Origin of the sequence: Vibrio pomeroyi, from assembly GCA_041879425.1 — a bacterium.
Classification (GTDB): domain Bacteria; phylum Pseudomonadota; class Gammaproteobacteria; order Enterobacterales; family Vibrionaceae; genus Vibrio; species Vibrio pomeroyi_A.
The window spans coordinates 1,845,486-1,903,156 of sequence record CP090854.1 but is presented as its reverse complement, the minus strand read 5'-3'; the positions used below and the strand labels follow the sequence as shown (position 1 = coordinate 1,903,156).

General features: G+C 43.5%; 52 protein-coding genes and 1 pseudogene (2 of these 53 cut by a window edge). 29 read left to right on the top strand and 24 right to left on the bottom strand.

Features of this window, described 5'->3' with window-relative positions:
• The 5 genes from rlmKL to rmf form a co-directional block, all read left to right on the top strand.
• Positions 1–1,629: the 3' portion of a bifunctional 23S rRNA (guanine(2069)-N(7))-methyltransferase RlmK/23S rRNA (guanine(2445)-N(2))-methyltransferase RlmL gene (rlmKL, locus tag L0992_08635; protein ID XGB65793.1), read on the top strand. The gene continues 492 nt to the left of window position 1, outside the view; 1,629 of the gene's 2,121 nt are visible here — the last part of the coding sequence; its start codon lies off the left edge, out of view; its stop codon occupies positions 1,627–1,629.
• Positions 1,630–1,696: 67 nt separating this feature from the next.
• Positions 1,697–1,915, top strand: a complete 219-nt coding sequence (locus L0992_08630) for a glutaredoxin family protein (GenBank protein XGB68710.1) — start codon at positions 1,697–1,699, stop codon at positions 1,913–1,915.
• Positions 1,893–3,809, top strand: a complete 1,917-nt coding sequence (locus L0992_08625; protein ID XGB65792.1) for an ABC transporter ATP-binding protein — start codon at positions 1,893–1,895, stop codon at positions 3,807–3,809. The genes L0992_08630 and L0992_08625 overlap by 23 nt, the downstream gene beginning before the upstream one ends.
• Before the next feature lie 9 nt (positions 3,810–3,818).
• Positions 3,819–5,534, top strand: a complete 1,716-nt coding sequence (locus L0992_08620; protein ID XGB65791.1) for a DUF3466 family protein — start codon at positions 3,819–3,821, stop codon at positions 5,532–5,534.
• Positions 5,535–5,695: 161 nt separating this feature from the next.
• A complete protein-coding gene (rmf, locus tag L0992_08615; GenBank protein XGB65790.1) occupies positions 5,696–5,869 on the top strand; it encodes a ribosome modulation factor in 174 nt (57 codons plus the stop codon).
• Positions 5,870–6,138: 269 nt separating this feature from the next.
• Here the strand turns inward: rmf and fabA are convergent, their stop codons facing one another.
• Both fabA and L0992_08605 read right to left on the bottom strand, forming a co-directional pair.
• A complete protein-coding gene (fabA, locus tag L0992_08610) occupies positions 6,139–6,654 on the bottom strand; it encodes a bifunctional 3-hydroxydecanoyl-ACP dehydratase/trans-2-decenoyl-ACP isomerase (GenBank protein ID XGB65789.1) in 516 nt (171 codons plus the stop codon).
• Between the two features lie 70 nt (positions 6,655–6,724).
• On the bottom strand, positions 6,725–8,377 hold the full coding sequence (locus L0992_08605; GenBank protein ID XGB65788.1) for a Lon protease family protein: 1,653 nt from the start codon (positions 8,375–8,377) through the stop codon (positions 6,725–6,727).
• 189 nt (positions 8,378–8,566) lie between these two features.
• Here L0992_08605 and matP point away from each other — a divergent pair, with 189 nt between their 5' ends.
• The 4 genes from matP to L0992_08585 all read left to right on the top strand — a co-directional run bounded on the left by matP (position 8,567) and on the right by L0992_08585 (position 11,139).
• The gene (gene matP, locus L0992_08600; protein XGB65787.1) at positions 8,567–9,022 is read left to right on the top strand and encodes a macrodomain Ter protein MatP; all 456 of its coding nucleotides are present in this window, start codon (positions 8,567–8,569) and stop codon (positions 9,020–9,022) included.
• A gap of 23 nt (positions 9,023–9,045) precedes the next feature.
• Positions 9,046–9,354, top strand: a complete 309-nt coding sequence (locus tag L0992_08595) for a DUF3634 family protein (GenBank protein ID XGB65786.1) — start codon at positions 9,046–9,048, stop codon at positions 9,352–9,354.
• Between the two features lie 105 nt (positions 9,355–9,459).
• Positions 9,460–9,774, top strand: coding sequence for a hypothetical protein (locus L0992_08590; GenBank protein ID XGB65785.1), 315 nt, complete (start codon positions 9,460–9,462; stop codon positions 9,772–9,774).
• A 144-nt stretch (positions 9,775–9,918) separates the two neighbouring features.
• Positions 9,919–11,139: a hypothetical protein gene (locus L0992_08585; protein ID XGB65784.1), complete on the top strand. Its 1,221-nt coding sequence runs from the start codon at positions 9,919–9,921 to the stop codon at positions 11,137–11,139.
• A gap of 80 nt (positions 11,140–11,219) precedes the next feature.
• Here the strand turns inward: L0992_08585 and L0992_08580 are convergent, their stop codons facing one another.
• From L0992_08580 to L0992_08560, 5 genes are all read right to left on the bottom strand, one after another.
• Positions 11,220–11,666, bottom strand: a complete 447-nt coding sequence (locus L0992_08580; GenBank protein XGB65783.1) for a DUF2971 domain-containing protein — start codon at positions 11,664–11,666, stop codon at positions 11,220–11,222.
• A 492-nt stretch (positions 11,667–12,158) separates the two neighbouring features.
• Positions 12,159–12,758 (bottom strand): porin family protein, encoded by a 600-nt coding sequence (locus L0992_08575; protein ID XGB65782.1) that lies wholly within the window; start codon positions 12,756–12,758, stop codon positions 12,159–12,161.
• A gap of 958 nt (positions 12,759–13,716) precedes the next feature.
• Positions 13,717–15,441: an ATP-binding protein gene (locus L0992_08570; protein ID XGB65781.1), complete on the bottom strand. Its 1,725-nt coding sequence runs from the start codon at positions 15,439–15,441 to the stop codon at positions 13,717–13,719.
• The gene (locus tag L0992_08565; protein XGB65780.1) at positions 15,441–16,625 is read right to left on the bottom strand and encodes an FIST C-terminal domain-containing protein; all 1,185 of its coding nucleotides are present in this window, start codon (positions 16,623–16,625) and stop codon (positions 15,441–15,443) included. The genes L0992_08570 and L0992_08565 overlap by 1 nt, the downstream gene beginning before the upstream one ends.
• 115 nt (positions 16,626–16,740) lie before the next feature.
• Positions 16,741–17,106, bottom strand: a complete 366-nt coding sequence (locus tag L0992_08560) for a hypothetical protein (GenBank protein XGB65779.1) — start codon at positions 17,104–17,106, stop codon at positions 16,741–16,743.
• A 258-nt stretch (positions 17,107–17,364) separates the two neighbouring features.
• Between L0992_08560 and ccoN the strand changes: the two genes are divergently transcribed.
• The 10 genes from ccoN to uspE all read left to right on the top strand — a co-directional run bounded on the left by ccoN (position 17,365) and on the right by uspE (position 26,343).
• Positions 17,365–18,792, top strand: a complete 1,428-nt coding sequence (ccoN, locus tag L0992_08555) for a cytochrome-c oxidase, cbb3-type subunit I (GenBank protein XGB65778.1) — start codon at positions 17,365–17,367, stop codon at positions 18,790–18,792.
• 11 nt (positions 18,793–18,803) lie between these two features.
• Positions 18,804–19,424, top strand: coding sequence for a cytochrome-c oxidase, cbb3-type subunit II (gene ccoO / locus L0992_08550; protein XGB65777.1), 621 nt, complete (start codon positions 18,804–18,806; stop codon positions 19,422–19,424).
• 9 nt (positions 19,425–19,433) lie between these two features.
• Positions 19,434–19,610 carry a CcoQ/FixQ family Cbb3-type cytochrome c oxidase assembly chaperone gene (locus tag L0992_08545; protein XGB65776.1) on the top strand — a complete coding sequence of 59 codons (177 nt, stop codon included), beginning with the start codon at positions 19,434–19,436 and terminating at the stop codon, positions 19,608–19,610.
• Complete coding sequence (gene ccoP / locus L0992_08540) at positions 19,610–20,584, top strand: cytochrome-c oxidase, cbb3-type subunit III (protein XGB65775.1); 975 nt, start codon at positions 19,610–19,612, stop codon at positions 20,582–20,584. The genes L0992_08545 and ccoP overlap by 1 nt, the downstream gene beginning before the upstream one ends.
• An 85-nt stretch (positions 20,585–20,669) precedes the next feature.
• Complete coding sequence (locus tag L0992_08535) at positions 20,670–21,149, top strand: FixH family protein (GenBank protein XGB65774.1); 480 nt, start codon at positions 20,670–20,672, stop codon at positions 21,147–21,149.
• A gap of 5 nt (positions 21,150–21,154) precedes the next feature.
• Positions 21,155–23,527: a cadmium-translocating P-type ATPase gene (cadA, locus tag L0992_08530; protein ID XGB65773.1), complete on the top strand. Its 2,373-nt coding sequence runs from the start codon at positions 21,155–21,157 to the stop codon at positions 23,525–23,527.
• On the top strand, positions 23,527–23,763 hold the full coding sequence (gene ccoS, locus L0992_08525; GenBank protein XGB65772.1) for a cbb3-type cytochrome oxidase assembly protein CcoS: 237 nt from the start codon (positions 23,527–23,529) through the stop codon (positions 23,761–23,763). Before cadA ends, ccoS begins: the two co-directional genes overlap by 1 nt.
• Complete coding sequence (locus L0992_08520; GenBank protein ID XGB68709.1) at positions 23,753–24,427, top strand: sulfite exporter TauE/SafE family protein; 675 nt, start codon at positions 23,753–23,755, stop codon at positions 24,425–24,427. The genes ccoS and L0992_08520 overlap by 11 nt, the downstream gene beginning before the upstream one ends.
• Positions 24,428–24,513: 86 nt before the next feature.
• Positions 24,514–25,260 carry an FNR family transcription factor gene (locus L0992_08515; protein XGB65771.1) on the top strand — a complete coding sequence of 249 codons (747 nt, stop codon included), beginning with the start codon at positions 24,514–24,516 and terminating at the stop codon, positions 25,258–25,260.
• Positions 25,261–25,392: 132 nt separating this feature from the next.
• Positions 25,393–26,343 carry a universal stress protein UspE gene (uspE, locus tag L0992_08510; GenBank protein ID XGB65770.1) on the top strand — a complete coding sequence of 317 codons (951 nt, stop codon included), beginning with the start codon at positions 25,393–25,395 and terminating at the stop codon, positions 26,341–26,343.
• 123 nt (positions 26,344–26,466) lie between these two features.
• On the opposite strand, the gene ttcA is transcribed toward uspE, so the two are convergent.
• The 4 genes from ttcA to L0992_08490 all read right to left on the bottom strand — a co-directional run bounded on the left by ttcA (position 26,467) and on the right by L0992_08490 (position 30,102).
• Positions 26,467–27,360: a tRNA 2-thiocytidine(32) synthetase TtcA gene (gene ttcA, locus L0992_08505; protein ID XGB65769.1), complete on the bottom strand. Its 894-nt coding sequence runs from the start codon at positions 27,358–27,360 to the stop codon at positions 26,467–26,469.
• A 311-nt stretch (positions 27,361–27,671) separates the two neighbouring features.
• On the bottom strand, positions 27,672–28,322 hold the full coding sequence (locus tag L0992_08500) for a DUF2987 domain-containing protein (protein XGB65768.1): 651 nt from the start codon (positions 28,320–28,322) through the stop codon (positions 27,672–27,674).
• Positions 28,323–28,442: 120 nt separating this feature from the next.
• Positions 28,443–29,294, bottom strand: coding sequence for a glucosaminidase domain-containing protein (locus tag L0992_08495; protein XGB65767.1), 852 nt, complete (start codon positions 29,292–29,294; stop codon positions 28,443–28,445).
• On the bottom strand, positions 29,287–30,102 hold the full coding sequence (locus L0992_08490) for a hypothetical protein (protein XGB65766.1): 816 nt from the start codon (positions 30,100–30,102) through the stop codon (positions 29,287–29,289). The genes L0992_08495 and L0992_08490 overlap by 8 nt, the downstream gene beginning before the upstream one ends.
• A 329-nt stretch (positions 30,103–30,431) precedes the next feature.
• Here L0992_08490 and potA point away from each other — a divergent pair, with 329 nt between their 5' ends.
• From potA to L0992_08460, 6 genes are all read left to right on the top strand, one after another.
• Entirely contained in the window at positions 30,432–31,547 is a 1,116-nt protein-coding gene (gene potA / locus L0992_08485) for a spermidine/putrescine ABC transporter ATP-binding protein PotA (GenBank protein ID XGB65765.1), read from the top strand.
• The gene (gene potB, locus L0992_08480; GenBank protein ID XGB65764.1) at positions 31,531–32,388 is read left to right on the top strand and encodes a spermidine/putrescine ABC transporter permease PotB; all 858 of its coding nucleotides are present in this window, start codon (positions 31,531–31,533) and stop codon (positions 32,386–32,388) included. Before potA ends, potB begins: the two co-directional genes overlap by 17 nt.
• A complete protein-coding gene (gene potC, locus L0992_08475; protein XGB65763.1) occupies positions 32,388–33,158 on the top strand; it encodes a spermidine/putrescine ABC transporter permease PotC in 771 nt (256 codons plus the stop codon). The genes potB and potC overlap by 1 nt, the downstream gene beginning before the upstream one ends.
• A 147-nt stretch (positions 33,159–33,305) precedes the next feature.
• Positions 33,306–34,340, top strand: coding sequence for an extracellular solute-binding protein (locus L0992_08470; GenBank protein XGB65762.1), 1,035 nt, complete (start codon positions 33,306–33,308; stop codon positions 34,338–34,340).
• 227 nt (positions 34,341–34,567) lie between these two features.
• Positions 34,568–35,605, top strand: a complete 1,038-nt coding sequence (locus tag L0992_08465; GenBank protein XGB65761.1) for an extracellular solute-binding protein — start codon at positions 34,568–34,570, stop codon at positions 35,603–35,605.
• Positions 35,606–35,689: 84 nt separating this feature from the next.
• A complete protein-coding gene (locus L0992_08460; GenBank protein XGB65760.1) occupies positions 35,690–36,490 on the top strand; it encodes a GGDEF domain-containing protein in 801 nt (266 codons plus the stop codon).
• Positions 36,491–36,600: 110 nt separating this feature from the next.
• Here the strand turns inward: L0992_08460 and cobB are convergent, their stop codons facing one another.
• From cobB to L0992_08405, 11 genes are all read right to left on the bottom strand, one after another.
• Positions 36,601–37,335, bottom strand: a complete 735-nt coding sequence (gene cobB, locus L0992_08455) for an NAD-dependent protein deacylase (GenBank protein XGB65759.1) — start codon at positions 37,333–37,335, stop codon at positions 36,601–36,603.
• 258 nt (positions 37,336–37,593) lie between these two features.
• Positions 37,594–38,814 (bottom strand): ammonium transporter, encoded by a 1,221-nt coding sequence (locus L0992_08450; protein XGB65758.1) that lies wholly within the window; start codon positions 38,812–38,814, stop codon positions 37,594–37,596.
• A 377-nt stretch (positions 38,815–39,191) separates the two neighbouring features.
• Positions 39,192–39,608, bottom strand: coding sequence for a hypothetical protein (locus L0992_08445; protein ID XGB65757.1), 417 nt, complete (start codon positions 39,606–39,608; stop codon positions 39,192–39,194).
• Entirely contained in the window at positions 39,592–40,665 is a 1,074-nt protein-coding gene (locus tag L0992_08440; GenBank protein ID XGB65756.1) for a formate dehydrogenase subunit gamma, read from the bottom strand. The genes L0992_08445 and L0992_08440 overlap by 17 nt, the downstream gene beginning before the upstream one ends.
• A 13-nt stretch (positions 40,666–40,678) precedes the next feature.
• The gene (fdh3B, locus tag L0992_08435) at positions 40,679–41,287 is read right to left on the bottom strand and encodes a formate dehydrogenase FDH3 subunit beta (protein XGB65755.1); all 609 of its coding nucleotides are present in this window, start codon (positions 41,285–41,287) and stop codon (positions 40,679–40,681) included.
• 11 nt (positions 41,288–41,298) lie between these two features.
• Positions 41,299–44,154 (bottom strand): formate dehydrogenase subunit alpha, encoded by a 2,856-nt coding sequence (locus tag L0992_08430; GenBank protein XGB65754.1) that lies wholly within the window; start codon positions 44,152–44,154, stop codon positions 41,299–41,301.
• A gap of 10 nt (positions 44,155–44,164) precedes the next feature.
• The gene (locus L0992_08425) at positions 44,165–44,365 is read right to left on the bottom strand and encodes a twin-arginine translocation signal domain-containing protein (GenBank protein ID XGB65753.1); all 201 of its coding nucleotides are present in this window, start codon (positions 44,363–44,365) and stop codon (positions 44,165–44,167) included.
• Positions 44,366–44,443: 78 nt separating this feature from the next.
• Positions 44,444–45,082 (bottom strand): molecular chaperone TorD family protein, encoded by a 639-nt coding sequence (locus L0992_08420; GenBank protein ID XGB65752.1) that lies wholly within the window; start codon positions 45,080–45,082, stop codon positions 44,444–44,446.
• A 9-nt stretch (positions 45,083–45,091) separates the two neighbouring features.
• Positions 45,092–46,759 (bottom strand): 4Fe-4S binding protein, encoded by a 1,668-nt coding sequence (locus L0992_08415; protein ID XGB65751.1) that lies wholly within the window; start codon positions 46,757–46,759, stop codon positions 45,092–45,094.
• A 301-nt stretch (positions 46,760–47,060) separates the two neighbouring features.
• Positions 47,061–47,729 (bottom strand): DUF3306 domain-containing protein, encoded by a 669-nt coding sequence (locus tag L0992_08410; GenBank protein XGB65750.1) that lies wholly within the window; start codon positions 47,727–47,729, stop codon positions 47,061–47,063.
• A complete protein-coding gene (locus tag L0992_08405; protein XGB65749.1) occupies positions 47,719–48,183 on the bottom strand; it encodes a DUF3305 domain-containing protein in 465 nt (154 codons plus the stop codon). The genes L0992_08410 and L0992_08405 overlap by 11 nt, the downstream gene beginning before the upstream one ends.
• Before the next feature lie 398 nt (positions 48,184–48,581).
• On the opposite strand from L0992_08405, the gene L0992_08400 reads away from it, so the two are divergent.
• The gene (locus L0992_08400) at positions 48,582–49,412 is read left to right on the top strand and encodes a formate dehydrogenase accessory sulfurtransferase FdhD (GenBank protein ID XGB65748.1); all 831 of its coding nucleotides are present in this window, start codon (positions 48,582–48,584) and stop codon (positions 49,410–49,412) included.
• 306 nt (positions 49,413–49,718) lie between these two features.
• Positions 49,719–50,453, top strand: a pseudogene (locus L0992_08395) (IS5 family transposase).
• Between the two features lie 31 nt (positions 50,454–50,484).
• Here L0992_08395 and L0992_08390 read toward each other — a convergent pair.
• The gene (locus tag L0992_08390) at positions 50,485–51,366 is read right to left on the bottom strand and encodes an MBL fold metallo-hydrolase (protein ID XGB65747.1); all 882 of its coding nucleotides are present in this window, start codon (positions 51,364–51,366) and stop codon (positions 50,485–50,487) included.
• Positions 51,367–51,980: 614 nt separating this feature from the next.
• Between L0992_08390 and L0992_08385 the strand changes: the two genes are divergently transcribed.
• Complete coding sequence (locus L0992_08385) at positions 51,981–53,870, top strand: methyl-accepting chemotaxis protein (protein ID XGB65746.1); 1,890 nt, start codon at positions 51,981–51,983, stop codon at positions 53,868–53,870.
• A 133-nt stretch (positions 53,871–54,003) separates the two neighbouring features.
• Here the strand turns inward: L0992_08385 and L0992_08380 are convergent, their stop codons facing one another.
• On the bottom strand, positions 54,004–55,587 hold the full coding sequence (locus L0992_08380) for an ABC-F family ATPase (protein ID XGB68708.1): 1,584 nt from the start codon (positions 55,585–55,587) through the stop codon (positions 54,004–54,006).
• Positions 55,588–56,048: 461 nt separating this feature from the next.
• Here L0992_08380 and L0992_08375 point away from each other — a divergent pair, with 461 nt between their 5' ends.
• Positions 56,049–57,671, top strand: the 5' portion of a protein-coding gene (locus L0992_08375) for an AAA family ATPase (GenBank protein XGB65745.1). The gene runs 723 nt beyond the window's last position; the window shows 1,623 of its 2,346 coding nt (coding positions 1–1,623); it begins with the start codon at positions 56,049–56,051; its stop codon lies beyond the right edge, outside the window.

Below are 57,671 nucleotides of genomic sequence, written 5' to 3'. Positions count from 1 at the left end.
CGTCCAGAATCAGGTCGTGCTCCGCTGCGTGAAACGCTAGCTGCTGCAATCCTTCTTCGTAGTGGTTGGGATGCAACGAAACCTTTCTTAGACCCTATGTGTGGTTCAGGTACGTTAGTGATTGAAGCTGCAATGATGGCTGCAAACCTAGCACCAGGTGTTAAACGTCAGAAATGGTGCTTTGAATCACTAGAAGATTTCGAACCTGAGCTTTGGGCTGAAGTTAAAGCAGAAGCTAACGTTCAAGGCCGTCGTGGAGTTAAGAAAGTAGAATGTAAGTTCTATGGCTACGATAATGATGAACGCATGATCAAAACAGCGCGCGATAATGCTCGCCGTGCTGGTGTAGAAGATTTGATTGAATTCGAAGTAGGTGATGCCGCAAAACTTAAACGCCCTACAGAATTTACTGATGGTGTGATTGTTTCTAACCCACCTTATGGTGAGCGTCTAGGCACTGAGCCTGGCCTAATTGCACTTTACACCGCATTCGGTGCGCAACTTAAAGCTGAATTTGGTGGTTGCAACGCATCTATCTTCTCTAGCTCAGACGAGCTACTAAGCTGCTTACGCATGCGTGCAGACAAACAGTTCAAATTGAATAACGGTGCGTTACCGTGTCACCAAAAGAACTACTCAATTTCAGATCGTCCGATGTCAGAGCGTCCAACAGGCGAGCAAGAACAATTGATTGCTCCTGATTTCGCGAACCGTCTTAAAAAGAACATTGGTAAGATTGGTAAGTGGGCTAAGAAAGAGCAATTAGATTGTTACCGTATCTACGATGCTGACTTACCAGAATACAATGTAGCGATTGATGTATACCCAGGCCACCTTGTGATTCAAGAATACGCAGCGCCTAAAGATGTACCGGAAGAGAAGGCAAAACGTCGCTTAACCGATATCATCCGCGCTTCAATTCAAGTGACAGGCGTTGAAGCAAACAACGTTGTGCTTAAAGTTCGTCAGAAGCAGAAAGGTCGCTCTCAATACCAGAAGATGGCTCAAGATTCATCTAACCTAGAAGTGAACGAGTACGGCGTTAAGCTGATTGTTAATCTTCATGATTACCTTGATACAGGCTTGTTCCTAGATCATAAGATCACTCGTCGTCGTATCGGTGAGATGGCTGCAGGTAAAGATTTCCTAAACCTGTTTGCTTACACTGGTAGTGCATCTGTTCATGCTGCTGTGGGTGGCGCTCGCTCTACAACAACGGTTGACATGTCGAATACCTACATTGAGTGGGCAAAACAGAACATGGAGCTTAATGGCCGTGTTGGTCGTCAACATCAGTTTGTGCAAGCTGACTGCTTACAGTGGTTGGTTAAAGAGCAGGGTTCTTATGACCTAATCTTTATTGATCCACCTACGTTCTCAAACTCTAAGCGTATGGATCAATCTTTCGATGTTCAACGTGATCACATTCAGTTGATGGAAAACCTTAAGCGTCTTCTTCGTGAAGAAGGCACGATTGTGTTCTCTAACAACAAGCGTCACTTCAAAATGGACTTGGAAGCTCTCGATGAGTTAGGTCTTAAGGCTCAGAACATCTCAGCTAAGACACTTCCTTTGGACTTCTCTCGCAACAAGCACATTCATAACTGCTGGTTGATTACACATAAGTAGTTAAGAGATTGTATAAGGATATATAGTGCTGACTCTCTACAGTACAGAAGGGTGCCATCTATGTGAGATGGCATTCCAACTCACGGAACAGTTAAACATTAGCCATCACGTCAACGTTGTCGACATTGCATTTGATGATGAGCTCTTTTCCCGTTACGGGGTCACTATTCCGGTGCTCAAATTTGAAAGCTCTGACCTTTCTCAAAACTCAGAGCTTAACTGGCCATTTGGCTTGTTAGAACTTAATGATTGGTTAAAGAAGAATGGCATTACTTACAATTCATAATGGGCAATTAGCGTTTGGCGATCACCCATTATTAGATCGTGCAGACTTCGCGCTGCAAGAAAACGAACGTGTATGTTTAGTAGGGCGCAACGGCGCTGGTAAATCTACGTTGATGAAAATCCTATCTGGGAACATCATCATGGACGACGGCAAGATGCAAATCACGCAAGATGTGGTTGTGTCTCGTCTGGAGCAAGATCCACCGCGTAATGAGCAAGGTACAGTTTATGACTACGTTGCTGGTGGCCTTGCTGAAATCGGTGAACAGCTGAAGATCTATCATGATCTTCTGGATCTCATCGCGACTGACCCAAGTGAAAAGAACCTAAACCGTCTTACTCGTGTTCAGGAACAACTGGATCATGCTAATGCATGGCGTTTTGAAGATCGTGTAAGCAATGTATTGGCGGCGCTTAAGCTGACTGCAGAAACCAAGCTGACAGATTTGTCTGGTGGTTGGCAGCGTAAAGCAGCACTTGCTCGTGCGCTTGTATGTGACCCTGACGTGCTTCTACTCGACGAACCGACTAACCACTTGGATGTTGCGACCATTGAATGGCTAGAGGGCTTCCTGAAAGACTTCCGCGGTTCAATCATCTTTATCTCGCATGACCGTGCGTTCATTAAATCGATGGCAACACGTATTGTCGATCTTGATCGCGGTAAGTTGAGCTCATTCCCGGGTGATTACGAAAACTACCTTGTTGAGAAAGAAGAAGCGCTTCGTGTTGAAGAAATGCAAAACGCTGAATTCGATAAGAAGCTCGCTCAAGAGGAAGTATGGATTCGTCAGGGTATCAAAGCTCGTCGTACTCGTAACGAAGGCCGTGTGCGTGCGCTTAAGAAACTACGTGAAGAGCGTTTGAACCGTCGTGAAGTGCAGGGCAAAGCTGTTATTCAAATCGATGATGGTCAGCGTTCAGGCAAGATTGTATTCGAAGCTGAAAATCTTAACTTTGGTTTTGAAGGCAAAGAGATTGTTAAAGACTTCAGCTTCAACATCATGCGTGGCGATCGTATCGCTCTGATTGGCCCTAATGGCTGTGGTAAGAGTACGGTACTTAAACTGCTGCTCGATCAACTTAAGCCAGATTCAGGTCGGCTACATTGCGGCACTAAGCTGGAAGTCGCTTACTTCGACCAATACCGTGAAATCCTAGACCCAGAGAAGTCTGTAATTGATAACCTAGCGGATGGCAAGCAAGAGGTCACTGTCGGCGGCCGTGAGCGTCATGCACTAAGCTATCTACAAGATTTCTTATTCTCGCCTAAACGTGCTCGTACTCCTGTTAAAGCACTATCTGGTGGTGAGAAAAACCGTCTGTTATTGGCGCGTATTTTCCTTAAGTCGAACAACTTGTTAATTCTCGATGAGCCAACTAACGATCTAGATATAGAAACTTTGGAACTTTTAGAAGATTTGCTTGCCAACTATCAGGGTACGCTTCTTTTAGTGAGCCACGATCGTCAGTTTGTTGATAACACAGTGATGACAAGTTGGATCTTCGAAGGTAACGGCGTTATTGAAGAATTTGTTGGTGGTTACCATGATGCTCAGCAACAAAGAAAGCAGGCATTAGAGTACCGACAGGTTGAAAAGCCATCAAAGCCTGAGAAAGTAGTTGAGGAAACTCCCAAAACTGCGCCAGTTAAGGCTAAACCTAAGAAGTTATCGTATAAGCTACAACGAGAACTTGAAGCGCTACCAATGCGTTTAGAAGAATTGGAAACTCAAATTGAAACTCTTCAGGAAGAAGTCAACGATCCAAGCTTCTTTTCAAAATCTGTAGAGCAGACACAACCAGTATTAGATAAGCTATCTGCAGCAGAGCAGGAGCTTGAAGTTGCTTTTGAGCGCTGGGAAGAGCTCGAGGCACTACAACAGGAAAGTTAAGAAGTAATAATGACTTGTACTAAATTTAAATTAACAACAGTTGCAGCATTGGTTTTTGCTGCAACTAATGCCAACGCTGCGCTTTACCAAGTAGTAGAAGTTGCCACTCCTAGTTCAATTACGGGTGCTTCAGAAACCTTTGGTGTAGCAATTCAACCAGCGACGGTAACCGGAACAGAAAGTTGTTTTACTACCGGCACTGTTGGCAGTGTTGCATGTGGTGACTTTAAACTGGCTGGTGAAACTCGCGATACTGTTGAAGCTGTAAGTTATCGTGAAGAAGTACCATTCGCGATGGACGCTCCGTTCCAATACATTCAAGAGTTCGATGATTTCGAAAACTATTGCTACCGAGAGCTAAGATACTCTACATGTGAGAGTTGGGCGCAAAACCGTTGGAACGATACTTGGAGTAAGGAAAGAAATGACCTTACTTACGTCAATGCTAAAGCCTTTGTTGAAGACGGAGCTACATTTGAGAGTCGTAATACGGTCATCAACTCTTTAGACGATAATGCTCAACCATTAGGCGTTAAATCTGAAGGTGATATTCGTAATAACGCGCTGTTTACGACGACTGCTGGGCCTACCGGTACTTCGGAAACTCGTGCATGGAAAGCGATTACGGCAAGCAACGGTACTGTTTATAATGTAGGTAGCGTATCAGAGGAGTTTGAGCCGACAAATACTTCTGAACCAGATAAGGCTTTTGCTTCTAAAGCGGCAATCTGGGATGGTACTACAACAAAAGAAATCGATTGGATCAGAAGCGGTGACGCTCAACAAGGCGACTATTTTGCTCAAGGCAGCATGCGGTCCATTGTAGAGTCAAACTCTCTGTTTTATGGCGTAGGTTATAATACTGCGGACGGAAACGGTGATCTACAAGATATGAATGCTTCTGTATTCATTAGTAAATCTCTGGATTTAGCTGACAGCGCGAATACATGGACAACTAAAGAGATTAGCGGTGCAGAAGTTAAATCTGGTTCGTCGAATGATGATGCTAGATACAGTAACTCCGTTGCGACTGACATAAACGATAACTTGTTTGCTGTAGGTTACTCTAAGCGTAATGGTTATGTGCCAGAGAGCGGCAGTGCAGGCAACAAGATTTTTATTGTGACTGATGCATCTGCAGCAACTCCAACTGCAACGTACTTGTCTGGTGGTATCTTCTTCGGCGGTTCGAGTGGTGAAGCAAAAGCCGTGAACAACTTCAATGAGTTTGTTGGTCAGATTGACGCAGAAACGACTCGTGAAGTAGACGGTAGTGAGCGTAGACACAGAGGGTTTATCTACCCGTACAATGTCGATTCCTCTATAGATGAGCGTCGTGTAGACATCTTTAACGGCCAAGCTTGGTGGTTAGATGATCTAACCAATGACGGCAACGTTTCTGGAGATAACAATAAGTTCCGAATTATTGATGCTTCTGACATCAATGATGCGGGTGTGATTTCTGCTACTGCTATCAAATGTACAGTAGACGGAACAACTCAAGCGTATGATACAACGGCACATAACTCTTACTGTGGTGGTGCTGCATCTAACGCAGTAGAAGAGGTTGTTGCAGTTAAGCTAATCCCAATTGCTGGTGCTACCAAAGCCGATATCCAGACACGTAGCACTGATACAGAGAAAGTTGATCGCCAAGGCGGTAGCCTAGGTTGGTTAACTTTGACTGTACTTGGCCTATTAGGGTTCCGCAGAAAATTTAAATAATTTTATCTCTTGAGCCCGAGTTCACAATTCTGAACTCGGGCTTTTTTTCACCTTGAGAAAAGTGAAAAATTGATCGATTCTTAAAGTTGGAGTCACAAAAACTCCGCAAAGTTGTAATCATTGTATGTTAGTAAATGGAACACCCGTATGAGGACTGCACTATGAAGAGACAAAAGCGTGATCGACTAGAACGAGCACAATCTCAAGGTTACAAAGCTGGTTTAAATGGTAGGTCGCAAGAAGCTTGCCCATATAGCCAAATGGATTCTCGGTCTTATTGGTTGGGTGGTTGGCGAGACGCCAAAGATGATAGAAATGCAGGTCTCTATAAATAGATAGGGCGCAACGAATTCAAGGTCAGGGCTCCATTGTTGATTGCAACAATTGGAGCCTTGTTAGTTTCTGAGAGATAAGAAGGGATTGGATTCGAAATGGTGCCAGAGACGGTCTGCTCGCTTTTGGTGAGTTGTCTAGGTAGGTATCGCTGGTGGACTGATATTAATTCATTCCTTAAGTAGCAACATACCTTAACGCACTATAACTAAATGAATTGGAGTAAAAATAAAGCAGCCACCGACTGCTTTATTAAAAATCTAATATTTAATTAGAATGCTGACGTATCTTGGAAAAGGCCAACTTTCAAATCTTTAGCAACGTAGATCTCTTTACCATCAACCAGTACGCGACCATCTGCAAGGCCCATAACAAGGCGACGGTTAACAACACGCTTCATGTGGATCTCGTAAGTTACTTTTTTTGCAGTAGGCAGGATTTGACCTGTGAATTTCACTTCACCAACACCTAGAGCACGACCTTTACCTTCGCCACCAACCCAACCAAGGTAGAAGCCAACAAGCTGCCACATTGCATCCAGGCCTAGACAACCAGGCATTACAGGGTCACCAGGGAAGTGACAGTCGAAGAACCAAAGGTCAGGAGTAATATCCAGCTCAGCAAGAACTAAACCTTTACCGTAGTCACCTTCAGTTTCAGACATTTTAGTGATGCGGTCCATCATCAACATGTTCGGTGCTGGTAGTTGAGGGCCTTGTGGCCATAGTTCGCCTTGGCTTGATGCTAGAAGCTCTTCGCGAGTGTAAGAATCACGTTTGTTTTGCATTATCAATTACTCCGATTTTTGATAGGTGCATATTAGTGAACAGGTGTACGCTAAACAAGTCCGATCAGTACTAGACAAACCAGTTTTTAATGCGTCCAACAATTCCAATAGGGTGCTCATGTCTTTCAAAGTTTTCAATACGTTCCGCGATTTTACTTAGAACGCTTTCTTGTTCGTCGTCTCTAAATGGCTTGTTCATAATGAGAGGAATAGCTTCATCTACATTAGACACAGACCAAATATGGAATTCTTCATTCTTGATGCTTTCAATCAGGTCTGGCTTTAACGCAAGATGCTTAAGGTTAGATCTTGGAAGGATCACGCCTTGTTCGCCTGTTAAACCTTGGTGCTTACATACATGATAGAAGCCTTCGATTTTCTCGTTAAGTCCGCCAACAGCTTGTACACGACCAAATTGGTCCACTGCGCCTGTTACTGCAATCTGTTGATTGATTGGGTATTCAGACAAAGCGCTCACCAGAGAACACAGCTCCGCAAGAGAAGCACTATCGCCATCCACTTCGCAGTACGATTGTTCAAACACGACTGAAGCAGCATATGGAAGGGGATCTTCAAGGTTCAGTGCACTACTTACGAATGCCTGCATGATCATCATGCCTTTTGCATGAAGGTTACCACCAAGTTCGGCTTTTCGTTCCACATCGGCAATATCACCATCACCAAAGTGAATAACACATGAAATTCGTGCAGGTTCACCATACGATATAGGGTGTCCCGGTACATCGATAACAGTCAGGCCATTAACTTGACCAACTTGTTCACCTTCAGTTTCGATAATGACTTGGCCATCTCGAATATCATCAAGTGCACGTTCTGGAAGGTACGATTCACGGTTGTATTTGTGCTGTTGTGCTTGTTGAATATGGTGGATGTCAATCTCACCATTGTCAGCCTCAATCAAAGCCTCGTTGAGTAGTGCATTGTGCCAAATTGGACAAAGCGGGATATAGCTTTGATCTTCAGTTTCTCTTGCGCCTGCTGTGAGAATTCCAGTCAGCGCTTGCTGCGTAATATTTGGAAGCTCATAACGCTGTTGAAGCCACTTAAGGTATCCAAGGTATTGAACTAAAGTTTCTTCTGAAATTTTAACGTCTTGCTCTATTTCACTGAATAGACAAAAGCCCGTTTGAATATCGCTGTCTAGATAATCAAGGTCACCTAATTGAGCTCGGTCTCCAACCACAATCAATTTGATGTTGTAGGTAAGAGGTAAAGTCGGGGATTGATTAAGATGTTCAGGGTTGCTGTTGATTGGCTCTACGGCTTCACCAAGAAGTGCAGATTTCAGCAGTAACCAGCTTCCTGGGTTCGCCAAGATCAAGTTTGCTGAAACGATCAGATAACCATTGTTTGCTCTAGCCAGTAAGCCAGGTTTTGTCGCAATAACTTTGCCATCTTTTGATTGAACTTGGTCAAATAGAGAAGCAGCATTTAAAGACTCAGTTTTTATAACCGGTAGAGTGTGGTCATCTAAAGCCGTGACTAAAGATTCAACAATCATTTGACGGTAGATCGAGTTGTCCGGAGCGTTTACGAGTAAAACACGCGAAAGGTTAGATAAGCGGACAAAGCGCGTTAGCGCGTCATTGAATCTATGTTGAATGTCTGAAAACGGGAAAGGCGAGATGTCAGGGAATTGCTCTAATTGAGCGCTATATTCGTCGTACTGAGGCGTAACATGTCGCCAATCTACTTGAGTCATTTAAGTTTCTGATTATGATAATGAGATAGGGAGTATATAGAAAAACCGATCTTGCTTGTAGCTCTATGTTGTAGTTACCAATCACTAAGCTAATATAAGTATGATCTTGGTCTATTCTTTCAAGACAATAATTGTTAAACAGCCCATTTTGGGTTACGCTGTCACTAGGATTAACTCTCGAGATTAGACATGAAATATCAGCAACTTGAAAACTTGGAATGTGGTTGGAAATGGAACTATCTGGTCAAAAAATGGAAAGAAGGTGAGTCGATCACCTGCCATATTGATTCAAGTGAAGCTGATGTTGCTATACAAGCCTTATTGAAGCTCGAACACCAGCCGACAGGCGTTCTTGAGTGGATATCTAATAACATGTCGCCAGAGCTCGATAACAAGCTTAAACAAGCCATCAGAGCCAAGCGCAAGCGCCACTTTAATGCTGAACAAGTTCACACTAAGAAGAAATCAATCGACCTTGATTATCGTGTATGGGAAAAACTTTCCCAAAGAGCGAACGAGTTGGGTTGTACGCTATCTGATGCCATCGAATACTTAGTCAGCGAAGCATCTCGCAGTGAACAAGCTAGCAAGACAGTGACCAGTCTCAAAGAAGATCTGAGTAAACTCCTTTCTGACGATAAATAATCATAAACTGTAATGGTGACATTATGATGTACGTAATCTTAATTGGTGCAGCGTTGGTTTTTTGGTTAGTCGCAATTGATAGACCAGTACTAAAAATCAAATTCAACGATGGGGCGATCGAGCAAGTTAAAGGTCATCTACCACCGAGCTTTAAGCATAACCTTCAAGAGATTGGTCATAACAATGCTTTTAAAGGTGAGTTAAAAGTGTATGCGAAGCGCTCAGGTTACAACCTTAAATTTACTAAAGACGTACCAAAAAGCGTTCAACAGCGCATTCGCAATGTATTCCCGCATAATGGCTTTAAATCTAAAGGTTCAAAGAAGGCGTAATTGTCGATCATTACGTCTTACGTAGTAAACTGTCATACAAAGCTCATTCCTAGCCTACCTTAAATTCCAGCATACTGTTCTTAACTTCTGCTAAGAGAGAACAGTATGAGATATCTCGTATTCTTGTTGTGTTTTTTATCCCCAACCGCCGCATTGTCCGACGATTCATTGATTAATCCTGTTGCAAAGAAGATCAAAACCACCGTCATCAAAGGGCTAAATAAGAGTCATGCTGACATGAATGGTTACTGTGACCTTATGATTGAGATGAAGCACTCTAAGGGCTATGCAAGAATCAAAAACGTGAGAACATCGGGAGATAGTAAAGTCTGCAAACAGGCAAAGAAGCACTTACCAAAGAGAAAAAAGTTCAAATACAGCTTTCCAGAGAAGTATATTCGAATTCAAGTCACAGGTTAGCTAAGCCTAATGCACTATAACTAAATATCTTTAATTTTCTTGAAACAATTTCGTGAACCAATATCTAATTTCTATTAATATTAGTTTTATTATCAAGGCAGGATATGCCGACAAAAGAACGCTTAGGGCAAAGGAAAGTCACTGTTGTTGTTAGCAAATAAAAGTTATTCCCCTGAAGTCATAGAGATCTCTAGGAAAGTTTCGATCAACGTCGAGGCTCGTTTTACAAAGTGGTTAATATCACCCCAATATAAGCTTGAGCAATCTACGGTTGATACACTGCTAAGTTTGGAAAATAGATATTGTGATAGTGTTATTTTCGATGAAGCCGACCGTATTTCTCATAATCAACGTATTTTATTACGTTGCGAACAAGACCGAGTGAATGCACGTCGCGAGAAGGTGGCTGCTAAACAACAGACATTGCGATATGTGATTGACGATGTCAGCGATGCGGCGTCGGCACTGATGTTAGAAAAGTTGCAAGGAACCTTAATCAGTTCATTGTTTTCAGAATTACCAGACTACAATCAGTTCGCTAGTGTAGCTTATTCACCATCTTTAAACTTTTCTAAGCTCCATGAAATATCGGCGAAAAGTAGGCCGTTGAGCTCAAGTTTAATCGAATTTGTTTCTAACCGTGATTTCACTGAAAAGTACGGTAAAAAATCTAAAGTTATTCTCGACCCTAAAGTGGCAGCACGCCAAATTGGCATTGAGAATTGTCGCTTATTATTCCCTCTGTTAATGAGCCAGCAATTGATTAAGTGGAACGATGGCAACATCAAACACATCACTCCAAAGGTGTGGCAACACTTAGTCGTTACCTCCAATGCAACACGAATTCGTCTTCAAGAAACATCGGTTAAAGAACCCAATGTAGGGATTCTACTTGGTGTTCTGAGAGTTCTACCTTTATTTTTGATTTGTAACCATTTTTCTTCGACTTTTGAAGATGCATTGGTGAAAACCATGATCGGGTACCGAGATGCAAGTGACAAGCATGATGAATATTATGCTTGTACTGAAATTCTCCCCAACACTCAGTTTCTTGAGTCCATGGTAGAGCAGTTAGAACTTAAACTGCTTAAGAAGCTCGTTGAATTCATAGATTGGAGCCCAAGTAATCAATTTATTAAGAGGGCACTTCTTGAGGAAGTGAATGACATTCCTGTACTTGAGAGAACAATCTATGGTGTGGCTCTGGCCCAGGGAAGAAAGTTCTCTATTTTCGAAGCTTTAGATAACAGCGAGTTATTTAACGTCAAGCACCGACCTTACTGGTTTTCTGCCGTTCAAATGTCTTTGGCAACGACCGAGAAAATGCAAGATCGTGTTCTGGGTAAATTGACGAATACCATGTAGTTAAAGAGAACCGCATTGAAAGTGTGGTTCTATTTTGTTGCACTGTCACTTTTAAGTGCTCTGATTTACATAGATTAAGTTTAACTGACGACTTCGAATGTACATGAATCTCGCTTGGCTACAGCCTGTTTAACGGGGATTCCAAGGCTTTGACATGTCATCAGGACCTTTAGCTTTCTGTCTGCAGGGGCGTGCTCTGAAAGAATAACCGCGCTTAAACACTCTTTATTTAGATACAACTTATTTCCGATGATCTCGTCATCGGATAACACCCAACGAAACTCCTTTTCATAACACCAGTTTGAATGTTTAACTTTAAAGATGTCCGTTCCCGGTTTTGAAGTTTTTGACTCACTAAATGACGCTAAGCTGAATATGCTCGGGTCATCTTCATATTGGACCTCAAAGCAGTTGAGGTTCAGATCTCCGTCATAGTAGTTAAGGTCATACTCGATACACATACCTTTAAAGTTGTCGCCGTATTGAGACCAAAGTATTGGGTGGTTATTCGATTGAGAGAAGCACATAACCTTGAAATTATTCTGAACTTTTGTGTCGCGCAGAAGGTTGAATTCAAAAGGGTTATTAAAGGTTTTAGCATAATCAAACCATAACGAGCACTCAGATATCGACTGTATATTTCTATCGTGGAGCGATCTGAACTTATAAAGTTTAGGCAACATATCAAACACCTAGTTTACAAAATTGCCTGATGTTAACACTTTAACCCACAATAGAAGCCTGAATGCATAGCATTTGATTGCTCAATCACTTAATTTATTCATATAACTGTTTGATAGATCAAAATTTAAACACTAAATGGTACTCTGTTTAAGTCTTTGTTTTACTGTGTGGAACAGGCTATAAATCTCTCGGATTTTTCGAATAAGATACAACGTAACGTTATTTATGGAGAAAGTTACTCTATAAAGTCGAAGTCGAGTAGGGAAAGTGGACGTTTAAAAGCCGAACTCAAAAGAACGGCTTAATTTGAAATATAGCTTAGGATTGAATCCAGATTAGAAATGGTACCTTGCACCGATGTAAGCCGTTTGAGATGAAACATCGACGGAGTCTATTTCAACACGCGCATTTCGGTAACCAAGATGAATATCGATATGGTCTGTAATGATCGCACCAAGCTCACCGCCAACCTGATAAGCCGCTTCAGATTCCGAACCTGACATTCCGAACGCTTTTGCTTCCATATCCATAGAACCAACGCCAGCTAATAGAGACACATACAGATCTAATACGTCACCTTTAACAATAAACTTAGGCTTAATATTTACAAAGAAAGCTTGTCCTTCAACATCCATTACATCGCTATAGTTAACTTTTCCGATTTTGCGGTACTCGGCCTCTAATCCCAGTTTAACAACATCGTGGGTATTGAATTCGTAGCCGCCAACTAAGTTATAGCTGAAGTCTGATAAGTCAGATGAATCTTCAATTGCGCTACCACGGTATTCTAATTCCGTTTCATTATAAAAGCCGACGTCAACACCTGCATAAAAATGACCATTTTCCCTAGAAGAGTTCTCGTTGTCACTTGCAAACGCGTGTGAGCTGACACCAAAAGCGGTGAACAAGGATAGGGCGATCATACTGATTTTCATATTAAGCCTTTTAGATAATGAGTTATTTTTAATTCCAGAAGATGTTAACAAACAAAAGAGACACTAGTTAATGTGAAACCTGTCTAAATATCTGATTTTAAAGACTTGCTGGTAATAGATATGTCAGTATCTCAGTTGTAAGACAAGTTATGTTCGTCTAGAAAGTACGAATAGGATTGGTGTTGCGTTGTAACTTTTTTAACTCAGACCGCAAGCTTAGGTCGAAATGGAGTTACTTAATTAGGCTTGTTATTAACAACGAGGCTTAGCAAAACTAGGAAGCTACTGATCACAAGTGATGCTGGTTGATAGAACTTGGTAGTTAACACAGTCTCCATAGAAGCTTGCTAGAGAATACGTTGGGTTTTCTCGAGTACTTATTAGCTCTGTGAGAAGAAGTATCCAGCTTTCTTAGTTCGTTGGTAATAAGGGTTCAGTAAGCAATTCTTGATCTGAGTAATCAGCTTTAGAAATAGAGTTTCTTTTTTGTTGTTGGCGTTCAACGTATCGACCGAGGTTCAGGATTAATTTGAATCGGCTTTGGTGGTTGGACGCTGCAGAATGATTGTTCGTTAGAAAATATAACTGGATGATGGACCGGTCAAAACAGAATTCAGCGTGTGGAGTTAGTTTGTGTTCAGAATAAGACAGACGTTGGCCAGACATATAATTATTAGCTTAAAGGCCTCATAGAGAATACTGGCGAATTTAAGACGCTGATTTACCAAATGTAACGTAAGGAGAAACGATGATAACAATGCCCTTAGAATCGACTACACACCACTGCGTATTATGTATATTATGTTAAATTGTGTCTGGTGTTTATAAGGCAGGTATCTTTATGTGATGCCCTGCCTTTCGTTTCTGCTCTGATTTAGCGTTCTATTTAACAGTAAGGCTATTTACCATAAAATACCTAATAAACATATTTCCTAATCTTCGATTAAGAATACGTTTATTAGATCTCTAGCATTAATCGATCAATAGCTTCTGTGATCTCTTTGGTTCTTACTGGCTTGGTAACGAAATCATTCATACCGACATCTAAACATGAAAATCTGTCTTCTACAGATGTGTGTGCTGTTAGCGCGACGATTGGTGTTTGGATGTTTGCTTCTCTCATGTATTTGGTTGTGGTTAAACCGTCCATGACCGGCATCGACACGTCCATAAGGATAATGTCTATTGGATCGTTGCCTCTTTCAATAAAGCCAATTGCTTCTTCACCATTGCTTGCGATGAAAACCTCGTGGCCTTGTCTTGTTAGGATTAACTTAATCACCATTTGATTGGTCGGGTTGTCTTCCACAACTAAAACTGAGTATCGGCTTCTTAGATCTCGCGTACCGTCATCTTGTGCATCTTCAGCGAGATTGTTCGTTACTCTGGTAAGCACTGGTAACTGTACTTCAAATCTAGAGCCTTTTCCTGGCTCACTCTCTACAGATATACGCCCGCGCATCAGTTCAACAAGTCGTTTAGTGATAGCTAAGCCCAAACCAGTGCCACCAAATCTGCGTGTGATTGTACTGTCGGCTTGAACAAATGGACTGAACAAAGAAGCAAGTTGTTGCGAGCTAATGCCAATCCCGGTGTCTTCTACCGTTATATAGAACGAGCTTTGCTGGTATTTGATAGACACATGAACATGTCCTTGCTCAGTGAACTTAATCGCGTTGCCAATCAGATTAAATAAGATCTGCGCTAATCGGCTTGGGTCAAGGTAATGAAGTTCACCTTCAGGAATGTCGCTGGTTACGGTTAGCGCTAATCCTTTATCGTCTGCCGTCTTCTTTTGTTCAGACAAAACAAACGTTACAGTGTCGCTTACGTTGCTCCATTGAGGCGACAACGAGAAACATCCAGATTCGATTTTTGAAAAGTCCAATACGTCGCTGATGATCGCTAAAAGCAACTCAGACGATGTGCTCATATTAAGCAGTATAGACTGTTGTTCTTCGTTGAGTGATGTCGATTTCAGCGTATCGATTAGGCCTATAATCGCGTTCAACGGAGTTCTTAATTCATGGCTCATCATGGCTAGGAATTCAGATTTGGCCTTGTTGGCTCTTTCTGCATCTTTCCTTGCTGTGACTAGCTCTGCGGTACGTTCTCGAACTGTGGCTTCAAGTTTTTCTTTGTTTTCGATATCGAAAACTGCACGCTCAATAAGAGGTCTAAAACGGTTTAGAGTCGCTTTGGTTTCAATGCTGAAGTGTTTGGTGTTGGAGTGTATAAAGATGATCACGGACTGTGTGAGTCCGCTATCAATTCCGGTAATCAGAACGGAGTTAATCTGGTCGAGAACAATGGGATGCAAGGAGTTGAATTCACCCAGTGATTTGGGTTCAAAAAGGATGGCGCATTCTCCATTGATGACTCGAGATAGCTTACCGCAATCCGTCCAGTTCATCTGGTCGAAGACTTTGTTATTGGTTAACAGGGTCTTGAAACTGCCTTCGTTCCCTACCCTTGATACCACGATAAAGTCATCAAACTTAATGTATTTTTTGAGCACAAACTCAAGGCTAGAGAAAATCTCGGAGATGTTACTCGCCTTACTGATTGCAGAGATAGTTGATAGGATTACCCTATTCTCTTCAGCCAGCTTTCGCTCGCGGGCTTTCAGTTTTTGCAGTTCAATACGTGCTTCTTGCAGCGCTTCTTGACCTTCCGATCCCATTACTTCTTTAACCTATAAAACGTTGCTGACGACACCATTAAGTTTCCGTGTGCGTTTTCACCACCAGAGAGCCTGCCTTGTTCACCAAAAGTGAATGGGCATATGTATGGCAGCCCATTAAGCGCTTGATTTATTTGGTCACAAACCTCATCCATGTCTTGCTTTAGGTTGAGCATTGGGCCCGCGCAAAAGATGTTGATTGCTCCGAGTTTCTCTTCAAGATCCATATCGTTGTAATAAGAAGAATGAATGATATTTGCGGCACGGCTTATTAACTGTTGCTTAGAGCCTTGCATTAAATAGATGGTGTCGCCTTCACTGATGTCGGTGAAGAGCTCGATCCCATTGCATTCTGTTTCTCTAATCGAGTGAGACAGCTTGAAATATGGGTAGTCATAAGACGAACCGACCTTTCTGCCCAATGGATAAACAGAAGACTTTTCAAAGATATAGCCATCATCACTGCCACCTATATGGAAGTTTGTCCATTCGTTATAAACAGTGACTGCGGGTCTATGGTCTATTTCTAATAATATTCTGTTTCGTACTTTGGTCACGGTGCCTGAGTAACGCGTAGGTGTGTGACCAGCACTGAATGAGGAATAGATAGATTGGGATGCAAATATGACGGTTAAAGACACACCATTGATAGAGAGTGACTCTTCGGTAAAGATGCTCCAATTTCCAGAAACCTGATTGTCTGCAGCGCTGCCTCCGATAATGGGTACCTCGGTACCAAACTTGTTATCGATGGCTGCCATCACCTTCTCTTCGTTTCCTGGTGTGGAATGCAACAAGATAAGATCGGGTATTTCACCTTCACGATTGGCGTTTTTAAGTGCTCTATCTATCGCGTTGAAGGTGCTTTGTTCTATAGACTCGCTAAAGTGTTCAATACCCGTACCATAGGCGTTGATGCCTGAGTCATAAATGATGAGGACGCCAATGACTGGGCCTGAATGGAACCCAGTTTCGGTCATGATACCGTGACAAGTAGTACAGCCATGGATGGGAGTGTTAGGGAGAGCATCTACGAAATATCTCTGCACAGCGAGCGTGGAGTACTCTTCTGTGCAGTAACAAATAAGACAGGCAATGTTATCAGGGTTTTCGACCCCACTGAGCAACTCATCTACCGCGATTTTATCGTCTAGCGAATAAGAGACTTTTGATAGAAATTTCATAGATTTCTGGAAACTTTATTAATGTTGTCTTTATAACACTTTAATGCATTGTGTTTCACTGATTTGGTACATATTTCTATCAAAAGCGCTGAGGTGTGTCCAAGTTTTCGTTCTATTACTCTTTAGAGAGGTTTACAGAAAACGTGCTTATCTGTTGTGGAAATGTAACTGTTATTGAGGAGCTATTATCATCGGTTTGTAACAGCCAATTTGAAGGCCCTTTCTGTTCCAAAATTCCGCTTTCATTGTAGCTAATGATAAATTTGCCAGTTTTAGATGTTTCGATCGAATAGCCTAGGTTATCGGCTGAAATTAAAACATTATGATTATCAATACCAAATTCACAAGGTTTTGAAACTATACAGTTTACTGTTTCGTTATTATCGTATGTTACTGTTCTCCAAGTAAATGCAGCTATTAAAATAACCAACATGACGATAATTTGAACAAGCCTGCCTTTTGTTAGCTTTTGTGCTGCCATTATAATCTTTACTCCTTGTTACAAAGTTCAAAGTTTTTAAATAAAAATCCAATTCCAGACCAAGCGTAAGGTTACTACTCTGTCATTGATTTGTTAATTCAAGTATAGTGTCGCGTTGAAAATGCCACTTTTTTTTAAAATCAGCAAGTGGAAATAAAGCCCTGAATAGGCTGCATTTCCTTTTCTAATTTGGGTGGCATTACGACGTGAGTCGTGTTGGAAGTAAAGTGTAGTAAATAAGAAATTGGAAGCATGCAAATGAGCCAAGAAAAGCAGCTTGAACAAAACTACAACTATACGGTCGTCCGTCAATTTACCCTCGTTACAATTTTGTGGGGTATTGTCGGTATGGGCGTTGGTGTTTTGATTGCCGCTCAATTAGTTTGGCCACAGCTAAACTTTGATACGCCGTGGTTGACGTACAGTCGTTTACGTCCCCTGCATACTAATGCGGTTATTTTTGCGTTCGGTACAAGTGCGCTGTTTGCAACATCATATTATGTTGTGCAACGTACCTGTCAGACGCGTCTCTTTGGTGGCCCTCTCGTAGCCTTTACCTTTTGGGGTTGGCAAGCGATTATCCTGTCCGCTGCAATTACTTTACCGTTAGGTTTGACCTCTGGTAAAGAATACGCAGAACTAGAATGGCCAATCGATATTGCTATTACTCTTGTGTGGGTAGCTTATGCGGTCGTGTTCTTCGGAACGATGATTAAGCGTAAAACATCGCACATTTACGTAGCAAACTGGTTCTTCGGAGCCTTCATCATCACGGTTGCCGTGTTGCACATCGTTAACAGCCTAGCTGTTCCTGTATCTGCGTTTAAATCGTACTCGATTTACTCAGGTGCAATTGATGCAATGGTGCAATGGTGGTACGGACACAATGCGGTAGGCTTCCTATTGACAGCTGGTTTCCTAGGTATGATGTACTACTTCGTTCCTAAACAAGCTGGTCGCCCTGTTTATTCTTACCGTTTGTCGATCGTTCACTTCTGGGCTCTTGTGTCTCTGTATATTTGGGCTGGTCCTCACCACCTACACTACACTGCACTTCCTGACTGGACTCAGTCTCTAGGTATGGTTATGTCTTTGGTTCTGTTTGCTCCTTCTTGGGGTGGCATGATCAACGGTATTATGACTCTATCTGGTGCGTGGCATAAGCTTCGCTACGACCCAATCCTACGTTTCCTAATCGTTTCTCTATCATTCTACGGCATGTCGACTTTCGAAGGCCCAATGATGGCAATCAAAACGGTTAACGCACTATCTCACTACACGGACTGGACTATCGGTCACGTTCACTCTGGTGCGTTAGGTTGGGTTGCAATGGTTTCTATCGGTTCAGTTTACCACTTAGTTCCTAAACTATTTGGTCAAGAGCGTATGTACTCTGTATCTCTAATCAATGTTCACTTCTGGTTAGCAACGATTGGTACGGTTTTCTACATTGTTGCAATGTGGATCTCTGGTGTGATGCAAGGTCTGATGTGGCGTGCAGTTAACTCTGACGGTACATTAACTTACAGCTTCGTTGAATCTGTAGAAGCGTCTTACCCGTTCTACTTTGTACGTTTCCTAGGTGGTTTCATCTTCCTATCTGGTATGTTCTTAATGGCATACAACACGTACAAAACTGTTTCTGCACCTAAAGATAGCCTTAAAGCTATCGCTCAACCGGCTTAAGGAGATTTAGAATGAGCTCAAATTCAAATAATCGCCATGAGTTGGTAGAGAAGAACGTTGGCCTACTAGCGATCTTGATCGTTATTGCTATCAGTTTTGGTGCTTTAGTAGAAATTACCCCTCTTATCTTCCAAAAGCAGACAACTGAACCTGTAGAAAACCTACGTGTTTACTCTGCTCTGGAAATGGAAGGTCGTGATATCTACATTCGTGAAGGTTGTAACGTATGTCACAGCCAAATGATTCGTCCTTTCCGTTCTGAGACTGAACGTTACGGCCACTACTCTGTAGCTGGCGAAAGCGTTTGGGAACACCCATTCCTATGGGGCTCTAAGCGTACTGGTCCTGATCTTGCACGTGTTGGTGATCGTTACTCTGATGAGTGGCACCGTGTTCACCTTATCGACCCTCGTGAACTTGTTCCTGAATCAAACATGCCTGGTTTCCCATGGCTTGCTGAGAATGTACTTGATGGCAAATTGACTCAACAGAAGCTTGAACTCTTCCGTAATCAATTTGGTGTTCCTTACACAGATGAACAAATTGCTAACGCTAAACAAGATGTTGAAGGAAAAACAGAGATGGATGCAATCATCGCTTACCTTCAATCGCTTGGCCACGCAATGAAATAAGGAATAATTATGGACATTATTACATTTCAAAGTGTTTGGACTGTGACTGTTTTTGCTTGCTTCATCGGCATCGTTTGGTGGGCATACGGCAAAAACCGTAAATCACGTTTCGACGAAGATGCGAACCTAGTGTTTGCTGACGACGAGCCAGCAACAAGTTCTAAAAATGAAGGAGTGACAAAGTAATGAGTACATTCTGGAGTATCTGGGTTAGTGCGATTACGATTGGTACCCTAATTGGTTGTGCTGTCTTACTTCGTTGGTGTTTTAAAGACAAAACAGGCGTTGAAGAAGGTCATGATATGGGCCATGAATACGATGGTATTCGTGAGCTTAACAACCCACTACCAAAATGGTGGACATACCTTTTCATCAGTACGATTGTTTTTGCAGCGGTTTACCTTGCTCTATACCCAGGCCTTGGCAACTTTAAAGGTCTACTAGGTTGGACAAGTTCAAACCAAGAAGTGCGTAGCATTGAAGAGTCTCGCTCTGCAATTGCTGCTGCGCAAGTAAACAAACAGTTAGATGCGTACGCGAAAGAGCTTGATGATGCAGACACCTACTTTGGTGAAGCATTCAGAAAGCTTGCTCACGACGAAAACGGTTTACGTTCAATCCCTGACATTGCATCAGATGCTGACGCAATCAAAGTGGGTCAACGTTTATTCTTGCAAAACTGTTCTCAGTGTCACGGCTCTGATGCACGTGGTCAGAAAGGTTTCCCTAACCTAACTGACGATGCATGGCTATATGGCGGCGAGCCTGAGGCTATCGTAACAACAGTTATGCACGGTCGTGTTGGTCAAATGCCAGGTTGGAAAGACGCGCTTGGCGAAGAAGGCGTAAAAGAAGTAGTTAGCTACACTCTTAGCCTTTCTGGTCGTAGCGTAAACGCACGTGAAGCAGAAGCTGGTAAAGCTCGCTTTGTAGTGTGTGCAGCGTGTCACGGTACTGATGGTAAGGGTAACCCTGCTGTTGGCGCTCCTGACCTAACTGACCGCGATTGGTTGTTTGGCGATTCTCGCGCAGATGTAACTGAAACAGTTATGTACGGACGTTCTGGCGTAATGCCTGCTTGGAAAGACATTCTAGGCGAAGACAAAGTACAACTGGTTTCATCTTACGTGTGGAGCTTAAGCAACTCGGATAATAAGTAACATTTCAATAACAGCCTCTTTCTAAGAGGCTGTCTTTCCTTTATTTTATAACCCCTTCTTTTTATTCTTTTTTGAGATATTTTTTATGGTAAAGCCTTGGTATAAACAGTTTTGGCCGTGGTTCTTAATCGCGTTGCCAGCAACAGTAGTTATTTGGACCATCATGACGGTTATTGTGTTTACACAGAACTCTGTAGACCTAGTGACTGAGGATTACTATAAAAAAGGAAAAGGCATTAATGTCGATATTTCGAAAGTAAACATCGCTAAAGAATTAGGCCTGTCAGCTTTAGTTAACGAGAAAGGTAACTCAGTTATCATTACTCTAGACAAAGGTAAGCTTGAACACTTCCCTGCTATTAGTGCGATGTTCGTACACAGAACGCTGCCTGACCGCGATTTCACTCAACTGCTGACTGCTGATGCGAGAGGCAACTACACCTTGACTCTAGACCACGAAATGCAAGGTCCATGGTTTATCGAGCTGTCTCCGCACGATTCAGAATGGTTAGTGCAAGGTCGTATGAACTTCCCCATTGAAACTCCTACTCAACTAACGAACTAAAGCTTATGTGTGAATCCTGTTATCACTGCGGTGAAGATGTACCAGCGGAAACGGATTTTAAAGTAGAGATCTTAGGATCGACTCGTAAGATGTGTTGTCCGGGTTGCGAAACCGTAGCCCAGACAATCGTTGATAGCGGTTTGGTTTCTTACTACCAATATCGCACCGCTCCTGCTGAAAAAGCTGATCTAGTGCCAGAGCAACTACTGGCACTCAGTCATTACGACAACGAAGATGTTCAATTAGAATTCGTTCGTAATTCCGAAAACACCTCTGAAGTGACATTGTCACTAGAGGGTGTCTCTTGTGCCGCCTGTGCATGGCTTATTGAGAAGCAAGTCTCTTCAAAACAAGGTGTTGGTAGCATTCGTGTGAATACCACCACTAACCGTGCCCTACTTAGCTGGGACAACACGCAAGTCAAATTGAGCGAGTTGTTATCGGCAATCCATACCCTTGGCTATAAAGCGGCGCCTTTCGAGGCTGACCAACAAGAAGCGGCCTACCACCGCTCAATGAAGAACTACTTGTATCGCCTTGGTGTCGCTGGCCTAGCGACCATGCAGGTGATGATGCTGGCAGTAGCGCTCTACCTTGAAGTGTTTGGTAATCTTGAGCCTGAGTTTAAAAACTACTTCCGCTGGGTCAGCTTGATATTCGCAACACCGGTTCTACTCTATTCTGCGTTACCTTTCTATATCAATGCATGGCGAAGCATCAAAGGTCGAACGTTAGGTATGGATGTACCGGTTTCGATTGCTCTTTTGTTTGCCTACGTGGCAAGCTTGGTTGCAACCGTGACAGAAAAAGGCGAAGTGTTCTTTGAATCGATTTCGATGTTCACCTTCTTCCTGTTGCTTGGTCGTTTTCTTGAAATGCGCGCACGTCGTAAAGCGGCGGCAGCAAGTGGTAACTTGCTTAAGCTCGTCCCTGCAATGGCGACAACGCTCGATGGCGAACAAGTTCCAGTTAAAACCTTAAAAGTAGGCGATCAGATCCGCGTACTTCCGGGTGAACACATTCCTGCTGATGGCAAAGTGCTGTCTGGCCGAGTCCACATCGATGAATCCATGCTGACTGGCGAATCTATCCATGTGGTGAAAAACGAAGGCGATACCGTCTTTGCAGGCACATTGAATGGTGATGAATCGTTTGAATTGGAAGTGATGACGTCTAAAGCAGATTCAGTGATTTCCAATATTGTTCGCCTACAAGACGAAGCGCAACTGTCTAAGCCTCGCATCGCAGAGATTGCCGATGTGGTCGCTCGATACTTTGTCGCTGTGATTCTGATTATTTCGTTCGGTACTTGGTTTTACTGGCACCAAACACGCCCTGAAGACGCATTCTGGATCATGCTTTCGGTACTTGTTGCGACTTGTCCGTGTGCTCTATCGCTTGCTACACCGACAGCGATTACCTGTTCAACTTCTCGTATGGGTAACTTTGGTATTTTGCTACGTAAAGGCCACGTATTTGAGACCTTGTGTAAAGTGAACCACTTAATCATCGATAAGACGGGCACATTGACTGAAGGTGATATTCGTATCAGCCAAGTTGAAACCTTCTCAGACATTGATAAAGAGACATGCTTACAAGTTGCAGCTAGCCTTGAACAACACGCGAACCACCCTATTGCTAAAGCGTTCAAGAGCTATGTTTCAGAGGATATCGAAGTAGAATCTGTTAACAACGTGATTGGTTCGGGCATTACTGGCGAGTGGAATGGTCAAGAAGTAGCGATCGGCAGCAGTGAGTTCATTCTTGGTAAATCTCAACCTTCCGAAAGTAATGGCATCTACCTGTCTCTAGCTGGCCGCCATATCGCGACATTTACTTATGAAGATCCGATTCGCAAAGAAAGCATCGAGTTCATTAAGCAATTCAAAGAAGCGGGTATCAAAACCACCTTGCTGACTGGTGACTCGTTGATTAACGCAAAACCCGTTGCTGAAGAGATTGGCATTACCGATATCGTTGCGAACGCGAAACCTGAAGATAAGCTGGCTTACCTTAACTCTAGAGACGCAAGTGACATAACAATGATGGTTGGCGATGGAATTAACGATGCCCCTATTCTTGCGGGTGCTCATCTTTCTGTCGCAATGGGCGGTGGTACAGACGTGGCTAAAGCTTCTGCAGACATGGTTTTATTGGGCGACAAACTCGATAGATTACTGAAGTCGCGTACTTTGGCGCTAAAAACGCGTAAGATAATCCGTGAGAACCTTGCATGGTCGTTGGGATATAACCTGCTTATTCTTCCATTGGCTGTCGCTGGTTTGGTTGCTCCTTACATTGCCGTTGTTGGCATGTCTGCTAGCTCTATTATTGTTGTGTCTAACTCGTTAAGGCTTTTAAAAGAGCAAGGTAAATAATGGAAAGCTTATATATACTCATTCCAATCGCGATCGTACTTGTGTGTATCGCTGTCGGTATCTTTCTATGGGCCGTTAAGAGCGAACAGTTTGAAGACCTTGAGCGCCAAGGCCACAACATTCTGTTTGATGAAGACGAAAAGGCCCATAACCATTCAGACAGCAAACCTGTCAAGAGTGAGAAAGCTGACAACGAAAGCCAACCTAACTTAGATAAAAAGAATGATGACGCCTGATTGGATCGGAGCTTTTGTTGTTGGATTGATCGGCGCGGGACACTGCATGGGAATGTGTGGTGGTATCGCGTCGCTTCTTTCGATCGGTAATGCCAAACCTTCCCCTGTTATCCCCCTCCTTTATAACCTTGGACGCTTATTAAGCTATACCGTGATTGGTGGCGTGATAGGCGGAGCAATCTCTTCGATTGGCCAGCTCAGCGACTTTAATGCTTTGCTTGGTTGGCTGCGTCTATTTGCTGCTGTCTTTATGATCATCTTAGGCTTATACATTGGCAAATGGTGGTTCGGCTTGTTGTTCTTTGAAAAAGTTGGCCAGAAGCTTTGGCGTTATATCTCGCCTATAGGTAAATCATTTCTACCTTTGAAGCATCCAAGTCACGCCCTACCTTTTGGTTTTATCTGGGGTTGGCTTCCATGTGGCCTTGTTTACTCAATGCTGACGTGGGCTGCGGTATCGGGAAGTTGGTACAACGGAGCGGGCATCATGCTAGCCTTCGGTTTAGGGACGCTCCCAGCGATGCTGACGGTTGGTATGGGCGCTAATTTCCTCAAGAAACTGCAACAAGCTGACTTATTTCGCCAACTAGGCGCAATTTTAATTCTCATTTACGGTTTCTATACCGGTTATATGGCACTACAGCTCATTATTTATACCGTATAGCCATTCTTTAAATCCGGTTTTTTTACTACCCAACTGGATAAAGGAATGCTAAAATATTGACGTATATCAAATAGTGAAAGATTGTTATGATTTCTGAAAAGCCTGTGACGAAACGTGTTCAGTCTGGCGGCTGTGCAATCCATTGCCAGGATTGTAGTATTAGCCAGCTCTGTATTCCGTTTACTTTGAATGAATCTGAACTCGATCAACTTGATCAGATCATTGAGAGAAAAAAGCCTATTCAAAAAGGCCAAGAGTTATTTAAAGCCGGTGACGAGCTTAAATCTCTATATGCTATTCGCTCTGGAACGATCAAGAGCTACACGATTACCGAGCAAGGTGATGAGCAGATTACTGCATTCCACCTAGCGGGCGATCTTGTTGGCTTCGATGCGATTACTGGTGACCTACACCCTAGTTTCGCACAAGCACTAGAAACCTCTATGGTATGTGAAATTCCATATGAGATTCTCGATGACCTATCAGGAAAAATGCCTAAATTGCGTCAGCAAATTATGCGCCTGATGAGTAACGAGATTAAAGGTGACCAAGAAATGATTCTGCTTCTTTCTAAGAAGAACGCGGAAGAGCGTCTTGCTGCATTCCTTTACAACCTTTCTACTCGCTTCTCTCAACGTGGCTTCAGCCCACGCGAGTTCCGCCTAACGATGACTCGTGGCGATATTGGTAACTACCTTGGTTTGACTGTTGAAACAATCAGCCGTCTTCTAGGTCGTTTCCAAAAAGCAGACATCTTGAGCGTTAAAGGCAAATATATCACTATCGAAGATCACGATGCGTTGATGGAACTTGCTGGCGTTTCAAAAGAATAGCCTAGATATCAATGATGTAGTTCAATAATGAGCTACATCATGTTTCTCTCTTAAAACCTCTTTTATTTCTCTTAATCTCCCCATAACTACGCTACATTATTTATATGTTCGGTCTGAAAAGTAGGCTTAGTTATGAGTATCTATAACAAAATTTTAGTTGTCGCAGACATTAATCACGATGAGCAACCTGCTCTAGTTCGTGCTATCCAACTTGCCAAGAAAAGCACCTCAACAAGCCACATCACTTTCTTTTTGTCTATATATGACTTCTCGTATGAAATGACATCTATGCTCTCTGTCGATGAGAGAGACGCAATGCGTAAAGGCGTGATTCATCAGCGTGAAATCTGGATGAATAAAGTCGCAGAACCTTACCTTGATGATTCCATCGAATTTAACGTTCAAGTGGTTTGGCATAATCGCCCATATGAAGCGATCATTGCTGAGGTCTACAGTGGTGGACACGACATCTTGATTAAAGGGACGCGTAAACACGACACCTTAGAATCGGTCATCTTCACACCAACGGATTGGCACCTGTTGAGAAAGTGCCCTAGCCCTGTGCTACTGGTTAAAAATGATTTCTGGCCTGATAACGCGAAGATCTTTGCTTCGGTTCACGTAGGCTCAGAGACAGAAGCTCACCTAGAACTTAACGATACGATGGTTGATAGATTACTTGAAATCACTGGTCGTTTGGATGCAGAACCACTCTTGGTTAACGCTTATCCTGTGACACCGGCAAATATCACTATCGAACTGCCTGAGTTTGATCCTACGTCTTACACTGACGCCGTTCGCGGTCATCACTTAACCGCGATGAAGGCACTGCGCCAGAAACACGGTATGTGTGAAGAACAAACGGTTGTTGAGCAAGGCTTACCAGAAGATGTGATTCCACGCGTCGCGTCTGAAAATAACGCCGCAATGGTAATTCTCGGTACAACGGGCCGTACTGGCTTGTCTGCCGTGTTTATTGGTAATACCGCAGAGCATGTGATCGATAAGATTAACTGTGACGTGTTGGCTCTTAAGCCGTCTGGTTACGTTAGCCCACTCGACCCTAACCTTTCGAAAGGCTAAGTCGTTTAAACAAAGAACTTCACGACAAGTTCAGATCATAAAAAAACGCCTCAAGCATCGCTTGAGGCGTTTTTGTTTGTTTATCACTACTTATACAAACTAGCTCAAGCTTGATTCATCTCGTTATACGTTAGTCACGTCGATGAACATTGACTCATCGATGTTAGAAGATGAAATTTCAGCTTCTTGGAATTCGTATTCTTCACGTTCGCCGCTACGGTCTAGTGGAAGGTTTACGAAATCAAACAGCTCGCGGTCAGCCAGTTGGCTTGGGCTAACGTTTTGAATTGATTTGAAGATCTTCTCAACACGACCCGGTGTTTTCTTGTCCCAATCAATCAGCATCGCTTTGATGTTCTGACGTTGTAGGTTTTCTTGCGAGCCACATAGGTTACAAGGAATGATTGGGAACTCTTTGTGTTCTGCGTATTTGATTAGGTCCGTTTCACGACAGTAAGTCAGTGGACGAATAACAACGTTACGACCATCATCAGAGCGAAGCTTCGGCGGCATTGCCTTGAGACGGGCACCGTGGAACATGTTCAGGAACATAGTTTCAACGATGTCATCAAGGTGATGACCAAGTGCGATTTTAGTTGCACCAATCTTCTCAGCGAACGAGTACAAGGTACCACGACGTAGACGAGAACATAGACCACACGTTGTTTTGCCTTCTGGCACCTTCTCTTTAACGACTGAGTATGTGTCTTTGTCTACGATGTAGTAAGGAATGTTCAGCGTTTCAAAGTATTCAGGAAGAATGTGCTCAGGGAACCCAGGTTGTTTTTGATCTAGGTTTACCGCTACAACATCAAACTTGATAGGTGCTGCTTCACGTAAACGTAGCAAAATGTCTAGCATCGCAAATGAATCTTTACCGCCACTAATACATGCCATTACTACGTCATTCTCTTCGATCATGTTGTAGTCGATGATGGCATTTCCAACATTTCTTCTCAGACGTTTCTGAAGTTTGTTGAATTCAAGTGTTTCTTTTCTATTATCGTTTTGGTTCATTGCGACTCTCACACCGTCGTATTACCGACTGTAGATTGCTAGTGGGACTGTTTTAGGGCGTGGATTATACGGATTTTTATTTCAGGTTGAAATAGTAACGGCAGGATAAACAAGGCGAGTAATAGAAAGATTCGGTTTTATCTTGCGATAACGGCTGTGATTTTTCGTTGAGCTCTAAGATTTTGAGAAAAACAGGTATTCACAAATGCGAATCACATTGTTTATAGAAAAAGAAAAGCAGCCTATTCCTGCAAGGTTCGGCTGCTTTTCGTTGTGTTGTTTAAGCTCTAGTGATAAGTGTTCGGCAAACTCTATTGCGCAGGAATGTAAGGTAATACGCGAATAGTGGGTTCAGGTAACGTGATGCTGTCACTTCCATTCAGTTCTTCTAGGGTGAATTTAGCACGCCCTTGTGTGATTGGGATTTGCTTACCATTAGACAGTGCGATGTTGCCTTCAAGCTTGTTATCAAATTCCAAGGTTAACCCTTCAACATCCGGCGTGAACCAACTGGAGAACATGCCGCTGACGTCTTCTAACATCGCTTGCATCTGTGGTAATAGGCTTTCCAGCTGCGTTACCTCAACTGTTCCTGCTAAAGGCTCTTGAGTCATTACAACCAAAGAATACGCACACTCTTGTTCTTGAGTTTGAACAAAGATAAGCGGGTTTGCTGAGCGAAGGTTTTGATCTACAGGTAAAAGTAGCTCATGTGTTGGAGATACTTTTAGCTCTTCGTAATGCTCTTCTTTTTCCATCCATGCTTTGCTGATGTGACAGATGGTTTGAGCTTGTTGATCCACAAAGAAGACTGCAACTTTGACGTCATCGTGCCCTTCTTTGGTGTTGTTTTTAAGCTGTGTGTAGAGCTTAGAATACGTGAACATGTATTCCTGCGCTGCAGCAGGTAAAGAGACCCCAAGGCTTAGTGAGGCTAATAAAACGAGTGCTGTCTTTTTCATTATTATAATCTTGTCGAAGTTGAGCGTTTATAAATAGAAAGAGCAGCCATGAGCTGCTCTTTATGTAATGTCGATTGGTTTAGCCTACTATGAAAGGCAACCAACTGATATCAAATCGAGTTACTTTTTCCAGTATACCTCGTTGTGACGGATCATAGCTTGTAAATCAGTCACATAGTCTGAACCTCGCTCAGAATATTTTAGCAACCCGTTGGTAAGCTCTGTAGCGGTGCTCGTCGTAAGCAAATCATCGCCTTGTGCCGCAAGTTTGGCGCGGATCGCCCTTAAATCAGCATAAGCACGATTTCGGTTCAGGTTCATGAAGTAACGGTGTACAGACTCTTGGCTTGAAGAGAATGTTGCCACTTCATGAGAGCTGCCTTCGTTACGTTGTAGCGGAACAAGGCCACACCCCTTGGTGTAACACCAGTGCCCGAAATAGTTGTTCGCTTGGGTCGCAAAGCGCGATGTACCCCAAGCTGACTCATTGGCCGCCTGAGTTAATACAAGCGCTTCAGGTAGCACGTTTACACGGTTCAGCATCTCTGTAAGCCACGCTTGATCTAAGCCTGACGAAGGCACAGGCAAGCTGTACAACTTCCCTAACCTTTTTGCGTATGACACATCTTCCGAGTCAATGTTCGAAATGCCAGTGTCAGAAACCTTAGTCAAAAACGCACGCTCTTTAGTGATGCGTTTGTTTTCGATATTGATACTTGGACGTAAATAAGAAAAGAAGGTGTCTTTTTTCTCGTTTACATCTTCAATGGCAGCAAAGTTCGGTGTATTTGAAGCTACGGTTAAGTTGCCGAACTGCTGTTCAGAATCTTGGCTTGTCTTATTTGCACGACGTCGCTCTTCTTCTTGCTGGTAAAGAAGTGGCCCAACTAATGAGATCGAGCCAACAAGGGCAAGTGCCGTCACTTTTAATGCAAGAGATTTACTTGAGCTTGCTTGAACGTTATTACGCATCGAATACCTGCGGGTTTTTATTGTTATCGTCGTTATTATCGTCATCACTCTTCGGGTGCTCAGAAGCAATCACCTTAAGTTTGATGCCAAACATTTCGCGGTAAAGAATCCCTTTCACATGGAAGAAGAAAGGCAAAACGAAGATTAGGCCAATGCCGTACATCATTGCAGCGACGATGAACATCAACATAACGAGCAAGTAGATAGATGCAACGGTGAAGATTTTCTTATTCACAGCACGTAATGAAAGCAGCAGCGATTGCATTGGCGGCACTTTCTTATCACAAATCAGCAGAATTGAATGGCTGAACGCAAGCGAGAAGTAAATCGACAAGAACGGCAGAATCATACCCGCGATGCCTTGCAGCATTAGGCTAAACAAAGTCACCAAAATAACAGGAACCGTGAACTGCAAACCTTTACCAATATGACGCACTTTAGTTTGTAGACCAGCTGCGTGGCTCATCGCCATCAAACAGATGCCAGCATAGATAGGCGCGCTGATCACCTCATAGCTGAAGTTGGCAATAAAAATGGATTCAACGATTTGTGGCGTAAACGCCTCAGGATCGATAACCGCATCTAAGATAACCGCAGGGTCACCCAGTTGCAGTTTTAGTGCGATATAAAAGATAGCCAGTTGCACGAACATCAGAGCAACAATCGCAGGGGAAAACGAAAGAAAGTGACTTATCGTATGTTTCCAAGCTTCTTGGAATACAGCCGTTGCTTTGAGCTCATAATCGCCGGAAAGTGCACGGTTGATACTACCGCCCAAATTAAAATCTTTTTCGATGTCGTTGTTCATATTGATACCTAGGTGCGCCAATTAAACTAAGCGACCTAACTTATTGATAAAAAATTACCTTCATTATACTCATATGTCGGATACAAACTAAAATATGAATCTGTAACAAGGCTTGCTTTTGCGTCTTAATGGTTAATAATTAGACACTTGTCGGGGTGTAAACCCAGTAAATAACAGTATGGTAAAGGATGTTTACTTTTACCTGCGAAATTTTTTATCTTCGAAAGGTAAAAAATGCTTTGATTTCACGTTTTTGGTGATTATGATGCGCGCCTTAAAGGTGTATAGCAACAGGTCTCAAATAGAACCAAGGTGGAGAAAAACAGACGTTGAACGCTAAAAAATCAGTAGGAAAGCCAGTAGTACAGCTAACTGGCATTAGTAAAAGTTTCGATGGTAAGGAAGTCATCGGCAATCTTGATTTAAACGTAAATCATGGTGAGTTTCTCACGATTTTAGGCCCATCAGGTTGTGGTAAAACAACCGTACTAAGAATGATTGCGGGTTTTGAAACAGCAGATAGTGGTCAAATACTATTAGCTGAACAGAACGTAACCCAAGTTCCTGCTGAACAAAGGCATGTAAACACTGTATTCCAAAGCTATGCCCTATTCCCGCATATGACCGTTTTCGACAATGTGGCATTTGGCTTACGCATGCAGAAAGTACCAAGCAGCGAGATTGAACCTCGTGTAATGGATGCTTTAAAAATGGTGCGCCTAGAACAAATGGCACAGCGAAAACCACACCAGCTATCTGGTGGCCAACAGCAACGTATCGCAATCGCTCGTGCTGTCGTTAATAAGCCAAAAGTTCTTCTATTGGATGAATCTCTATCTGCTCTTGATTACAAGTTACGTAAACAGATGCAAATCGAGCTTAAACAATTACAACGCCAACTTGGTATCACGTTCATTTTTGTAACGCACGACCAAGAAGAAGCGCTGTCTATGTCTGACCGCATTATTGTTATGCGTGATGGCGTGATTGAACAAGATGGTACGCCAAGAGAGATCTACGAAGAGCCTAAGAACCTGTTTGTAGCCCGCTTCATTGGTGAAATTAACGTATTCGAAGCGACAGCGAAATCTCGTCTAGATGAAAAACGCATTGTTGCGACAATCGAAGGTGAAGAGTCGGTTATCTATCACGATAAAGACGTAACACCGGGTCAAAAACTGCAAGTACTGCTTCGCCCTGAAGATCTTCGTATCGAAGAAATCAAAGAGTCTGAGCAACGCGGTATTGTTGGTCACATTGTCGAGCGAACCTATAAAGGCATGACATTGGATTCAGTGGTAGAAGTTGAATCTGGTATGCGTGTCATGGTTAGCGAATTCTTCAACGAAGATGACCCTGATGTTGATCACTCACTGGGCCAAAAAGTTGCAGTAACTTGGGTTGAGAGCTGGGAAGTGGTATTAGAAGATGAGCAAGAAGTTTAATTTACAAAACGCGATTGTTGCTTTAATCACAGGTTGGTTAGTGCTGTTCGTGATGATTCCAAACATCATGATCATCGGTACTAGTTTCTTAACTCGTGACGAAGCGAACTTGATCGAGATGACCTTCACTCTCGATAACTACGTGCGTTTGGCTGACCCGCTGTATTTTAAAGTGCTGATGCACTCTTTCTATATGGCGATTGTCGCAACCCTACTTTGTTTAATTATTGGTTACCCGTTCGCTTACATCGTGGCAAAAATGCCGGCGAAATGGCGTCCAATCATGTTGTTCCTAGTGATTGTGCCATTCTGGACGAACTCTTTGATTCGTACTTACGGACTAAAAGTGGTGCTGGGTACTCAAGGTGTGTTGAACAAGGGCTTGTTAGCATTAGACATTATCGATAAGCCGCTACGTATCATGTACTCAGAAACAGCAGTAATGATCGGTTTGGTGTATATCCTACTTCCGTTCATGATTCTGCCGTTGTATTCAGCGATTGAAAAGCTGGATGATACGTATTTGGAAGCCGCTAAAGATTTAGGTGCGAACAAACTGCAAACGCTATTGAAAGTGGTACTACCCCTAACGATGCCTGGCATCATCGGTGGTTGTTTATTAGTACTGCTTCCTGCGTTAGGCATGTTCTACATCTCTGACCTATTGGGTGGCGCTAAGAACCTATTGATTGGTAACGTGATTAAGAGCCAAGTGCTCAACGCTCGAGACTGGCCGTTTGGCGCAGCAACGAGTATCGCACTGACCATGGCAATGGCTGTGATGCTATATGCCTACTACCGAGCAGGTAAGCTATTGAACAAGAAAGTGGAGCTAGACTAATGGGTCGCACAGTTAAGTTCAGCTTTATGGCGCTGGTATACGCTTTTCTATACCTACCTATTATCGTATTGATTGCGAACTCATTTAATGCCAACAAGTTTGGTATGAAATGGGGTGGCTTCACCACTAAGTGGTATGACGCGCTGATTAACAACGACAGCCTAATGCAGGCTGCATGGCACTCGATTAACGTAGCGGTGTTCTCAGCAACAGCTGCAACGATTGTCGGAAGCCTGACAGCAGTAGCCCTATTCCGTTACCAATTCAAAGGCAAAGGCGTAGTCAATGGCATGCTGTTCATCGTAATGATGTCACCAGATATCGTAATGGCGATTTCGCTTCTTGCGCTATTCTTGGTAATGGGTGTGCAACTTGGGTTCTTTACCTTACTTGCCGCACACATTACTTTCTGTCTGCCGTTTGTTGTTGTAACGGTTTACAGTCGCTTGAATGGCTTTGACGTGAAAATGCTAGAAGCAGCAAAAGATTTAGGCGCAAGCGAGTGGACGATTCTAAAACAGATCATCCTGCCTCTTGCTAAGCCTGCGGTAGCTGCGGGTTGGTTATTGAGCTTCACTCTGTCTTTGGACGACGTGATCATCAGCTCATTCGTAACGGGCCCAACGTATGAAATCTTGCCACTGAAGATTTACTCAATGGTTAAAGTGGGTATCTCTCCTGAGGTAAACGCCCTAGCAACAGTGATGTTAGTGGTGTCGTTAGTACTGGTGATTATTTCTCAGTTACTAGCGAGAGAGAAGATCAAGTAAGTCTCCTACTCTATAAAGAGGTGAACTTGATAAGAAGTTAACAAACTTCATGTTCTACAAAGTGTTAATCATAAACAGAATGGCAAATTGCCATTCTGTTTTTCTATCTACTGCCTTCGGGCAACGTTTAGTTTGGAGCTAACGTCAATGAAAAAATGGGCTACTCTATTAGCTGGTAGTGCATGTGCGCTTTCAATGTTATCTGCACCATCTTTTGCAAAAGATAACAAAGAATTGGTATTCATGAACTGGGGACCTTACATCAACAGTGAGATTCTAGAACAGTTCACTGATGAAACTGGTATCAAGGTTATTTACTCGACTTACGAGTCGAACGAAACCTTGTACGCAAAGCTAAAAACACACAACAAAGGCTACGACCTAGTTGTGCCGTCGACTTACTTCGTATCTAAGATGCGTGATGAAGGTATGCTTCAAAAGATCGACAAAACCAAGCTGAACAACTTTAAGAATCTAGATACTAACTACCTAGATAAGCCGTACGACCCGAATAACGACTACTCTATTCCACACGTAGTTGCTATTACTGGTTTGGCTGTTAACACTGACATGTACGATCCAGAAGATTTCCAAAGCTGGGCTGACCTATGGAAGCCTGAGCTTGAAGGTCAACTGATGATGATGGACGACACGCGTGAAGTGTTCCACATCGCACTGCGTAAGCTAGGTTACTCTGGTAACACAACCAACGAGAAAGAGATCGACGAAGCTTACGCTGAACTGAAAAAGCTAATGCCGAACGTTCTTGTGTTCAACTCAGACAACCCAGGCGCGCCTTACATGTCTGGTGAAGTTGGCCTTGGTATGCTTTGGAACGGTTCTGCTGCTGCAGCGCAAAACGAAGGTTTACCTATTAAACTGGTTTTCCCTAAAGAAGGCGGGATTGGTTGGGTCGATAACTTTGCAATCAGCTCTGGCGCGGTAAACGTAGAAGCGGCTCATAAGATGATCGACTTCCTACTTCGTCCTGAAATCGCTGAACAAATCTCTCGTGACACAGGCTACCTAACGGCAGTTAAAGCGTCTAATGAGAAGTTCAAAGACAGCCCTGCTCTGTTCCCATCTCAAGAAGACCTTGACCGTGTTGAATGGCAAGCTGCGGTTGGCGACAAGACAGTGAAGTACGAAGATTACTTCATGAAGCTTAAAGCCGGTCAGTAAGCGAGTTAGTTATTTAGTTGCTCTGGTCACCAGAAGCTAATAAGCCATTGGTTTACTTAACAAGGCTATCTAGATAATCAACAAGTTAAAAATAAGAATATCAATGAATAGGCAGCTTAGGCTGCCTATTTTGTTATATCGCTGCTATAATCTAGCGCGATTTTTAGAAATCCTTTTACTTTGGGTTCACTACCCAGCTCCAAATCAAACAAATGAACGGAACAGTAATGAAAAAAACACTGTATACCGGCGCATTGTGTGCTGCTACTTTACTTTCTACACCCTCTTTCGCAGCTGACCAAGAACTGTATTTTTACAACTGGTCTGAATATATCCCGAATGAAGTACTAGAAGACTTCACAGAAGAGACTGGCATTAAAGTCTACTACTCAACTTATGAGTCTAACGAAAGCATGTACGCTAAGTTAAAAACTCAAGGTACGGGTTACGACTTAGTGGTTCCTTCTACTTACTTCGTTTCTAAGATGCGTAAAGAAGGCATGCTTCAAGAACTTGATAAAACTAAGCTAAGCCACTTTGCTGATTTGGATCCAAATTACTTAGATAAGCCATTTGACCCAAGCAACAACTACTCGATCCCTTACATCTGGGGTGCAACGGGTATTGGTATCAACTCAGATATGCTAGACAAGTCTTCAGTGAAGAACTGGGGCGACCTGTGGGATACACAGTGGGAAGGTCAACTGATGATGATGGATGACTCTCGTGAGGTTTTCCACATTGCACTGTCTAAACTGGGTTACTCTCCAAACACAACTAACCCAGAAGAAATCAAAGAAGCGTACGAAGAACTTCGTAAGCTAATGCCAAACGTATTGGTATTTAACTCAGATTTCCCAGCGAACCCTTACCTAGCGGGTGAAGTGTCTCTTGGTATGCTTTGGAATGGCTCTGCTTACATGGCACGCCAAGAAGGCGCAACGATTGACATTATCTGGCCAGAAAAAGGCGCTATCTTCTGGATGGACAGCCTAGCAATTCCTTCAGGTGCTAAGAACATCGAAGCGGCTCATAAGATGATCGACTTCCTTCTTCGTCCAGAGAATGCAGCTAAGATTGCTCTAGAGATCGGTTACCCGACTCCAGTTAAAACGGCTTACCCTCTTCTTCCAAAAGAATTTGCTGAAGATAAGAACGTTTTCCCGCCACAATCAGTGATGGATAACGGCGTTTGGCAAGATGAAGTTGGTGAAGCGAGCGTTATTTATGACGAGTACTTCCAAAAACTTAAAGTAAACAACTAGATTGTTACTGACAGGTTAATAAAGCGGCGTAAGCCGCTTTATTTTTATCTATACTTTATATACGATGGCATTAAACAATATGGAGTGCGTTATAATATGCCAGCGAACCCTATACTATTGGTTGTGACTCTAATGCTGCTTGCGTCATTATTGATGCTTGGCCTGAGTTCATTTATCCACATAGATTCTAATTACGACCTGTTTTTCGAAACGAATACGCTCGTGATCACCATGTATATCTACTACGTTGCTCGTCACGCCATTCGTCCTCACAAAATCCTTCGCTGCGGCGCGCTGCTGCTTATTTTCAACCTATTCTATGATGTGACGACAGAGCTCAAACACCTCGATGAATGGGCAGACAGAAATGAATTGCTCGACACGTTCCTCGAAGATGGCTTATTGCAAATAGCCTTTCTACTTATCGCCTACGGTATTACCGAACTTACGACTCAACTAAAAGATCAAAGTAAGCAAGACGAGCTAACAGGCTTGTATAACCGTAAGAAGTTCGATGCCATCAAACTCAAAGAATTTGAGCTTATCTATTTTGACTTAGACGGCTTAAAAGCGGTGAATGACCGCAAAGGCCATAAAGTCGGAGATCTCATGATCGTTCGCTTCTCTCAAGCATTAAGTCAATCGGTATTGGAAGATGAAATGGTATTTCGTGTTGGTGGCGATGAGTTTGTCGCGACTGCGCAATTGGGGCGTGGCGGTGAGTTCGTAAGCCAAGTCAGCAACCTACTCCATGGTGAAAACATCTCTTTCTCTTACGGCATAGAAGTGACTTGTCAGGAGAACTTTCAACAGGCGCTGGATAAGTCAGATAAGGCGATGTATGAAATGAAAAAAGCGCAGCGTTCAATTCCAACAAGTTCTTAAATCTATCAAGGAGCATTTAAGTCTCTCAAAGCTCAGACGTTTCACGAACAAAAAAGCAGATACGTATCTGCTTTTCGTTGTCGTTGCTTTTTAAAGGCGTCTGTCTTCTATTAAGCCGTTAACGATCCTTTCTCACTACAAAGAAGCTCTCCGACTAGCTTGGGTACTTCGATACTCGCTTTACCATAACGCTTCTCTTCAAATTCGCTCTCTACTGCGCTTGGCTCGAGGTTGATTTCTATCGTATGAGCGCCGTGCATTTTCGCATCATGCACAAACCCGGCAGCTGGATAAACTACGCCCGATGTACCGATTGAAATAAATAGATCGGCTTCTTCTAGTGCTGAATAGATGTCGCCCATTCTTAATGGCATTTCGCCAAACCAAACAATGTGTGGACGCATCTGTGCGGGAATCTGACAACAGTGACAAAGCTCGCCTGTCTCGATGTTCTCTTTGTGGTCGATAACTTGATTCGACTCGCTGCAACGTGCTTTAAGCAATTCACCATGCATGTGGATGATATTGTTGCTACCGCCTCTCTCATGCAGGTTGTCGATGTTTTGAGTAATGATGGTAACTTTGCCATCAAGCTTGTCTTCAAGCTCTCCTAGCGCCTTGTGGGCTGAATTTGGCTGAATGCTCTCACTTTGCAGACAGTGACGGCGTTTGTTGTAAAACGCTTGTACTAAGTCAGGATCTTTTGCAAAGCCTTCAGGTGTCGCGACATCTTCGATTTTATGGTTTTCCCATAATCCGTCTTGTGCTCGGAATGTTTGAATCCCCGACTCTGCAGAGATGCCAGCGCCAGTAAGAATTACGATATTTCGATATGGGAAATGCATATAACGTCCTTTTAGATATGTCACTTTGTAACAGCTTAGCACTGTTCAAATTCCAACAATAGTTTTAGGGATTAGACCATAGTCTTAGGCAACTGAATTCATTGGCTATTTGTGACATAACTCGCTTGATAGCTGTGACCGTTCTTACGCAAACTCTCTGTTTTACCATTCATAGAAACAAAAAAAGCGACCGAAGCCGCTTAGTTTTGTTTAACTGTTATGTACTTGATGAGCTTTAACCCATCAAAGTGAACAAGGTTAGTCTTCGTTGATAGAAGAGATCTTATGGATTGAAAGATCCGCACCGTTGAACTCGTCTTCTTCACTCAAACGTAGGCCTGTTAGCTTGCTCAGCACGCCATAAACAATTAAAGCGCCAATTAAAGCCACTGCAATGCCCGCTAGTGTGCCAACCACTTGAGAAGCAAAACTCACCCCGCCTAAGCCCCAGAATGTTTGTGAGCCGAAGATACCTGCTGCAATGCCACCCCAAGCGCCACATACGCCGTGTAGAGGCCACACACCCAATACATCATCAATCTGTGTTTTGTTTTGCATGTAAGTGAACAGGTAAACAAACAGTGCGCCTGCCACGCCGCCAGTCACTAGCGCGCCTAATGGGTGCATTAAGTCTGAACCTGCACAAATCGCTACTAAGCCAGCCAAAGGACCATTATGAATAAAGCCCGGGTCATTCTTACCTGCAACAAGCGCCGCTAGAATACCGCCGACCATAGCCATTAGTGAGTTCATCGCCACCAGGCCACTGATGCCGTTGATTGCTTGCGCAGACATCACGTTAAAGCCAAACCAACCCACACATAAGATCCAAGAACCTAGGGCTAAGAAAGGAATGTTCGATGGTGCGAAGTTTGTGTGTTTACCTGCGCGGATGCGGCCTTTACGCATACCAAGGAAGTAAACCGCAACCAATGCAATCCAACCGCCAACACCGTGAACCACTACCGAGCCTGCAAAGTCATGGAAACCATAACCAAACTGAGCTTCTAACCAATCTTGGAACCCAAAGTTGCCGTTCCAAATGATGCCTTCAAAAAATGGATAGATGAAACCAACCGTAAACAGAGTCGCAATCAAAATTGGATAGAAACGAGCACGCTCTGCGATACCACCAGAAACAATCGCAGGAATTGCAGCAGCGAAGGTCATTAGGAAGAAGAACTTAACCAGTTCGTATCCATTACCTTGTGAGAGCGTTTCAGCGTCGGCAAAAAAATGAGCGCCGTAAGCAACCCAATAACCGATAAAGAAGTAAGCGATGGCGGAGACACCAAAGTCGGAAAGGATCTTAACCAGCGCGTTGACTTGGTTCTTCTTTCGGACGGTACCGACTTCGAGAAACGCAAAGCCAGCATGCATCAGGAAGACCATGATTGCGCCGAGTAATAGGAATAAAGTATCTGAACTTTGGGTAAGGGTTTGTACTGCACTATGAACTTGAGTCACCGTTTCACTCATTAAAGCATTCTCCTTCGCTTTATCTGATTTGCACTGATATCGTGCGATTCAATGTTGTAATTAATTAAAGACTCAACAGTGAACGCAAGATGCGTTCCAAGTGTGAAGGGTAATTTTCGTGCAACAGGTTTTGTTTTTAACTTATTGATTATTAGAAATTAAAAACTTAAGTGCACTTTTGTGGATCTTAGGGAACGAAAAAATCACACCAACAATTGCACCAAATAAGGGAGTTGCACCATATTGAGGCGATCAATAAGTAGGTTCTGATGCAGATAGCGGCTGACAACTCTCTACTGTTCCAGAGGCTTAAAAACAAAAAGCTCAGTGAAATGAATCACCGGGCTTTCTTTAAGTATGTCGTTAACGTGTTAGCGTTACAGGTTTGGTCCTGTCGACGGGTTTTGCGGTAGGTTTTGACTTAAACGCTGCATTCCTTGATACATGCGGATAAACCAAACCACAATCGCAACACCACCGAACAACATGCCTACATATGGGATGTAGTAAGCGATGTCATCGATAATATGGTTTTGATACCAATAGTCGTTCACACCGATTAACACGCCGTTAGAGGTCGCTACCGTGACGATAAGCACCACAAAGAACGTCAGGTTCAAGAAGAACGAGCGAATCAGGCCGTAGTAATGGGTATCCACTACTTCGCCGTCTTCGCCTTTATCTAGACGATAACCCGCGTAGATGATGGCAACCACACCAGAGAGAAGGCAAGTAAATGGCGTAAAGCAGCTTAGTATGTAAGCGACCCAAATACCTTTATGAGGTTTGTTCATTCTTATTCACCCCTTCCGTTTTCGCTGTTGTTGCGTTTGCGCTTTGTTCAACGCCGTTTTTCTCTTGTTCCATCACTTCTTTGTACCAAAGGTCATGGTGCTCTTTAGCCCAAGTTTCATCAACTTCGCCAGTTACCATGCCTTCTAGTGCCCCTTCCATACCGAACAAGCCGATGTAGATGTGGAACACGAAACCACAGATAAGGATCAAAGCTGCCAACATGTGGACTAGGTTTGAAAGCTCCATATCTCGACGCGTTTGACCGAAGATTGGGAAGTCTAAAACCAAGCCACTGATCGCAGCCACACTACCCATAACAATCAATAGCCAGAACAGTGCTTTTTCACCCGCGTTCGAAAACTCTGCAGATGGATGAGAACCTTTATGTTTCCCGACCATGCCACCTAGTTTCATGAACCACTGGATATCAACCATCTTGAAGATAGACTTGCGCCACCACTTGATAAGAACAGCCATCAACAGCACATAGAAAATCGGGCCGATGTAGTTATGGTATTGCTTAGCCAGTAGAACGATGAAGCCCCATAGATCCGTTGGGATATAAGGTTTCAAGAAGTGTTTACCGTAAACCAACATCAAACCACTGAATGCCAGTGTTAAGAAGGTAAACGCCATGCTCCAGTGCAATGCACGATCAAGTCGAGACCAACGTTTTATCTTACGGCCTGTTCTTGGTGCACTTAGCATTAGCGGGCCAATCACAACGTACATCAAAGTCACAAAAGCAATACTGCCAAAGATAGCGACAGCACCGGCTGGTGACATCCACTTCTCTTTCAATATGTACCAAGTTTGACCTGGAGTACTGATTAACACACCGTGCTCAGCCGATTGAGATGTGGTGTAACCTTCCTCACCATTTCTTACTTGTCGCCAAAAATCGGCACCAGCAAGCTGTGTGATTTCTCGTTGAGCAGAGCTCGATTGAGTTTGTGATGAGTTCGTCTCAGATGCATGACTCATAGGAGAAAGCATTGTTAGTGCTGCCAACATCGGCAGCACAACAAGGAAGAGACGCTTAAACATTGTAAGCATATGTCTCTCCTACTTAGCTCTTAGTCGCATCGTAAGAAAGGTCGTTGCCGTCTGTCCAACCTGCACCTTTCGCACCACGTTCAACTACACGCTGACGGAAAACATCAGAAACTTTCTCTGCGTCACCCGCTAGCAGTGCTTTGGTTGAACAAAGCGAAGCACACATTGGCAGCTTACCTTCAGCAATACGGTTCGCACCGTACTTTTGACGCTCTTCAACAGAACCTGGCTCTGTTTCTGGGCCGCCAGCACAGAAGGTACATTTGTCCATCTTACCGCGCTCACCAAACGCTTCCTGTTTAGGGAATTGAGGTGCGCCAAACGGACAAGCAAACAAGCAGTAACCACAACCGATACACAGATCTTTATTGTGAAGTACGATGCCGTCTTCTGTATGTTCAAAACAGTCTGCAGGACAAACTGCCATACATGGCGCATCAGTACAGTGCATACACGCTACTGAGATAGAGTTTTCACCCGGTTCGCCATCGTTCAGTGTCACAACGCGGCGACGTTGAACACCCCATTCCAGAGCATCATCATTTTCATTCTTACATGCAGTGACACAACCGTTACATTCGATACAACGCTTGGTGTCACAAAGAAATTTCATTCTAGCCATTTTAAGACTCCTTACGCTTTACGAATATTACAAAGGGTTACTTTCGTTTCCTGCATCAACGTGACAGGGTCGTAACCATAAGTGGTTGCTGTGTTAGCAGCTTCGCCAATAACGTAAGGATCAGTGCCCTCTGGGTATTTAGAACGCAAATCTTCGCCTTGGAACTTACCACCGAAGTGGAATGGAATGAACGCCAGACCCGGTTTCACACGACGGGTTACCATCGCTTTCACCTTAATACGGCCCTTCTCTGCACCTTCAACCCAAACATCGTCACCGTCTTTAAAGCCGATGTCGTTTGCGTCTTTCGGATTCACTTCAACGAACATTTCTTGTTGAAGTTCAGCTAGCCATGGGTTTGAACGTGTCTCTTCACCACCACCTTCGTACTCAACCAGACGACCAGAAGTCAGGATAATCGGGTATTCACCAGACTTGTCTTGCTCTTGAATCGACTTGTAAAGCGTAGGTACACGGAAGATCGCCTCTTTGTCATCCCACGTTGGGTAATCAGCAACTAGGTCACGACGTGGTGTGTAAAGCGGCTCACGGTGCAGTGGCACGCGGTCTGGGAATGTCCAAACAATTGCACGCGCTTTTGCATTACCAAACGGAATACAACCGTGCTTGATAGCCACGCGTTGAATACCGCCAGAAACGTCGGTCTTCCAGTTTTTACCTTCAGCAGAGGCTTTCTCTTCTGCTGTTAGGTCGTCCCACCAACCAAGTTGTTTGATCAACTTGTCGCTGAACTCTGGGTAACCATCTTTGATTTCGCTGCCTTTTGAGTAGCTGTCTTCAGCCAGTAGGCTTTGACCTTCAAACTCCACACCGAAACGAGTACGGAAGTTACCGCCGCCCTCTGCAACTGGCTTAGACGTATCGTAAAGGATATGTGTGCCCGGGTGTTTCATCTCTGGGTTGCCCCAACATGGCCAAGGAAGACCGTAAGTCTCGCCATTCGCTGGACCACCTTCTGCAGCAAGCGTGGTTTTGTGGAACGTGTGCCAGTTTTGCTGGTGCTCTTTCAAGCGCTCTGGACTTTGACCTGTGTAACCGATCGTCCACATACCTTTGTTGAATTCACGTGTGATGTCTTCAATCAATGGTTGGTTGTTCTCAACACGAATGTTTTTGAATAGTTGATCAGAGAAACCAAGCTTTTTAGAAAGAAGGTACATGATTTCGTGGTCAGGCTTAGATTCGAACAGAGGATCAACCACCTTGTCACGCCACTGTAGAGAACGGTTTGATGCCGTTACACTGCCGTAGGTTTCAAACTGAGTGGTTGCTGGAAGCAAGTAAACGCCATCGGTACGGTCGTTCATTACTGCCGCGACTGTTGGGTATGGGTCAACGATAACCATCATATCCAGCTTCTGCATCGCCTTTTTCATCTCTGGACCACGAGTCTGAGAGTTCACTGCGTGACCCCAGTAGAACATGGCACGGATGTTTTCGCGTTGACGAATCTTGTCTTTGTCTTCAAGCACACCATCAACCCAACGAGATACAGGGATACCTGCACTGTTCATTGGTTTTTGACCACCGTATGCGTTGTCGTCGAAACGGCCTTTGATCCAATCAAAGTCTACGTCCCAAACTTTAGACCAGTGACGCCAAGAACCTTCAGACAAGCCGTAATAGCCTGGAAGCGTGTCTGACAGTACGCCAAGGTCCGTTGCGCCTTGTACGTTATCGTGACCACGGAAGATGTTTGCACCACCGCCTGATTTACCGATGTTACCTAGCGCAAGCTCAAGTACACAGTAAGCACGTGTGTTGTTGTTACCTGTCGTGTGCTGAGTACCCCCCATACACCAAACGATACAACCCGGACGGTTTTCAGAAAGCAGTTTCGCTGTGTGGTAAACGTCTTCTTCGCTTACGCCTGTTACACGCTCAACTTCTGCAGGGCTCCACTTCGCGACTTCTTCACGGATCTCGTCCATGCCGAATACACGTTGGCGGATGAATTCTTGGTCTTCCCATTTGTTAGCAAAGACATGCCATAACACACCCCAGATGAATGCAACGTCTGAACCGGGGCGAAGTGATACATAGTGATCAGATTTCGCAGCAGTACGCGTACGACGAGGATCCGCAACAACGATCTTACAGTTGTTCTTCTCTTTCGCGATCAAGATGTGTTGCATCGCTACTGGGTGAGCTTCTGCTGGGTTTGAACCAATGAACAGCATCGACTTACAGTTGTGCATATCATTGAACGAGTTTGTCATTGCACCGTAACCCCAAGTGTTCGCAACACCGGCTACTGTGGTTGAGTGACAAATACGCGCTTGGTGGTCAACGTTGTTGGTGCCCCAAAGCGACGCCATCTTACGGAATGCGTAAGCTTGCTCGTTGCTGTGTTTCGCACTACCTAGGAAGTAAACCGAATCAGGGCCAGACTCTTTACGAAGTTCTAGCGCTTTGTTACCGATCTCTTCAATCGCTTGTTCCCAAGAAAGCTTCTTCCACTTACCGCCTTCCAATTTCATTGGGTACTTAAGACGACGTTCACCGTGGCCGTGCTCACGAAGTGCAGCACCTTTCGCACAGTGTCCACCAGCGTTAAATGGGTGATCGAATGCAGGCTCTTGACCTGTCCATACGCCATTTTGAACTTCAGCGTAGATACCACAACCCACAGAACAGTGAGAACAGATAGTACGTTTCACTTCTGTTTTCGCTTCTGGGTCGACTGATTTAGCCTGTGCTTTCTTCATCATGCCCGGTGCGAATAGACTTGCGCCTACCACTGCGCCACCAGCAGCTAATGAAGTGTTTTTCATGAAGGCACGTCGAGACACGCCTAACTGATTGGTTTCTTTGCTCACACTATCGGAGCGTTTGACAAGTTTCATCCGTTATCTCCTAAAGTGTGTCGTAGTAATCGCGAATATGTTGCGTTTCACGATACCCAGTCTTCTTCACGTCTTCTTTCGAAATTTCAACAGTTTCTGAAGCGGTTGCCACTTTAGTTGTACCAGCGACAACGGCACCAGCAACGGCTGCAGTCGTCAAGCCTTTGAGTAAGTCCCTACGGCTTGTATTTATATCTTTATTATCTTTCATCATTGCTTCCTTACCTTACGGTAGATCTTTTTTTGGAGGCTTAATGCCCCTCTATCGATATAATCGCGTACTGCTCGATTACTCGTAATCAGTGACGTTTTTCACATCAATCTTTAATTTCTGCTTACTGCTTTTTGTATTCACGCTAAAACGCACTTGTTCTAACGTTAGGAATGCTTCACACAGCTGAGCGGCCGACTTGTAGAAGTTCGCGCTTTCTGCCCCTTCAAGCTGACGCGTGAAAGCGTTAAACCAAGGGCTAAGATGCTTATTGAAAATGGCTTGTTGAAGCGCTTCTTCTTCAGCCGTTAGCATGGCCATGACTTCACACAATGCTGCGATGTGATCTTCTGGCTCTTTTACTTGATCGTCACGCTCAATGCCTAAAAGCTCTAAGTCATGACGAATCTCTGCCAATGGTTTTTCCATCATGGCGCCAGTGCGATGCCAAGAACCAAATGGGACGACTTCTCCACGACCAATACCGATGAACAAGTCTTGATATTCGTCTTCAAGAGCTTCACGGTTTGATTCTGTTGCCGCTTGTTGAATCGCAATCCAAGCCTTTTGCATCGCACTTTCAGACGCTTCAATGTCTAGCGTTTTTAGAAAGTCGATCACCTCTTCAGAAGGTGCGCTACGAAACAGTGCTGATAGAACCAAATAGATTTCAGTTCTTAGTGTCTGTTCTTGTGCCTGATCCAAATTCGTTTCCAAGGCTAACTCCTAGTATTTCAATTGTTTCAATGGGTCTTGAGCCATTGAATCGAACATATCCACCACACGGCAGTCTTCACACATCGCAATACGATTAATCGCTGCTTCATCTGAAAAGTGAGAGTGACCGCGTAACTTATTCTGTAACATATCAATCATAGATTGAGGTGCGAATGGTTTATGGCAACGTACACATTCCGCTGCTTTCTCTTCATGAATCACAACCGCTTTCTGACGTTCTTCTTTCACCCAGTTCATACGAGGCGTTAGAGTCAGAACATTCTCAGGACATGCTTTTTCACACAGACCACATTGAATACAGTCTTGCTCTACAAACTTAAGTGATGGAGACGCGCCGTCGGTATGAAGCGCACGTGTCGGACACACAGCCACACAACTCATGCACAAAGTACAATCTTTGCTTTCACACGAAACCGTGCCATATGGCGCATTCGATGGAAGCTCAACAATGTTCTCAACTGGAATACGAGCTGAAGACATCGCATCAAGTGCAGTAAATAGACGTTGACGCTTATTGCCTTGAAGATCGCCAAGTGCTAGGTCGAACGAATCAACACACAATGTTGGAGGACCTTCACGTAGCGATTCTAAGTACAGGATATCGATGGTTTCTTTTGGAATTCCGATTTGGTCTAGCAGTTCTTGTGCAATCCCTACTTCGTTATTCAGAACTCGAATGATCGTTTCTGGCATAAAGCGAGATGCAGCAAACAGAACTTGAGTCGCGCCATTGACTAGAGCTGCAAACCAAGTATCAATCCCAATAGAAGGCAGTTCTTCGACAACAATAGGAATCACGTTATCTGGTAGCGCTTTAAGAGCCATCACATTGTAAGTTTCATGACGTGAGCTACAGATAAGTACGATAGGATCCAAACCGCCCGCTTGCTCGTAGTTAGCTAGCGTACGTTCAATGAATTTTTGAGTATCGTCAGGATTAGGCAATGCGTAAGAGATAGCTTCTGTCGGACAGCTCGTTGCACAAGTACCCACGCCTTGACATAGGTAAGGGTTAATCTCGATCTTGTGACCCGTCTTATCTGAGCCTTCGCTTGAAAGCGCGCCAGCAGGACAAGCATCAACACAACGCTCACAACCTTTCACGCCACGAGAACTGTGCGCACAAAGGTCTGTGTCTAAACGGAAGAACTTAGGCTTATCAAACGTGCCCATTAACGTAGGAATCTCTTCCAACGCTTCAGCCAATTTAGGATAGCCGCGCCCTACTGGGTAATAACCCGGTACAGGCACTTCTTCTGTCATACAGCTGCTTAGGCATAAATCCAAAACCACATCGAAGCAGTCATGATTAATCGCCACTTTCGCTAGGTTATTGGTTAGGCCTTTGCTTTCGATAAGAACTTCGAACGTACCAAGGAAACCAGAAACTTGAACTGCGTTTGCGTAGTAAAGCTCTGACTCAGTATTCGTCGCTTTTACACCATCGGTTGAAAGCAGTGTCAGGCTTGTTAACTGAGGCAATTGCGCCGCAGCACTTTCGATGATCGCCGTTGGACCAATAATCAGCGTATTACCACCGCTTTCATAACTGACTGTCGGTGGAATCAGGTTTGTTAACTCAACTGTATTTTCAAATGCATACAGCCTTGCTTTCGCGTTATTTGAAGTTGCTTGTTCTAATAATTGTTTAAGCATTGCTCAGTTCCATCTTTGGATATGGATAATCTGTTCAACCTTCATTGTAGTTAGCGATAGAGAACTTGCTGAGTAATCAGTTAACAACCAACGGTCTCGCTAGCTATTCATTATCCAGTCAAACTTACTCAGGCTATCTACAAAAAAGTTGATAATGAACGATATTTAGCAAATGCCATGCCAATTTAATATTTCATTATTTTCAATGAATTAGCGTAAATTTAAGTCTGTTTGGACAATAAAAAAACCGCTTGGGACATTTTGTCGCAAGCGGCTCATTGAGTGTTTAGTCAAAATGTACCTATTCTTTGTGTGGTATATTTTGTCCCACCTCTTTTAAGTCATCTTTTATAGATTCGATATCACAATTATCGGCTACTGTGTTTTTATACAGTTCTTTTTCTTGCTCCGTAATTTCGTCACTTTCAACAAGCTCTGATTCCGTTTTTTCAACGTTACTAGCTGGGGCTTCTTCTTTATTTTCAATATCTTGAGATGATTCCTCAGCGGGTTCTTCTTCAGTCTTATCTTTGACCCAATCACGTAATGTTTCAGCGACATCTTCGGAAAGTGACTTAAGATTGCTGTAATCGTCATCATAATCATCTAAGCCATCACGCACATTAAACTCCTCTGAGAGAAATAATTTACGCAATGCGGCTTTTTTTACGCTTTCTGATGCTTCTGATACCAATAGTTGGGCAACAGACAAATCTTCAGTTGCTTCGGTTGATCCATCTTGCGTGGCTTCAATCACAGTATCTGGAGCGTTTTCTAATGACTCAGATGTTTCTACGTCAGCAGAAGAAAGCGCATCAGACGAGGCTTCAGAAGTTGGAGCCTCTGAGGAAGTCACTTGAACTTCTTCAAGCGTTTGCTCGGTCTCTAATGTTTGTTCTGCTTGTGACGCTTGATCAGCAGAGTCGTCGAGTTTTCGTTGAGACCAACGGCTAAAGAAATTAGTTGCCATTTGATCTGCCCGCCCCTTTGCGCTTCTTACGTCTTGCTTCTAATAACTCGCCATGACGGCCGATAAAGGCTTCCATCCAGGCTTGTACAGGTAGAGGCATGTCGTAAGACAGTACTTGGTTATCTCCGTCCATGTATTGCCCTGCAACGGTTTGTGAGGCTGTCAGCAATTGAATGATTGGCTTAACGCCTGAATCGACATTATCCATCACTAAGAAAAGCTTTGGCTGCTGAGAGCTTAAATTGAATCGGTAGTCAGTACGTTCGTCTTTGTGTAACTGAAGCAAACACACGTCTTGAGTATCGTCTTCTGGTGACAGTTCGAATCCAGTCAATTCCCATTGAGTGGTTACCCAGATGCCCGTTTTGATCTCTTTCTCTATTCTTTGGACGCCGATAGGCCAAGCTGCTTCTGTTTTCTCATATTGTTCTTTGAATTCTTTTATCTCAGACATACTTCACCCAATTTATTTTCTTTGGTCTGAATGCACTTAGGACATTTTGTACTGAGCGCAATCATATAAGCCCTATAAAGCAATAAACACGCCAATAACCGCTAACCTACATCAACAAACATTGCTGCTTTTGTTAGTCAGTCACTCTTATAACGGTAGTCGATACGCGTAAATTCAGATAGCTCTACCCGTGAACTCTCATATTTTGCTCTATTTTAATCGAATGCTTCATGTTTTCTCGAATAGCCGCTATTTTGGAATGAGAATTGCTAAATGCTTGAGTTAAAGCTAAGACTGACTAAGTGACAGAGAACGCATGTATTCTAAAGAGTCGTATGATGACTCTTGCCTAACTTCTTATCTCTTAAAATCGCTATCTCATTAAGTAGGACGTGACTGTGGTAAAACCAAACATAATAAAAACCAGTGAAAACCCACTTCAGACCATCGAAGTTGAAGTGTTTGATGAATATGGCGAAAAGCTAACGAAACAAATCGCGTGTGAGCGCCCTCTTACCGTTATGTTGAACTGGAAAGAGATCGTAACGCTGATGACACTAGGCTCGCGCCCAGAAGCGTTAGTCTTAGGTTATTTGAAAAACCAAAGCTTCTTGTCTGATCCAGAAGCCGTTGAATCAATCATTATCGATTGGGAAACCAGCTCTGCTGCGGTTATCACCAAAGAAGACACCAGCCAGCTTGAACAAGCTCTGAAGAAGAAGACGGTAACGTCTGGTTGTGGCCAAGGCACCATGTATGGCAATGTGATGAAGCAGTTGGAAGATTACCAAGTGCCTCAAACCAAGATTAAGCAATCTGAAATCTACACGGCTCTAGAAGCACTGACTCATTACAACGACACCTACAAAAAAGCGGGCGCAGTCCATGGTTGTGCTGTTTGCAAAGACGATCAAGTGTTGTCGTTTGTGGAAGATGTAGGCCGTCACAATGCGGTTGATACCCTAGCGGGTGAGATGTGGCTTAACAAAGAAGATGGCGGAGATAAGATCTTCTACACCACAGGCCGTTTAACCTCTGAGATGGTGATTAAGGTAGCGCAGATGGGTATCCCCGTTCTGCTATCACGTTCTGGCGTGACGCAAATGGGCTTAGACTTAGCGCAGAAGTTTGGCATCACTACGATCGCTCGTGCTAAAGGCTTACGCTTCCAAGTGTTTACTGGTGCAGACAAGATAGATTTCGATGTAAAAGGTGAACGATCAGCGTAAGCTCTCTAAGGCAAATGTTATCTAAAACTGATTTTCTGATGAACTTATATACGGTGTAGGCGCAGGCTTACACCGTTTCTTTTGTTTCCTTGATTCTATTTACACCCCTCCCTTAGCACTTCTCCTCACAGCACACTCTGATAGCTACCCTGTTCAGCAACAAAATGCGCTAAGCATTAATGTTTAGCTCTCCTTAACGTTAATTTCAAAATTACTAGGGTATGTTGATCTTTCGTGAGTGTTTTTTGTACAGCACGGTAAAGAGTTATAATTTGCTTCGCCAAAAGTAAAACCATAACCAATACCATGCCAAGAACAATGTTAATTGATATTCGCTGGGAACTGCTACTCCAAGTTATGAAAAGTACAGGTCGTATTTACGATAAAACGGAACATCGAATGAGAACGGGTATTCCTTGGCGAGATCTACCCTCTGAGTTCGGAGAGTGGAGTACCGTTTACAGACGATTTAATCTTTGGTCAAAGAAAGGGTTTTTAGATAAGCTTTTCAAAAGTTTATCTAGCATGGCTGATTTTGAATGGGTCTTTCTTGATGGCTCTATAGTTCGAGCACATCAACATAGTGCAGGTGCAGCTACTGAAAGCTCAGAGCAAATAGGAAAAAATCGCGGGGGCAACTCAACCCAAATTCACTTAGCCGTGGATAGTGGTGGCCTGCCAATTTGCTTTGATTTATCAGAAGGACAACGCCACGATATAGTGCATGCCGAAAGCTTAGTTGAACAAGTCGATGAAGTTAATACCATCGTTTGTGATAAAGGATATAACAGCGAACCTTTGCGTACTTTTGTTAAGGAGCGTGGCGGAGAAACGGTAATTGCTAAACGCAATTACGGACAAGATATAGACAAAGATAGTATGGATTAGTGTCTATACAAGTATCGTCACTTGGTCGAAAATGCCTTTGGGAGAATTAAGCATTATCGGGCTATTTCAATCAGATATGACAAACTAGAAAGGAAATATGCCAGCATGTTATCGCTGGCATTTATGTTAATGTGGCTACCGATGTATTGTTGAACGCGAAATGTACAACAAAGATCAACACGCCTTAATTATTCGACACTAGGAAATAGACAATTTGAGTCATTCGTTCTGTACTGATATGGAACCATGCATATTCCTTGAATTTCTCTAGTGGGTTCTCTGCGACTACTTTGTTCAACGAGATCCCCTTTTCAACATATGGTAGCATCACATCTCTGATATCTTTAATGAGTTTAACAGACTTTTCTAGGTCGGCCTTACAACCAATGGGACCGTGACCAGGCAGGATAATGGTGTTATCATCTGCCATGTCGATAATTTGTTGCTGTGCTGCAATGAAGCCATCCAGAGTGCCGCCGTTTGTAACATCTAGGAATGGAAATATCCCGTTGAAGAATAAATCTGCAGCATGTATTACATTCATATTATCGAATATAACAATCACATCACTATCTGTGTGAGCGTTTGGTATATGTTTAAGGGTGACGCGTTGACCGCTTAGATATAACGTTGACGTGTCATTAAAAGTGATATTCGGTAAACCAAGTTTATTGAAGTGTTCATCTTTCAGTAGCGCTGCCATTGTATTATCGTGTGCTATGACGGTTGCGCCATCTTTAACGTAGTCAGAGTTACATGCTAGGTGATCTGCGTGAAGATGAGTGTTGATGACAAAGTCTATTGAACGTCCTGCTAATGCTTTGACGGTATTATAAGTGACTTGTGATGCTTTTTCTAACCCGTTATCGATAAGTACCGCTTGACTGTTGTTAACTATAAGACTCATATTTGCCCCCGGATTGCCACCGTCGGGTTCAAAAAAATGAAGGCCGTTACCTAAATTGGTCGATTTCCAAGAGTCGTCACCTTTTGGTTTCATAGATTCATCATAGATACCACCATTTGTCTCGCCGCGCAGAAAAGAGTTGTCATGTTTATTTGTCATCACTTAGTTCCTATGTTTGGTTAATCTTAATACTTGCGAAATAAGGGGCACCACTTTGCATCTGTGATTCTCACTTTATCTTATATGCCCTTAACCTCATCTCTCAATAATCTTTTAGCTCCAGCCCTTAACCATACACCATGTGCAGAAATTAGAGCGTCAAAATCAAGCTGTAATAGTCTATCAAAATCTTCCTTAATTGAGCCACCCTTGGGGGTCACTTGTTTTAACCAAGGAGGACCAATATTTACCCCTTTCTTAAAACCTAACAACTGTTAACTAAATAGTAATTTAACTACTTAAAATAACTCAAAGTCCTCACTTAATGCGATGCCTGCGATCTCAAAGGTTGCTGATATGAGTGTTAATGAGGACTTTTTCTTTTCCTATCTAATCTCACGTGCTTAACCTCGGCTTATCTAGCAAAGTATACGTGTCAAATCGCTAAGTTAATCATTAAGCTGTGCCTATCATCGCTTAAGCCTCTTTTCCCACCAACAGACCTTGCTTTAACAACTCTATAAGCTATTAGTTACATATCCATCATTTAAATATATCTAATAACTATTAAACATTGATGGATATAAAACGTCATCGGCTAAAGGGAGTTAACCATGAACAATCCACTGGAACCTCAGCAACGTGTGCTGTCTCTTTCTATTCGTAGTAAGTTTATTTTAATCAACCTCACCCTGTTTGTGTCTGTTTTGATATATGCGATCTACGAGCAGTTCAGCTTAGATAAATTGGAATCTCTAGAGCGTTCTGCGACTGAAAATCTTAGAAGCTCGGTCGATTTGTTAACTCTGAGACGGCATGAGAAAGATTTCTTGTCCCGTCACGACCAAAAATACGCAGAGCGTTTCGACAAAACCGCCGACACATTGAATCAGAGGCTGGTGACTTTGAATCAAACACTAGCCTCGCACAATCTTAACCTGTCCGAGCAAATGACTAAGATCTCCGATACCCTTCATCAGTACCAGAAACAGTTCCACCAGATCGTCAATCAAGTTAACGACATCGAACGCACAACCGCACCTTTGGGGTTTGTGGCGGCACTCGATGGAAAAAGAACGGCACTGAAATCAGCAATCGAATCAGAATCTAGTTTAGCTCTGGAACTTGCGCTGCTAGAACTGATCGAAAAAGACTTTCACTACCTTGCTCATACTAATGACCAAACCAACCGAGCTTTAGAAAATGCGCTCAAAGATTTTGAACCTTACGCTCAAACCTCTATTGGGACAGAACAAGCTTTTGCAGACTACAAAGCTGCCGTTGAAACGCTCCTAGTTGCCAATACCAATCTTGGCTTATCTGCCGAGCTTGGCCTAAGAGGCGCGCTGCGCAGCAACGTACATGAAACGGAGCAAGCGATTGAAGCCGTTCAGACAGAAATAAGCCAAGCCATTACTTCGGCGAGTACCCACACCAAAAACACACTCCACCTTTTCGGCGCGGCTATCGTCGCTCTACTCTCTTTGTTATTGGTGTTCATTGGTCGAAACATACTTGCACGTATAAAAGCGATCAACGTGATGATGGAGTCGATTGCGAATGGCGATGGTGATTTAACGGTTCGAATGAACGCAAAAGGCACCGATGAGTTAGCGCAACTTGCGCATTCGTTCGATACCTTCATCAATAAACTGCATGGCAATATCAAAGAGCTGTCGAGTGTGATGAAAGTGTTGACCGATAGTTCGTGTAGCTCTGAGGAAGCAGCCATCAAAAGCATGAGCAACGCAGAGAAACAGAAACAACAATCTGAATCAGTAGCGACGGCAGTTAATGAGTTGGTGATGACCAGCAATGAGGTTACTGCGAACATAGAAAATGCAGCAACCAATGCCGAGAAGATCAAAGACAACGCACATCAAGCGCTGCAAGAAACACAATCAACCAACGACAGCATTAATGTTTTGGTAGAGAACATTGCAGAGTCACAAAACTTGATTGTGCAGCTTGAAGAACAGAGTCGTGAAATCAATCAGGTCGTCACCACCATTCAAGGGATTGCGGAACAAACCAACCTACTCGCACTTAACGCTGCGATTGAAGCGGCACGCGCTGGCGATCATGGACGCGGCTTTGCGGTCGTTGCTTCTGAAGTGAGGGAGCTTTCGTTGATGACCAACGATTCAACCCATCAAATTGAATCGACTATCCATGGTTTAACCTCTGGCATCACCAAGACAGTTGCGAAAATGTCGGCAAGTTTAGAACAAACCGAACAAGTTAAACATCAAACCAAAGATGTGGTTAACGCGATTGAAGGGATCCACTTTCAGGTTGGAGAGATGTTCGACTTGAACAGCCAGATTGCGACCGCATCTGAAGAGCAATCCATGGTATCTGTTGAGATTGATCGTAACATCACCGACATCGCTCACCTAGCGAGTGATACGCATACTGTGGTGTCAGGGTCAGTGCGTTGCAGTGAACAGGTGTCAAACGTGAGCGTGAAATTAGAAAAGATTGTGGCTCAGTTTAAGTATTAGTGATTAGCGCAGGCTAATTGATTTGAGTCGTATGGAAAAATAAAAGGCCTCTATCTTATTGATAAGATAGAGGCCTTTCTAATTTTGACTACGTACTAACGTGTTATTACGTATTAACTCTCGCTAAACAGTATTAGCCACGTGCTTTTAGGAATTCAGCGTATGTACCGCGGAAGTCGTTGATCTTGCCGTCACGGATCTCAAGGATACGAGTTGCTAGAGAGTCTACGAATACACGGTCGTGAGATACGAAGAACAATGTGCCTTTGTAGTTCTCAAGAGCCAAGTTAAGCGCTTCGATAGATTCCATATCCATGTGGTTCGTTGGTTCATCCATAAGTAGGATGTTTGGCTTGTGCATCATGATCTTACCAAGAAGCATACGACCTTGCTCACCACCAGAGATTACCTTTACAGACTTCTTGATGTCGTCTTGGCCAAACAGCATGCGACCTAGGAAGCCACGAACAACTTGCTCGTCTTCGCCTTCTTGGCGCCATTGGCTCATCCAATCAAACAGATTCATGTCAGTCTCGAAATCGTGTGCGTGATCTTGAGCGTAGTAACCGATGTTTGAGTTTTCAGACCATTTGTACTCACCAGTGCGTGGCTCTAGTGCGCCAGCTAGCGTGTTAAGTAGCGTTGTTTTACCTACACCGTTTTCACCGATGATAGCAACACGCTCACCTACTTCGAAGATACCGTCGAACTTGTTGTATAGGTCTTCTTCAAAACCTTGAGATAGGTTTTCAACCACAAGTGCGTTACGGAATAGCTCTTTAGACTGTTCGAAACGGATGAATGGGTTTTGACGGCTAGACGCTTTAACTTCGTCTAGTTGGATCTTGTCGATTTGCTTAGCACGAGACGTTGCTTGCTTCGCTTTAGATGCGTTAGCAGAGAAACGAGATACGAACGTTTGAAGCTCAGCAATTTGTGCTTTCTTCTTAGCGTTGTCAGACAGTAGACGTTCACGCGCTTGAGTCGCAGCTGTCATGTACTCATCGTAGTTGCCTGGGAATAGACGAAGTTCGCCGTAATCAAGGTCAGCCATGTGTGTACAAACAGAGTTTAGGAAGTGACGGTCGTGCGAAATGATGATCATTGTGCAGTTACGTTGGTTTAGCGTATCTTCCAACCACTTGATGGTGTCCATATCCAGGTTGTTCGTTGGTTCGTCAAGAAGCATGATATGCGGGTCTGCAAACAGTACTTGAGACAATAGAACACGAAGTTTCCAACCTGGTGCTACTTCGCTCATTAGACCGAAGTGCATAGATTCTTCAATACCTACAGCAAGAAGAAGCTCACCCGCTTTCGCTTCTGCCATGTAACCGTCCATTTCAGCGAACTGAACTTCAAGGTCTGCCACTTTCATGCCGTCTTCTTCGCTCATTTCTGGCAAAGAGTAAATGCGGTCACGCTCTTGCTTAATAGCCCAAAGCTCTTTGTGACCCATGATAACCGTGTCGATTACCGTGAATTCTTCGTAAGCAAATTGGTCTTGGTTTAGCTTAGCAACGCGCTCGTTTGGATCGTAGCTTACGTTGCCAGAAGTCGGCTCTAGTTCACCAGATAAGATCTTCATAAACGTCGATTTACCACAGCCATTCGCGCCGATTAAACCGTAGCGGTTGCCTTCGCCGAACTTAACTGAAATATTTTCGAAAAGTGGCTTAGCGCCGAATTGTTGGGTGATATTTGCTGTGGAGATCAATGCCATTACCTTCTTAATGTGAAAAACGTCGCAACGTTACTTGTTCAGGGCTTTAACTGCAAGTATTGATTGCATTTACCCGCTATTAAGTGAGTGATAACCCAGCCAAATCATAGTTTGAGCTGACTCACATTTTTGATTTCTATTTTAAGCGCAATAAAACGCCCATATTCAATAGATCGAAAGTCGCGAATGGCTGAGCAAAATCCGGTTTATATAAAGACATATACTGTGTAAATAATTAAATATATCGCACAGTAAACTGTTACAACCAAACCTACTTAATACAAAGCTATTTACAACATCATCTGATGCTCCAATATTAGCCTAACCTCTGACAATTTCATGACAAAGACCCAAGAATCAGGGATAAAGTACTCGCCCCTAAAAATGGGTTCGATTTCACAAAGCGAAATTAACTAACTATAGTAATCCTAACCTCATAATTTTAAGAGACTTTTATGCGTTCATTCATGCGCTTCTTATTATTCACTTTAGCCATTGTTTCTTGGCCGAGTCTTGCTAACTTAGACTACGACTTACAATCACAACCTCAGGTGTCTGAAGCGGCCCAAGATCTGGCTAACCGGATTGATGAACTCCCCGACCCTCTGTTTATGAATACGGCCGACAAACGCAAGGTCAACATCTTGTTGTCTCAAGTGCTCCGTATCCAAAAACAACAGATCGCGACGTTCGACCAGCAGTTGAAAACGTATCGTGAGAAGAACGATGCCGAGCAATGGTTTGAGGTTGAGTCGAGTTACATCACGCTAAACAGCCTGAACGTCAGCAAGCAATATCTGCTTGAGCAAACCACGACCGCCAACAAAGAACGTCTTACTGGTTTTGGCCCTTATGGTGTGACTCAGTTTAAGCAAGAGTGGCAATTGACTCAGCTGAACGTTGAGTACCTTGTCTATTTCCAGACTCGTAGCTTCAAGGCGTTGATCAAAGACATCTTCATTTCACCAGTTCCGGTGATTTGGGCATCTCTGAAAGTCTTGTTCATCTATTTTGGTTTGGTGTGGTGGCTTTCGAACGGCACTCGTTTAATCGAACTGTTTAGAATCAACTTCCTAGAAACCAAACAGAGCCCACCGTTTTGGGTTCGGTTAATTTGGTATGTGAGCCGCGCACACAGAGCGATCGCTTGGTTAATCGCAATTACGATCTCTTTGCGTATTCTGTCGAGCTTGCCAAGCCTGCAGCACTTAATCTTCCTAGAGATTTTCACATGGTGGATTCTTGGTGGCTCGATTGCGATCAGCTTCATTCTTGAATTTGCGTATCGCATCAGCCGTACCTCAAACAACGAAGTGAGAGCGCTTCGACTATCGAGCATCCGCCGCTATGTGTGGAGCTTCATCGTTGCTGGTGTGATCATGCAGGTCTCTATCAGAACCTTAGGTAAAGGCACGATTTACAGTTGGATCTACAGTGCCCTGTTCTTCTGGTTCGTTTTGGTGACCATCTCTGTCTTAAGGTTATGGCGAGCAAAAGTCTTTGAAGCACTCGAACACATCACTGACAGACCGGTATGGGTGAACTGGGCGGTTAACCGTCAGAATACCTTTGTGCTTAATATTGTAGCGACAGCGATTGGCGCGGTTTGGTTGATGGTCTACAGCTTCCAACATCGCATCATGGCGCTGCTGTCTGGCTTTACTCTGTTTAGTCAGGCTCTTGCTTACCTGTTTAGAATTGAAGTAGCTAAACAGTCGGACTTGGATAAGAACCAACAGAATCTAGTCAGAATCAAGGGCGACCAAACCTTTGAATACATTCTGCCGGGTTCAATAGACAGTGAACTGATTGACTACGCGGGCGATGAAGTAAAACAGCTTTCTCGCTACTTGATGTCTGACAGCCCTGCGATTTGTATTCTGTCAGGCGAGCGCGGCGTTGGTTCAACGACTTTGCTTTACACCCTATTGCACAAGGTATCGAACGCAGAGCCTATCTACGTAAGTTGCCCTTATGCGGGTTACCAGGAGCTGCTTTGTCACTTAGCGGTAAGTATTGGTTTGGAAGAGGAAGCGACTGAAATTCAAATCTTGGCGCACCTGCGTAAGAGTGAAACA

Excerpts from the sequence above, each read along its gene's own strand:
- L0992_08630 (XGB68710.1), top strand. The coding sequence starts at position 1,697 with ATGGCATTCCAACTCACGGAACAGTTAAACATTAGCCATCACGTCAAC.
- L0992_08625 (XGB65792.1), top strand. The coding sequence starts at position 1,893 with ATGGCATTACTTACAATTCATAATGGGCAATTAGCGTTTGGCGATCAC.
- L0992_08620 (XGB65791.1), top strand. The coding sequence starts at position 3,819 with ATGACTTGTACTAAATTTAAATTAACAACAGTTGCAGCATTGGTTTTT.
- rmf (XGB65790.1), top strand. The coding sequence starts at position 5,696 with ATGAAGAGACAAAAGCGTGATCGACTAGAACGAGCACAATCTCAAGGT.
- fabA (XGB65789.1), bottom strand. The coding sequence starts at position 6,654 with ATGCAAAACAAACGTGATTCTTACACTCGCGAAGAGCTTCTAGCATCA.
- L0992_08605 (XGB65788.1), bottom strand. The coding sequence starts at position 8,377 with ATGACTCAAGTAGATTGGCGACATGTTACGCCTCAGTACGACGAATAT.
- matP (XGB65787.1), top strand. The coding sequence starts at position 8,567 with ATGAAATATCAGCAACTTGAAAACTTGGAATGTGGTTGGAAATGGAAC.
- L0992_08595 (XGB65786.1), top strand. The coding sequence starts at position 9,046 with ATGATGTACGTAATCTTAATTGGTGCAGCGTTGGTTTTTTGGTTAGTC.
- L0992_08590 (XGB65785.1), top strand. The coding sequence starts at position 9,460 with ATGAGATATCTCGTATTCTTGTTGTGTTTTTTATCCCCAACCGCCGCA.
- L0992_08580 (XGB65783.1), bottom strand. The coding sequence starts at position 11,666 with ATGTGCTTCTCTCAATCGAATAACCACCCAATACTTTGGTCTCAATAC.
- L0992_08575 (XGB65782.1), bottom strand. The coding sequence starts at position 12,758 with ATGAAAATCAGTATGATCGCCCTATCCTTGTTCACCGCTTTTGGTGTC.
- L0992_08570 (XGB65781.1), bottom strand. The coding sequence starts at position 15,441 with ATGGGATCGGAAGGTCAAGAAGCGCTGCAAGAAGCACGTATTGAACTG.
- L0992_08565 (XGB65780.1), bottom strand. The coding sequence starts at position 16,625 with ATGAAATTTCTATCAAAAGTCTCTTATTCGCTAGACGATAAAATCGCG.
- L0992_08560 (XGB65779.1), bottom strand. The coding sequence starts at position 17,106 with ATGGCAGCACAAAAGCTAACAAAAGGCAGGCTTGTTCAAATTATCGTC.
- ccoN (XGB65778.1), top strand. The coding sequence starts at position 17,365 with ATGAGCCAAGAAAAGCAGCTTGAACAAAACTACAACTATACGGTCGTC.
- ccoO (XGB65777.1), top strand. The coding sequence starts at position 18,804 with ATGAGCTCAAATTCAAATAATCGCCATGAGTTGGTAGAGAAGAACGTT.
- L0992_08545 (XGB65776.1), top strand. The coding sequence starts at position 19,434 with ATGGACATTATTACATTTCAAAGTGTTTGGACTGTGACTGTTTTTGCT.
- ccoP (XGB65775.1), top strand. The coding sequence starts at position 19,610 with ATGAGTACATTCTGGAGTATCTGGGTTAGTGCGATTACGATTGGTACC.
- L0992_08535 (XGB65774.1), top strand. The coding sequence starts at position 20,670 with ATGGTAAAGCCTTGGTATAAACAGTTTTGGCCGTGGTTCTTAATCGCG.
- cadA (XGB65773.1), top strand. The coding sequence starts at position 21,155 with ATGTGTGAATCCTGTTATCACTGCGGTGAAGATGTACCAGCGGAAACG.
- ccoS (XGB65772.1), top strand. The coding sequence starts at position 23,527 with ATGGAAAGCTTATATATACTCATTCCAATCGCGATCGTACTTGTGTGT.
- L0992_08520 (XGB68709.1), top strand. The coding sequence starts at position 23,753 with ATGACGCCTGATTGGATCGGAGCTTTTGTTGTTGGATTGATCGGCGCG.
- L0992_08515 (XGB65771.1), top strand. The coding sequence starts at position 24,514 with ATGATTTCTGAAAAGCCTGTGACGAAACGTGTTCAGTCTGGCGGCTGT.
- uspE (XGB65770.1), top strand. The coding sequence starts at position 25,393 with ATGAGTATCTATAACAAAATTTTAGTTGTCGCAGACATTAATCACGAT.
- ttcA (XGB65769.1), bottom strand. The coding sequence starts at position 27,360 with ATGAACCAAAACGATAATAGAAAAGAAACACTTGAATTCAACAAACTT.
- L0992_08500 (XGB65768.1), bottom strand. The coding sequence starts at position 28,322 with ATGAAAAAGACAGCACTCGTTTTATTAGCCTCACTAAGCCTTGGGGTC.
- L0992_08495 (XGB65767.1), bottom strand. The coding sequence starts at position 29,294 with ATGCGTAATAACGTTCAAGCAAGCTCAAGTAAATCTCTTGCATTAAAA.
- L0992_08490 (XGB65766.1), bottom strand. The coding sequence starts at position 30,102 with ATGAACAACGACATCGAAAAAGATTTTAATTTGGGCGGTAGTATCAAC.
- potB (XGB65764.1), top strand. The coding sequence starts at position 31,531 with ATGAGCAAGAAGTTTAATTTACAAAACGCGATTGTTGCTTTAATCACA.
- potC (XGB65763.1), top strand. The coding sequence starts at position 32,388 with ATGGGTCGCACAGTTAAGTTCAGCTTTATGGCGCTGGTATACGCTTTT.
- L0992_08470 (XGB65762.1), top strand. The coding sequence starts at position 33,306 with ATGAAAAAATGGGCTACTCTATTAGCTGGTAGTGCATGTGCGCTTTCA.
- L0992_08465 (XGB65761.1), top strand. The coding sequence starts at position 34,568 with ATGAAAAAAACACTGTATACCGGCGCATTGTGTGCTGCTACTTTACTT.
- cobB (XGB65759.1), bottom strand. The coding sequence starts at position 37,335 with ATGCATTTCCCATATCGAAATATCGTAATTCTTACTGGCGCTGGCATC.
- L0992_08450 (XGB65758.1), bottom strand. The coding sequence starts at position 38,814 with ATGAGTGAAACGGTGACTCAAGTTCATAGTGCAGTACAAACCCTTACC.
- L0992_08445 (XGB65757.1), bottom strand. The coding sequence starts at position 39,608 with ATGAACAAACCTCATAAAGGTATTTGGGTCGCTTACATACTAAGCTGC.
- L0992_08440 (XGB65756.1), bottom strand. The coding sequence starts at position 40,665 with ATGCTTACAATGTTTAAGCGTCTCTTCCTTGTTGTGCTGCCGATGTTG.
- fdh3B (XGB65755.1), bottom strand. The coding sequence starts at position 41,287 with ATGGCTAGAATGAAATTTCTTTGTGACACCAAGCGTTGTATCGAATGT.
- L0992_08430 (XGB65754.1), bottom strand. The coding sequence starts at position 44,154 with ATGAAACTTGTCAAACGCTCCGATAGTGTGAGCAAAGAAACCAATCAG.
- L0992_08425 (XGB65753.1), bottom strand. The coding sequence starts at position 44,365 with ATGAAAGATAATAAAGATATAAATACAAGCCGTAGGGACTTACTCAAA.
- L0992_08415 (XGB65751.1), bottom strand. The coding sequence starts at position 46,759 with ATGCTTAAACAATTATTAGAACAAGCAACTTCAAATAACGCGAAAGCA.
- L0992_08410 (XGB65750.1), bottom strand. The coding sequence starts at position 47,729 with ATGGCAACTAATTTCTTTAGCCGTTGGTCTCAACGAAAACTCGACGAC.
- L0992_08405 (XGB65749.1), bottom strand. The coding sequence starts at position 48,183 with ATGTCTGAGATAAAAGAATTCAAAGAACAATATGAGAAAACAGAAGCA.
- L0992_08390 (XGB65747.1), bottom strand. The coding sequence starts at position 51,366 with ATGACAAATAAACATGACAACTCTTTTCTGCGCGGCGAGACAAATGGT.
- L0992_08385 (XGB65746.1), top strand. The coding sequence starts at position 51,981 with ATGAACAATCCACTGGAACCTCAGCAACGTGTGCTGTCTCTTTCTATT.